Genomic DNA, 57,671 nt, shown 5'->3' on the forward strand with positions numbered 1-57,671 from the left:
ACAGGAGCAAGCTCCTATTGATTCGCTCGACTTGCATGTATTAGGCACGCCGCCAGCGTTCGTCCTGAGCCAGGATCAAACTCTCCAAGAAAGTTGATTAGCTCATTTGTTACGTTGGCTTAGCTTCACTTTTTTTGAAAGATTCACTAAAAAATTTGTTGACGTTTCTGCTTTGTTTAGTTTTCAAAGAACTATTTTGTGACAGGTTTATAGTTTAACATCTCGTCTTCAGAAAGTCAAATATTATTTTTAAATAATATTTTTTGAATTAACGAGATTACTATCATAACAACCACAACCATTTTTGTCAACTGTTGAAGGAATGTTTTTTTAGGAATTACATACTCTCAATTCCAATGCCCTCATCAGATTTACTATATTACTATCATATATTAATAAAGTCAACTAGTATTCTAAAATAAATTGGTATCTTTTTTAAGATAAACATTCCTTTATTCATATGGGTATAGTAAAGGACTGTTACTATAATACAACTCGGTTATACTATACAATTATATAAATAGTACTGAAAATCGCGGGATTAAAAGCAGAGTGTCAGGCACCGCTAAGGAAGGTAATGGTATGACAAATATAAAAGATTTGGCCAAGATGGCAGGCGTCTCGGTAACTACTGTTTCTCGAGTCTTAAATAATCATCCCTATGTAAAAGCTGAAAAAAGGAATGCGGTTTTAGAAGCGATTAGGCAGAGTAATTATCAACCAAATATTAATGCAGTCCATTTAAGTACAGGAAAAACGTTTCTAGTTGGTGTTGTGGTCCCTTTTATCGATCACCCTTACTTTGCCTTGTTAATGAAAGGAATCGCTAATGAAGCGTTAAAAAACCATTATAATTTGGTTCTGTTTCAGACCAACTATGTGGAAAGCCGGGAATTAGAAGCATTGCAGATGCTAAAACAAAAACAAATTGATGGATTAATTATTTGTTCAAGAACATGCACGTGGTCCACAATCGAAGCCTATTTGCCTTTTGGCCCCATTGTTTTATGTGAAGATACCAGAGGGAAAAATGTATCCTCCATTTTTGTGGATCATTATACTAGTTTTCTTTTTGCACTAGACTACTTATATCATAAAGGCCATCATAAAATTGGTTATTGCATTGGACGAAAATCCGGTACAAATAGTAGAAACCGAGCTTTAGCGTATAAAAAATTTTTAGAAAAATATCAATTCCCTTATGAACCTTCCTATATTTTTGAAGATTGTCTTCATTTTGAGGATGGCGAAAAGGTTGTTGAACAGATTAAACAAATGGCCCATCCGCCAACAGCGTTACTGGTAACTAGTGATGAGGTTGCAGCTGGGATTGTTACCTGTGCACAAAATCTAGCTGTGTCCATTCCAGACGATCTTGCAATTATTAGTTTTAATAATCAGCCCGTCGCTAAAATGATGAATATCACCACGATTGAAATCCCACTTGAGGATATTGGCAGGAAACTATTTTTACAAGGAATCCTTAAAAATGATGTGATTGCACAAAATGAAATCCCTGTAAAATTAATTGAGCGCAGAACAGTGTAAGTCTCAATCGTTTCCTACTTTCTTTCCTTGCGTAACTGCTTTAAACAGAATTTTTTATAAAATCCACTTGACCTGAAATGCGTTTCATAAAATATTCTGTTACTGCAGTAGTTCACAACACATAGTCAGCGTTATCAGGATTCCCTGAGCGTAACGACTGTGTTGTGATTTTATGGAGGGAAAGAAAAATGAAAAAGCCTATCGTGTTTTTTGATATTGATGGTACATTGCTTAATGAGGATAAAGTTATTCCAGATTCCACCAAGAAGGCCGTTCATTTACTTCAGGAAAAAGGCGTTCACACCGTTATTGCCACCGGTCGTGTCCCGAAAATGTTTTATTGGATTCAAAAAGAATTAAATATCGATTCTTTTGTTTCGATGAATGGACAATATGTTGTGTTTGACGGTCAGGAAATTTATGCAAATCCTATCAACCCTGAGCGTCTTCAGTCGATTTCCACTTTGACAGCAAGTAAAGGGCATGCTCTCGCCTATTGCAGCCACAATGATTTTAAAGTCAGCGAAGGAAACCATCCATTAATAGAAACGAGTTTTGACTCATTGATGATGCCCTATCCGATGATTGATGAAGAGTTTTATCAAAATCGACCGATATATCTAGGTCATCTTTACTGTAATCAAGGAGATAAACAACTATACGTCAATCGCTACCCTGACTTCGACTTCGTTAAGTGGCATGATTATGCTTATGATTTCCTTCCAAAGGGTGCCTCAAAAGCAGTTGGTATACGCAAACTGCTTGAGTACTTGGATATCGATAATGAGCATTGTTATGCGTTTGGCGATGGTTTGAATGACTTGGAGATGTTAACGATGATTGGGACAGGGATTGCTATGGGTAACGGGGTTCCTGAAGCTAAGGCTGCAGCTGATTTGATCACAACATCAGCTTCTAATCATGGGATTCTCAATGGCCTTATTCAAGTTGGACTGTTAGAAAAAGATACAGCCATGGAGTTTGAAAGCAAGGCGAATTAATTTATTATACCAACATGGGTTCTTTTAAATGTTGGCTTTGTTAAAGCATATTGTTGATTTTGCTGACTATGTTGATTAGAGCGGAAGGCACGAGACTCCTGCGGGAAAAGCTGGTCTTGGGAGACCCCGCAGGCGCAAAGCGCCGAGGAGGCTCCCGGACAGCCCGCGGAAAGCGAAGTGCCTGGAGCGGAAATCAACAGATATATTTAACAAAGCCTAAATGTTAGAACTTCCAATAAATTAAGGCGGACGGTGTCAGGCACTGTCCGCCTTAATGCTATCCTTTAGAAACTATTGGGATGTAAATGATAAATGTACTGCCTTTTCCAAGTTCACTTGTAACTTTAATCGTCCCTTTATGTGTGTCAACAATCCACTTGGCGATGGAAAGCCCCAAGCCATGTCCGCCCATTTGCCGGGAGCGAGATTTATCGGACCTGTAAAACCGTTCGAAAATGCGCTGATAATCTTCGGCTTTAATGCCGATTCCTGTGTCCTGAACGGAGATACATAGCTGTTGACCTGCTATTGCCAGTGAAAGCTTCACTTCCCCGCCGTGTGGTGTGTATTTAATCGCATTGTCTAAAAGAATATATAATAGCTGTGATAATCTTTGCGAATCGCCGACCGTAATCAGCGAAGCCGGTGCATTCAAATGGAGCGAAATTTGTTTAGCCGCCGCCAGCGGACGAACGGAATCTATCGCTCTTTCTGCTTGGGGGCGGAAGTCAAAGGTCTCTACACTAAGTTGAATTGTATTCGAGTCGGACCGAGCCAGTGTCAAAAGGTCGCTCACCAGATGTGTCATTCGTTTCACTTCTTGTCTCATATTCGCCAGGATTTTCTCCACCATGTCTCTCTTTTGAGGTTCAATCGTCATATCCACCGCATCAATCGAAGATAGCAAAACACTTAAAGGTGTCCGTAGTTCATGCGAGGCGTCTGCTACGAATTCACGCTGCCTTGTAAATGCTCTGCTAATTGGCACCATCGCTCTTTTTGACATGACTACACTCATGTATATGGCTAGACCCAAAAAGACAATGCCAATGGCAATCAATATCATTAATAGCGAGTGGAAAAGCTGGTAGGTAAAGGTAATATCTTTTCCAACATACAAACGTCCAATGAATTGACCCTTATCATAAATGGACCGACTTGCAATCATTAGCCGAATATCTTGAGGGGCCTCACGCGGACGAAACTCGCCCTTCATTCCCCTGCCATTCGCTTTCATTTCAACATGCAGAGTTTCCTTTCGAATCTCCCGTTCATTTTGAACACTTCCATTTATTAGCCGAAGTAGTTCAGGACGAACCCGCTGATCGGATTCATTACCCATTATTATTTCTCCACTAGAATTCACAACATAATAAAAGAACTGATTAACTCCAGCAAACACCACCCCTTGATCATCCATTCCTTGAAGGTCATTCTTTTCATTTTTTATCAAATAATTCTCAATGAAACTCGCTTCTTGATTCACTAATGATTGAAGTTCACGCTCCTGGTTGTTCAAGATGACAACATAGAGGATGACATAAACAGTCGCGATGAAAAAGATAAGAAAAAGCATAATCAACCCACTATACATGCGCGTTAATCGACCTTGGGTACTTTTAAAAATATCCTTTTCACCACGGTTCGTGAATGCCCGGATGATTGATACCAATTTAGTTTCCAAACTTGTAGCCTACCCCTCTAACGCTTTGCAGTAAATCTTGTTTTCCGAAAGATTGGAGTTTCTTGCGGATTAATTTGACGGTCGCATCAATGGTTTTAGGAGCAACCTCTGAATCAAAGCCCCAGATTCGCTCTAGAATCACTTCACGCGGCAGGACCTGCCCCTTATTCTTCACCATTAAATCTAATAACTGAAATTCACGAGGGCTTAATTGAATTTCCTCTCGATCTAAACGAACAACATGGCTCATTCGATTCAAAATCATATCGTGGATTTGGATCTCCTCCTCCAAAATCGGTGCATAGTTTCGACGGGAAAGTGCACGGATCCGAGCCAATAGCTCATCAATTTCGAACGGTTTAACAAGGTAATCATCCGCACCGGAATCTAAACCCTCAATCCGGTCCCCAACCGTATCCTTAGCGGTCAACATCAGGATCGCACCGGAATAACCTTGGTTCCGCAATCGCCTGCAAATTTCCACACCTGTCCCATTTGGCATCATCCAATCCATGATTACAACATCATAGTGAGCGGAGGTGGCGTAATAGTAAGCATCCTCTCCTTCAGTGATCCACTCGACTTGGTAGCCACCCTTCTTTTTCAACATATAAACGATTAATTCTCCGAGACGGATATCATCTTCTGCTAATAAAATATTCATGCTATTAACCCCTTTGAGATTGAGTTTATGATAAATCTCATCACCATTAGTAACTCAAATCTAGCAACGCAATCTTAAAATTAGCTTAAGAACATGTTTTGATAGAAAAAAAAGAAGCACCAAAAATGATCGGCGCTCCTCATTCTACTATTTAGTGATTTCTTCTAATTGCAGAACTTTTTCATTTTTTAACTTTTCAAGTTCCTGATTCAATTCTTCATCGTTTATAAAATTGCTGGATGCCGCGTCATATTGGGCTAATGGTGTTGAAAACTGCTGACCTGCTTGCACCTCTGCTTCCATCATTAAAATCCGCTCTTCCGCGCGAGCGACTCCTCTTGCAATGTTGTCAGTTTGGAAAGATACCGTTGCATTTTGAATCTGCTTCATTGACTGAGCAACATTAGCACGGGAAGCTAAGAGGATTTTCTTATGCTGCATTTGGTTATAGGTCTCTTTCAGGTGATCGAGTTTTTCGATCAGAAGTTTAGTTTGGGCTTTCACTGCTTCATATTGTTGCTTGTAAAGGTTGAGCTGCTTTTCATGAACTAGTTTCTCTTGCACCGCCAACTTCGCAATCGAATCCTCACCATGTTCGATGGCTAGTTTCGCTTGACGTGTTCTCTTTTCTACTAAACCCTCAATCTCCAAAATGAGTGCAGCTTGCTTATTCTCTACAAAAATCTGGCGAGCCAAAGCCTTCTGACCTTTTAGGATTTCTTGCTCCATTTCGCGAGAATATTCATTTAACATTGCAATCGGATCTTCGATTCCATCTAGTAACCCATTGATTTCTGCCATTGTTATCGCCTTTACTCTTTTAAAAATACCCATTTTAAGCATTCTCCTTTTTATTGGTTAAATTTTTTTCCCATTGTTCTAAAATATTTGCATTTTGATTCCGTACCGGTGTATGTGAACTCACTAGAGATGTGTCAATAAATTGATTCATTGATGCTGCCTTAGCTTTCTTTCGAAGCCATTTCACTAAGATAACCACAAGAGCTAGTCCAATAATAAGGAAGAGCCAAGGGAATCCTCCTTCGTGGTGCGGGCCGCCGTTCAAAAAATGACGGCCTTCGAAATCACCACGTGCACCCATTCCTCCAGGTCCATGTTCATATCCGTGGCGGACTTCGGCATATTCGCTATGACCTCCTAAAAGATAGTAGAGGACATTCACCATCAAAACCATTGCAGCAATGATTACACCCCAGAAAATACCTTTTTTCACTTTCGTATTCATTTCTCTTTCCTCCTTTCTACTTGATACCTGAAGTCTAATAGAGAATAGTGAAAACTTGGTGAAAGGAAATCTTTTAATTTATTTTTTTCATAGAAAAAGGTGTCAGGCACCATGTGAATTTTTCACATGGTGCCTGACACCTTTCATTCTACTTTTTATCAAGAAATATATTTCTTCAGCATTTCCTTTGTTTCGGAATCGGCAAAGCTTGCTTCAACACTATTAAAGTAAATTTGCTTATAGTCATTTTCGCTTATATCGAATTCTTTAAATACGATTTCACATTCATTTGCCATCGTTGTATCTGATACCGTCCGGTTGTCTGTATTAACCGTTACCTTTATTCCATCCTTATGAAACTGATAGATTGGATGTTCACTAAACTGGTTCACGGCTTTCGTTTGCACATTACTTGTTGGGCACATTTCAAGGACAACATGCTTTTCCTTTACGATATTATATGCCTCGTCACAGTCCTTTATAAATACGCCGTGTCCAATTCTCTCTGCACCCAAAAGTTCAACTGCCTCTAATACATTCTTCCCTATACCCGTTTCACCAGCATGGATGGTTACTCGATAACCATATTCTCTAGCTAAGGCGATCGGTTCTACGAATTTTCCGCAAAATCCTTCCTCTTCCGATGCACATAAATCGATGGCGACTACTCCTTTTCCAAGGAATTTCTTCCCCTTCTCTACAACCTCAAAAGCACGTTCTGCAGACATCGTTCTCATACAGGAAAGGATTAAATTTCCCTTTATTTCATATTGCGTTTCTGCATCCTTCATTCCAGTTAAGACGCTCTGGATGATATCATCAACCTCTAATCCCCTTGCTGTATGAAGTAATGGAGCAAATCTTACCTCCATGTATTTCACATTTTCCCGTGCGGCATCCTCAAAAAGTTCAAAGGTAATCCTTCTCAGGTTTTCCTTTGTCTGCATAACTAAATTGGGAATAGAAAATTTCTCTAAATATTCATCAAGAGATTCACATTCTAATGGAGCGATGAGTTCTTTTAGAATTTCATCCCTATTCATCGAAGGTAGACTGATTCCTTCTCTCTTTGCAATATCAAGGATGGTTTCCGGTCTAAGACTGCCATCTAAATGGCAGTGAAGTTCTATTTTAGGTAAAGTTGCAAAATTCATATTAATAATTACCTCCTAATTTTTATAAAAAAGGCTCTGTTAAACTAGCCTGTTGATTTCCGTTCCAAGCGCGTACGGTTCGCGGGCGGTCCGGGGAGCCTCCTCCCGCAGGAGTCTTCGCGCTTTCCACTCCAATCAACAGGGTGCCAAAATCAACAATAAACTTCAACATAGCCATTAAAAAAAAAAAAAATTCCTGATTACGAAGAAAATACAAACAGATGCATCTTCTTCGTAATCAGGAATTTATTGGTTCCTGGTAGAGACCTCCAAACCATATCATTGGAGTTATACGAAATTATTTATTAAATTACTATTGCTCAAGATTAATAAATTCTATTTTAATTGTCAAGCCCTTAAGTTTTCTAATGAATCGGCAATATTTCCCTTTTATTTGGAAGCAACTTATTTATTTTTATAAAAACGATCTCTTACTCTTTTCAACCGGGCGTGGTAATTTAGAATGTCTAGTCTAGCTTTTTCTGCTTCTGGTGCAATCGGTCTTAATTTTTCCAACTCCCAATAATCAACAATCACATCTAGAACTTGATCAAAATATTCCAATGGACCGTAGTTTGCCTCTTTTGCAATAATCGCCATACGATCTTCAAAATCAGGCATTACTGTACCAGGCATTTGAAAGTTCTTAATGACATGTCCTAAATGATAACAGTAATTAGGTTCCAATTGGAGATGAAATTTAATCACATCTCGATAAAAGGCATAATGCAACGTTTCATCCTTTGCAAGACGGCGAAGCAGACTAGCTAAATCCTTATCATGCGAACCAGCTGTTTTCGCAACATTATTATAAAAAACCATGGTTGCCAGTTCTTGTAACGAGGTATAAACCATAGTTTCAAAAGGCGTGTGATAATCAGGATTCCAGCCATTCTCAACCGTTTGTTTGTGTAATTGGTGGAGTCGCTTCGGATCTACATTGCGTGTAATTAATAAATACGTTTCAATCAGGTTTGAATGCTGATCTTCTTCTGCAGTCCAAGTATGGACAAAATCTTTAATAACCGTTAAAGAACCCTTAAACGTTTGATCGAGATGGGAGGTAAACCAAGGCAAGTTCACTTCGGTTAGAAGAGCCGTTTCAACCGCAGTAATAATCGATGCAGGCAGTGTGACCTGGCTTTCATCCCAGGGAACGCGTCGAAAATCCATTGCCTTATCCCATGGTAAGAAATCATGATAACCCCAATCTATTTTTCCAGACCGCTTTTTATGTTGTTCATATAAATCTATAAGTTTAGGCTCCAATCTAAAGTCCAAATCATTTGTTAACATCAAAATCCCCCGTTGTTGTAAATATTCGTTAGTTTACCGTACAAACACTTTTAAAAGGTGAGAATGGTCCCTTTTATACCCGTTTAAATATTCTTGAATTACCAATGTTAGGCAATTGAAGTTATATCTGGTATTAGTACCTATTATTAATTTAATTATAGCATAACTATTCTGAATCTTACCAACAAATAAAAAAAGTGAAATAGAAGGGACATTCCTTCCATTTCACCTTTTTTGATTTTTACGGATTCACTTTCGTGTTAAATACTTGTTTACCATCTTTATATTCTAAAACAGTAGCTGATTTAATAGGATTGTGGTCTTTATCAATAGTAATCGTACCTGTAATTCTAGATAAATCTTTTGTTTTCTCTAAAGCATCTTTAATTTTTGCCGTATCTGTTCCACCAGCACGCTCGATTGCATCCGCTAATAGATAGACCGTATCATAACCAAGTGCATTAAACGCATTAGGAGATTCTCCATTGAACTTTTCTTTATAAGTCGTTACAAACTTTTGAATATTTTTATCTGGATCTTCAGATGTGTAATGGTTCGTGATAAATGTATTGTTTAATGCGTCAGCGCCAGCTAACTCTACTAACTTCGGTGAATCCCAGCCATCTGCACCCATTAACGGAACAGTGATTCCTAATTCACGAGCTTGTTTTACAATTAAACCAACTTCTTCATAGTATCCAGGAATGAAAATGAATGCTGGATTTTTAGCTTTAATACGAGTTAAGGTAGCACGGAAGTCCGTATCTTTCGCAACATAAGCTTCTTCAGCTACAACTTTGCCGCCTGCCTTTTCGTAAGTCTCTTTAAATGAGGCTGCTAAACCCTTGGCATAATCGCTGGCACTATCTGCAAAAATAGCTGCATTGTTTAATTTTAATTCCTTCGCAGCAAAATTCGCGGCCACAATTCCTTGGAATGGGTCAATAAAAGATGTACGGAAAACGTACTCGTTTAATTTACCATTATCCCCTACTGTTACGTTCGGGCTTGTCCCTGATGGAGTTAATAGGATTGTTTTTGTATCATTGGCAATTTGCGCTTGTGCCACGGTGTTACCGCTAGTAGCCGCACCAATAATCGCTGTTACTTTGTCTTGACTTGTTAACTTGATGGCTCCGTTCGTCGCTTCGGCAGCTTCTGACTTGTTATCTACTTTAACAAGCTCTAGCTTTTTGCCTTTGACTCCACCCTTTTTGTTAATCTCATCGACTGCAATATCAATACCGTTTTCAAGCGACTCCCCATAAGAAGCAACTCCACCGGATAGCTCTAGGTTTACACCAACCTTAATAGTTTTACTTTCACTGCCTGAACTTTCTTTAGCTCCTGAACAACCTGCAAGCACTCCCGCCAATAAGGTGGAGGCCATAAACATTTTTGCCCAATTCTTCTTCATAACTTAGGACCTCTTTCTTTTTTTCTTATTTTTCTGACAAATCAAATCGTAGATTGTTAGATTATCTTACACAAAATAACGATATGAATGCCCATGTGATTTAATAATTATTATTGTAGAACAATTACTCTCATTCGTCTAGTATATTATTCTATTTATTTAAATATTTCTGAAACTTGCAATTTATCAGTTTTTTATGATAACGCTTCCAATACTGACCTTATCAAATAGTTATTTAAATTCTCTTTAATAATTTTGTAGGAATTATACTAAAAAAAAGGAAAGGAACGACCTTCTATCATTTCCATATAAAAACAATTAGGTAGTAAAAAATTATCTACCTTTAAAAAATGATCGATTTCGCACCCGAAGCTAAAACTTGTTGATATATATATTTTTGAAAATTACAAATACTTAACACGCTTTTAACATTAAGTTAAGAAACTATCACCGATTTCTTTATACAATTAAGTAAGCAATATTAATAGGAGGGATTGGATGAAGTTTTCCGTTACGGGAGCAGGAATTGATGGACTTGTTGCTAGTACTTGTTTAGCTGAACTAGGGCACATGGTTACAGGTATTGTTATACATACAAAGGGAATGATCGAAAACGATTTGATTCTTTGTACAAAAACAACGGTTCCAGTCGGCACGAGCCATCTTATCCAACAAAATATCGCGCGAAGAAAACCTCCTAACCAAAAAGCAAGGATGGTCAATAGTTTGACCTGACATCGACCAAATGCAGGGTTGAAAATGATTAATTGATAAAGGGGAAAGGCCATTATGAGAATGTTACAGTTGTTTTATGGGTTCGAATGCCGTTTATTTCAGCAAGTTAATCGTCATTTTGATAAAAAGGTATTAAATCTTTTTTTTCGCACGGTCACGCACTTTGGTGGAGCGAGATTTACGATCGCCGCTACTTTACTTCTCATCATGTTTTCGCCACGGGAAACTAGATTGGTTGCGATTGCAAGTGCACTTGCGTTATCTGCAAGTCACATTCCCGTACATTTTGTAAAGTTGCTGTTCCCCCGAAAAAGACCCTATTTAATCATTGAAAAAACAAAGTTTCCTGCAAATCCATTACAAGATCATTCGTTTCCATCAGGACATACCACAGCGATATTTTCAGTTATGATGCCATTTATCCTATTCATCCCTCAACTTTCCTTTGTCCTGATCCCTTTAGGACTTTGTGTAGGCATATCAAGAATTTACTTAGGCCTTCACTATCCTTCCGATGTGATTGTTGGGGGGCTACTCGGATCACTTACCGGGAGCCTTTGCTTCTATTTATTGTGGTTATGAGGAATAGATTAGGAGGGATTTTATGAAAATTGCCATTTTCACAGATACCTTTTATCCAGACATCAACGGGGTTGCCAGGACGCTTAAACGATTAACTAATTATTTGGAGGATCAGGAGATCGCTTTTAAGATCTTTGCACCCGATTCTTATTCCAATGAATATCATTCTACCAATATACATCATTTTAAAAGTTGTTCCTTTTTCTTATACCCTGAATGCCGCTTAGCTTTTCCAAACCTACTTCATCTTAAGTCGGAATTAATAGCATTTTCTCCAGATTTAATTCATGTGGCAACCCCTTTCAACATCGGCCTATGTGGTGTCTTTTTTGCCAAAAAATTAAACATCCCCCTTGTCGGTTCCTATCACACCAATTTTGATCATTATTTACACTATTATCACCTTCATTTTCTTTCGAAAATCCATTGGAAATACATGCACTGGTTCTATCAAACCTGTAGAAAACTCTTCGTTCCCTCCACAGATACGTTCCTACAATTAAAACACCATGGATTCTCAAACTTAGAAATTTGGCCAAGAGGCGTAGATTGCCAACTTTATCACCCTTATTATGATAAAAATGCTGTCCGGAACTTTTACTCTACAGAGGGAAAATACCTGCTTATATATGTAGGCAGATTAGCACCTGAGAAAGATATCAAAACACTTTTAGAAGTTGCAAAATCAATCCCAGCTGAGTTAAATGAAAAAATACATTGGTTAATAGTTGGTGATGGCCCATTAAGTGAGCAAATACAGGCAAATGCTCCCGTGAATATGACCTTTACTGGATTCTTAAATGGTAACAGCTTGGCCGAAGTCTATTCAGCATCTGATCTATTTGTTTTCCCCTCTCCTACGGAGACCTTTGGAAATGTTGTCCTTGAGTCCCTTGCAAGTGGAACCCCTGTCATCGGAGCAAAGGCTGGCGGTGTTAAGAATATCATTAAAGCAGGCGTAACGGGGTATTTATGTAAACCTGGTAATGTACAGGAATTTAGAGATGCGATTATTCAGATTTTATCGAATGATGGACTACGAGAACAAATGGGAATCGCGGGAAGGGATTACGCATTAACACAGAGATGGGACCGGATATTTGAAGATCTTATTTGGCATTACACTAATGTAATCGAGGAACAAAACAGACTGGAATTTATCTCATGAGAATATTCTGGTTCAAAGTTCTTCGGTGCTCTTTTAAAGTTAGTGGAGGAATGCACTAAAGAAGGCATCCTTAAAGTGGGTGCCTTCTTTGAGTGCAACATTTTGTAACTATCTAATCAATCGTTTGATTAGTTGTTCTTTATTCTTTTACGGACCCACCTTAACACTTAGCATTGTTCTCTTCCAAGCTCTACCGCTGTGGATTTTTCAGCATGGAAGGGAGAAATTCGGAATGATAGGGTAAAGTCTTCGAATTTACAACGATATTTTTCTAGTTGATCCTGTCCGCACGAATTGCTGCCAAGACCATTTTGTTTGTAGTCCATATTTAAGACTATATAGTCCCTCGGCTTCAAATCGACTGTATGCTTGGCATTTTCAAGATCGCTAACTTCATAGTGTGATGCGCTAAAGTTAAAGGTTTCATTCGCGATAAAAATGAGCCCGTTCGCATCATGATCAGTAAAGCTGACCCAGTCACAGTCGGAACGATTGCCATTTTCTTGAGGTTTCACATAATTAGTAAATAGCTCATCAACCGTTTTACTGTAGACACCGAAAGGATTTGCCTGTTTTGAATCTGGATAACTCTCTCCAGGACCTCTTCCTCGCCATTGCGTTTTATTAAAATCATTATTTAACTGTAAGCGCAGACCAAGGCGCGGCACCATAACCGGTGCATTTTCTTTTCTCCCCGATGCAATTCCAACAATTCGGCAAAGAATATCACCATCTGGATAAACCTTATAGTGATAATTAATTTGATAATACCAAGAACTGTTTGTTGTACCATACAATGCATCCGCATGCCATTCAAATACGCCGTCTTTCAATTCGTAGTGGATATCTTCAACGATTTCATGTCCGAGATGCATGAAATATTTTCCTCGATAATCATTAAGCAAGTACATGTCATTGTCAATTGGTGCACGCCAGAAGTTAAACTGCGGGCCCTTTTCAATCTGTATTTTCCCATTCCGAGTTACTTGTTTAAGTGTTCCTTTGACACAATCGAAGGTAATGGTAAAATCATTACCACTTACGTTTAGAAATGCTCCCTCTTTTTTAACCAGGAGTTCGCCATCATCATGCGCTTTAGGTAATTTTGACCTGCCCGTGAGCACAAAGGAAGCGTTCGCTAATTCATGTCCTTTCGCTGCCCAAGATGTATCCTGATTTAGTTTATATGAAAATACCAAATAATAATTGGCTCCGCTTACTTTTTCAATGTCCTGTCCAACTGTCAGCTGAATCTCTGCTGTTTCCCGTCCCGCCATCTTTGGAAGCTCTATATCAAAGGCTTCAATCAATCGGTCATCTTCAAATAACGAACATGTTAAATTCAAATGGTCTAATGATAAAAAATCATATCGATTAATGAGCCGGAAAATGCCCTTCTCGGTATCAATCCATTCTGTTTGAACTGGTTCAATCACTTTTTTATACTCATATAGACTTGGGGACGGTGTACCATCCGGCATGATTAACCCATCGATACAGAAGTTTCCATTCGTCGGGTCATCACCAAAATCGCCGCCATACTGGTAATAAACCGTACCATCCTCTGCCACCGTTTCAATCCCGTGGTCAAACCATTCCCAAACGAATCCACCTTGGAGCTTATCATATTTATAAAATAAGTCTTGATATTCTTTTAAATTTCCAGGTCCATTTCCCATGGCATGGGCATATTCACAGAGAATATGTGGTTTTTTGGACTTTTCAATCACCTGGTCCATAGTTCGTCTTTCCTTATGTTCAAGCCATGTATACATCGTGCTGTATACATCGGTCACCTCTGCATCAAAATCTCCTTCGTAATGAACAAGTCGTGTCGGATCCATTTCCTTTGCACGCTTGGCCATAGCTCGGAAATTATCACCAAATGAAGACTCATTTCCGAGCGACCACATAATAATACAAGGATGGTTTTTATCACGCTCAATCATCCTTTCCAGCCTTGAAACATAAGCCGTTTCCCAGTCTGGATCATTACTGATCCAATCATACTTTCCTGTCAATTCAAACCCATGACATTCTAAATCCGTTTCATCAATCACATACATCCCGTATTGATCACAAAGATCATAAAGGTAATGAGCATTTGGATAATGTGCCGTTCGGATGGCGTTGATATTATTTTGTTTCATTGTCTTAATATCGCGCTCCATTTCCTCTCTCGTCACTACTCGACCTGTCCTCGGGTTGTAGTCATGACGATTCACACCTTTGAACTTAATGGCCACACCATTTACGAGGAAAGTATCATCCTCCATGACAATGGAGCGGAATCCTACATGCTGATGGATTACCTCTATGATTTCTCCATTTTCCTTTACTGTCATATAGAGATCGTATAAATGGGGCTGCTCTGCACTCCATTTTAAGGGTGACACTATATACTTGCTAAAAGGTTCTTCAGCCCTTTTTTCCTCGATAAAAACTTGCTTGCCTTCTGGATCCATTAATTGATAAGTAATATTTTGGTTGCGTTGTTGCGTCAGCACAACTGAAACGGTGAGGGTCGCATCCTTCCACTCCTTATCAAACTCTGTGGTAACCGTAAAGTCATATAGTCCAGAAACTGGTCGGGTATATAGTTCAACATCACGGAAAATTCCGCTTAGCCACCACATATCCTGGTCTTCTAAATACGTTCCATCTGACCACTGAAACACACGGACAGTCATGGTGTTTGTACCTTGTCTGCACAGTTTCGTAACATCAAATTCTGATTGAATCCGAGCACCTTTACTATAACCAGCGAATTCTCCATTAATATACAATTCGAAGGCAGAATCGACTCCATTAAAACGAAGGATTAATTGTTCTCCCTCTAAATTCCGATCTAACTCAAATTCTCGTCGATAAATGCCCGTCGGGTTTTCTGTTGGGACACGCGGTGGAATAATCGGGAAATTGTACCATAGATCAGAATAATGCATTTTCCCGTAACCTTGCATTTGCCAGTTGCCAGGCACAACAATATCGTCCCAATCTTTCGTATCTAAATCGTCATGATAAAAGCCATCTGGCCAATATTCGGGGGCTTCGAGAAAAGTAAATTTCCATATTCCGTTAAGGTTTTGAAAATAGCGGCTATTGACCGCATCATCCGTTTCTGCCGCACCAAATGAAGGATAGCTGTTAAAGTGAGCACGGGCACTCATGCGGTTTATACCATCTGTATGGATGTCTTCCCATCTTTTTAATTTTTTCATCATATAGCCCCTCAATCGTTTAAGTTTTTATTTCAATTCCGGAGGTAACCTAAAATATTTAAAGCTCTAGCTGTTTTATCTATTCTTCAACGCTTCTTCTCTGCAGCAAGAAATTGTCCAAGGATAAGGAATACACTTGAGGTCCAAGTAAATGCTGGGTCCCGAAGTCCAGTCCCAGTTAGTGCATCATAGTTTTCCGCCATACCTGATTTGGTTGCCATTGCACAGAATTTTTCTGCCACCTCGAGAGCTAAATCCATTTTGCCGGATGAAAGCAATCCATCGGCGAGCAGCATAGTGGTTGGTGCCCAAATTGGTCCTCGCCAATATCCATCTTCCCTGTAAAACGGACTATCCGGCATCTCGGTTGCCAGTCCATATTCTGTTAAAAATCCCTTTGTTGTTATATCTTCTACTAGCCTATTTAAGATTTCAGGCGGAAGCCTATTTCCGAGAATCAGAGGGACATATAAAACTAGACTGTTAGATTCAATGACTTCATGTGTACCTGACCGCTTTGCTACAAAGCGTTGTCCGTCCCAAAAATGATCAATTAGCCTATTTAACAATGCTTGAGACTCATCGATCCATTTTTTAGATTCATCATTTTTTCCGAGCTTAAAAGCTATATCCGACAGAACCTCCATTTGCAGCACTAGGAAAGAGGATAGGTCGGGACTTTCAACTGGTGTCCCTTTGTGAAAAATTGTGCTATTATCCCAACCACTGTCATTTCCGTGATTGTATTGCGGAATCCCGTCATGGTCATTGTCCTGAAAAGTCAGCCACCATTTCGTCCATTTTGCAAGCGGCTGGTACACTTCTCGCAGTTTATCCTCTGTAACAAAATCATTTTGTTCCCACATGCACCTTAGTGTCCATCCATGGATGGGCGGTTTGGTAAAATTCCATAACGCAGACCTGTTATTGACGAAGTCAGGCAGCATCCCGGATTCGTCCTGCAAATCAAAAAAGATCATAAATTGGTCCCAAGCGAGGTCAGGGTTATTTTTTGCTAATGCTAAGGCATTAAAGCAGTGATCCCAGCTCCAAATATTTGTCATCCAGTTCTTCGACATATACATCGCATGCCTAGTCAGCATTCCTTCAGGTGGAACAACGCAGGACCAAGTAATATAGGAGGCTTCTTCTTTACCTTTTGCATACATTTCCGGTATCTCAAGGGTATTTTCCAGCCATGACTCATATTCCTTCGCAACATTATTATGTCCTTCTGCAAAAGCTGAGTAGGAACGATCCGTGTAAATGGTCGTAAACTCCTCAAGCACACATTCCATTTCCCCCATGTCCGACTCCGGAAGAAAGTCGACAATAATTTTTTCACAACGTTGTTCAATGAAAGGTGCGTCCACTACGAGGCGTCCCTTTATCGAAGTAAGCATGTACCTCATTTCCTGACGGGAATGGTTAACTTCCCAACGATGCTCCTCCACAGGGACCGCATAATCATAAGCACCAGTAATTCCAGTCAGCCTTACCCCTGTTCCATGACTTCTTATTTGTAAAACGCGGGCTTCTGTTATACATAATTCAGCAAACCCTTCTGCTCCTTCGAGCCGGAGCATACTTGGAGTTAGGACTGCCTGATATGGCAGGGGGTTCCCATCATGAATAAGATCAATCCGGAATACTTCGCCAAACTCATTGTCTCCGTTTCGGATATTGCGAAGGTAAAGTGGACTATCCCCTTCGTCATTGTGATTTGGTGAAATTGTCATAAAAGAACCATAGCGGCTGAAGGGGATTTTTTTTATATCAAACATTAGCTTCACTCTCTTTCAACATTCATTTGTTATACCGTCCTTGGTGTTCACCCGAAATTCTTGATCTGCTTTAAAGAACTTTGGTCTGATTACATAAATAAAATACGCATATCCGAGGAGGAGAAGCAGTCCTGACAAAATAAACGGAAGTGTATAGTTTTTTCCAGCTAGGATTGATCCGACTAAAAATGCAGCTAATGCGGATCCAATGCTTCGGAATACTGCTCTCATCCCGGCATACAAATCTCTTTCCTCATCCTTAAATGATGACATGGATAGACTGTCAACCAGATTGGTCAGAATGGTAAAAACCCCACCTCTAACTAATAACAGCGTAGAAAAGAAATAAGGGTGAATGTTAAAAAATAAAAGAAAACAAAGCAAGATATTCACCATATAAATATAAAGAAAAGTCTTTTTCACCCCGAAGCGGTCAATCAGTGCTGGTGAAAAAACAGAACCAATAAACAGTGCCAGACCATTTAGAGCCAACAGCATCGACACAGCTTCATTTGAGAAATCGAAACGAAACTTAATAAATAAATTCAAGTATGGCTGTAGACAGGATACGGCACCACCAGTAATCAGTGCGAAAACAGCAAAGAACAATAATTTTTTCTGTAAATCACTCGTATGCTTACCTTTAGTCTTAAGGATAGGCTTTCGTTCAGGACCTTTTATTTTCTGATCGTCTTTATCTTCAAGAGCAACTGCTTTCCTTCGCTTCTCACTCGGAAGCAGACCTCCCCTAGCAAAGGCTAATAATAGAAACAATATCGATGTAGCTAGTAATGTATTTTGGTAGCCACTCTCTGATAGCTCAATCCAATTCGGCAAGAAGCCGCCGATTAAGGTTCCCACTCCCGTAAAGGCAGTAAACACTGCGAATAAAAAGCTATATGCTTGGGTTTCTTCCCTTTTCGATCGGCTATAATGGAACAACAACTGTATTTCCGTCGTTTCCACAAGCGTTAGGCCAATCGAAACCACAAATTGAGCCAAAAAAAAGAATGCAAAGCCTTCTGCAAAAGCAAAAATGCTGCATCCAATGGCAATGCTAGTAATCCCTGTTACCAGCAGCTTTTTCCGACCGGTTTTTTTAGCTAAGATACTTACAGGGATTGCAAAGATTCCCATTACTAAAATCCCCATCGATATGACGAGTCCAATTTGCCTTTCTGTCATACCCATTTCAATTAAATGCAGATTCAAGATTAAGGTAAACATTCCAATGCTCAGCCCGTACAGAGATTCAGTGGCCAAAAACCGTTTCACACCAGATGGCAAAGTAAGAAATCTTAATGACTGTATCATAGAGTGTTTCAACCTTTCATTTTTAAAAAATTTCGGAGGAATACACCCCCAGCAATAAAACTAACTAATCAGAAAAGGAGTTTCCCCTCTGATTAGTTCCTGTTTCGTAATCATAAAGATCACTTGTTATCCCTTTACTCCTGACTTAGAAACATCCTCTACAATGTAGCGCTGTGCAGCGAAGAAAAGAATAAGCGGCGGGATGCTGATTAGGAAGGTAATGGCCATGATTCCTTCCATATCTACGCCAAACATTCCTTTGAACTGCGCAAGCCCAAGTGTCAGGGTATATTTGCTCTGGTCATTCAAAAATACGAGCGGTCCTAGGTAGTCGTTCCAACAGTTCAACATGCTGAACACCCCAACTAGAATTAATACCGGCTTCATGAGCGGCAAGTAAATTTTGTAAAAAATTTGAAAAGTGTTTGCACCATCTATTTTTGCTGCTTCATCTAACTCTTTTGGTATCCCCATGATAAATTGGCGCATCAAGAAGATATAAAATGGTGCACCGAACCAGGCAGGTACAATTAACGGTTTCAGTGTATTAATCCAGCCTAAGAAATTAAATTCCATATATAAAGGGATCATTGTCACTTCCCACGGAATCATCATTGTGGCAAGAAGTACCATAAACAAGAAATCTCTTCCCTTAAAAGTAAACCTAGCAAACCCATAGGCGACCAGCGAAGAGGAAACAATTTGACCAAGTGTTGCCAAGATTGTCACCGTGAGTGAATTAGTTAGAAATTGTGTGAATGGCTGAGAAACCCACGCTTCCTTAAAATTCTCAAAGTGCAGACTGGAAGGAATCCACTTTGGCGGGAACAGATAGAGTTCTTCTGGTGATTTTAACGAAGTCGTCACCATCCAAAATAAAGGCGCCAAAAATAACAGCGAGAAAAAGATTAAAAGACCGTATATTAAGGTTTTTTCAACCCTGTTTTTCATTTTCATAGTAAAACCCCTCGTATCAATTGATTGGCTGCAATTTTATTTCTTCTTCTTCACTTCTCCTTCGTAGTAGACCCAGGCTGACGAGGATTTAAACACTAGCATCGTTAAACCTAAGACAATCAAAAACATAAACCACGCATTTGCGGAGGAATAGCCCATCTTAAAATATTTAAAGGCATTTTCATAAACATACATTGCGTAAAAATATGTTGAATTGAGCGGTCCTCCGCCGGTTAATAGCAGGGCTAACGTCAATTGTTGGAAAGCCGCGATAATTGTTGTGATGACATTAAATAAAATCGTTGGTGTTAAAAGCGGCAAAGTGATTTTGAAAAACTGAGTTATTTTATTAGCTCCATCGATCGATGCTGCTTCATAAAGTTCAGCCGAAATTCCTTTTAAACCAGCCAAGAAGATTAACATCATTGTCCCTTGACCCCAAAGGCTGGCAATCACCATCGCGATAAGCGCCCAGCCGGTCTCATTCAGCCAGTTAGGACCTGTGATGTCGACCAAGGAAAGAAAGTAATTAAGAATACCGTATTCACCGTTGAAAACCCAAGCCCAGATCATCGCAAGGGCTACGCCGGAAATGACTGATGGAAGGTAGAAAAAAGTCCGGAAAAAGGAGTGTCCCTTTACGTTTTGATTCAATAAAATAGCTAAAACTAGGGCTACAATGATATTTAAAGGAACGAACAATGCGGCGAATTTCACCGTCACCCATAAGGATTTCCAAAACAGTGGATCATCTGTAAACATGGTCTTGTAGTTATCAAGGCCAATAAATGTTGCCTCACCGACAACCGGCCAATCATAAAAGCTGATAAATAGTGAATATAGTAATGGTCCGAGCGTGAAAGCAAGAAACCCGATCACCCATGGGGAGATAAAAAGAAGGGGGACAATCTTGTCCCACTTTATTTTCTTTTTCTTATTTATTTCCACATAAGGCGTTGAAGAGGCAGGTATAGATTTCATCATGAACACCTCATTTATTTAGTCTTACTTTTTGATGTATTTCGCAGAGTCCTGAACTGCTTTATTTAGTAGTTTCTCGGCATCCTGCCCAAGCATAGCCGCATTTACAGCAGCAGACAAGTTACGGTTAATTTCATTCCAATTGTTGTTTAAAAGAAATGCTGGTGTATCATCCGATCGTTCAAGCATTTTATAGAACGGGCTTAATAACGGATCCTGTTCCATATTCCTAGCTTTTACAACACTGATTCGAACTGGTAAATCGGCCGTACGCATGTTAATTGCTTCAGGTGAGGAATAAAACTTCACAAATTTATAAGCAAGATCTTTATGCTTAGAATCCTTTGCTACCGAAACGGCAGATGAAGCAATGACTCCTTTTGTGGGCTTTTCGCCAAATGAAGGAACTTCAACCGTACCGAAATTAATTTTAGCTTCTTTAAATCCTGCTAAAGGCCAAATACCACTTTCCCACATTGCAATTTTTCCTGCCTTGAAAATATCATCACCGCTTTGTTGGTTTTTCCCACCAACCAGAACAGCGCTTTTATCCTTAAGAAGGTTACTTAAAAGTTGGATTGATTCAATTGTTTCAGGACTGTTCATATAGCCCTTAACTTCTTTCCCGTCTTTACTGATGAAGCTGCCGCCATTGCTCCAAACCAATCCTTGGAGATCATACGTATCTGGCTCTGGCACTATCCCAAAACCGTATTGCTTTTTGCTTGGGTCTGATAATTTTTTGGAAATCTCTTTAAAATCTTCCCAAGACCAGCCATCCTTTGGATAAGGGACGTTTGCTGCATCAAATAAATCTTTGTTGTAATACATAACCCGTGTTGTAAATCCAGCAGGCATTCCATAAATTTTCCCATTCATGCTGGAATAATTGAATAATCCTTGGTAAAAATCATCCATATCCATTTCTGAATCGCCTTCGATGTACTGGTCAAGCGGCTCGAGTGACTCATAATATGCTGGAAAATTCCACATATACATCATATCCGGTGGATTTTTTGCTCCAAAGGAAGCAGCCAGCTTCTGATCAAATCCATCACCATAAGCTTCCACTTGAACTTTTACACCGGGATTCTTTTCTTCAAATTTTTTGGCGATATCCTGTTGAATTTTCAGTGCCTCACCGGAGTCCCATGTAGCAAAGCGAAGTGTAACATTTCCTTTACCATCCTTCTCTTCTCCAGTTCCTCCAGAAGTATTTTCTCCTGAACTGCTGTTCGAACATGCTGCCAAGGAGAAGACGCTAACTAATAATAAAATCATTGCCAGGATGCTGATTTTCCTCATTCTGAATTTCCCCCTCTTTAGATAAAAAATTAACCGCCTTCATTGTACTTCTAATGAAAGCGGTCTCACACTGAAATTCATCTTAAATTGTTAGTAATAATGTTTTAATTTTCTGTGAAGATTACGTGATAGGGGTAAAATTGTCCGGATTGATTCGCCTTTTTGTTAGACGATAGTCAGATGGTGTGTATCCCGTACATTTTTTAAACCATTTGCTAAAATATTTCCCGTCTTGCACCCCAACTTTCTCTCCTATTTCCTGTAAAGTAAGAGAAGTGGTTTCAAGTAATTCACTAGCAGCATTGATCTTTAACTTTTCTGTGAATGTATGGAAGCTTTCTCCTACTGACTTACTAAAAAGGGTACTAAAATGGCTCCTGCTAAGGCCAACCTCATAAGCAACCTCCACCGAAGAGTAAGATTTTGATAAGTCTTTCGTGATCAGCTGAACAGCTTTTTGAATTGGTTCCGGCCAATTTTCATTAACCCCTATTAGTAAGACTTCTGGTTCATTCGAGTCTTGTTTTTTACTTTCTAATTTTTGAATTTCATTAGAAAATTGATTTAGGTATTCTTCAAATTCATCATCTTGAAAAGCGGTTTTTAAGATATAACCTGAAGCACCCACTTTAATACCTTCCTGGGCATATTCGAAATCCCGATGGCAGCTTAAAAGCAGGATTTTTGTATCAGGAGCTGCTTGTTTAATTTTTCGGGCCAAGTCAATGCCGTTTAGTTCTGGCATAACAATATCTGTAATGACTACCTCAGGTGAGTGTTCAAGAAACACTTCCCATCCTTTTTGGCCGTTAGACGCATCCGCTACCACTTCCATATTGTATTTCTGCCAGTTTACCGTTGCCATTAACCCTTTTCGGACGATGTATTCATCATCAACTACTATGACTTTGATCATTGGTCATCCTCCTTTTTGGCCAGTGCATTTTGATTGTTGTTCCCTGCTTTAGTTTAGATTCGATTATAAGTCCATATTGATTTCCAAAATGAAGTTTCAGCCGTTGATCGACATTATACACGCCTATTCCCCTTGATTTGTCATTCGGCAAATCGGTATTAAGTAAGTCTAGAGCCGTTTGTTCACTCATTCCTTTTCCGTTATCGCTCAAGGTAAGCTCGAGATAGTCTAATCTATCCTCAATGGTTAATTCAATGACTCCCTTTCCATCTTCAAAGGCATGAAAAAATATATTTTCAAATAATGGCTGGAGGGACAGGCGGGGGATTAAATAATCGGTGCAATCAGCACTGACCTGTTCATGATAGTCAAACATATGCCCAAAACGAATTTCCTGCACTTTCAAATAATGCCTTATCGTATCGAGTTCTTTTTTTAACGAAATTAACTCATCAGAAAAATTGAGATTTTCATGGAGAACTTCCGTCAGATGGTAGATCATTTGCTGAACTTCCTTAGCGTTACTAAGCCTTGCCTTCCATTGAATGGAGTTAAGCGTATTAAACAACAAATGAGGATTGATTTGATAATGAAAGGCCCTTAACTCTGCTTTCCTTTTTAAGCGTTCAGTCTCACCGATTTCATCAATTAATTCCTTAATTTGCTGGACCATCAGATTAAAGCTGATCGTTAATTTCCCAATTTCATCATTTTCTTTTACAGGAATCTGAGTCTGCAGCTCACCAACACTTACTAGTTCCATTGATTTCTTCAACTTTCTGATTCGTTTTGCAAGCGGTGCAGAAAAGACCATCGCTAGTATGATAGCCAGGATAATTAAAAAGAAAATACCCAGCATAGTATAGTTAAAGATAACATCCGAAGATTGGTAAAATAGTTTTTCAGGGACTCGGACTTCAATTTTCCAGCCAAAGGCATTAATATTTTTCACCCTGACAACGTCACTGGAAAGTCTCTCCCTATTTTCCTTTGTTCGGTAAAGGACCTTATTCTTTTCATTATAAATGGTTATAAAGGCGTGGACATCTCTTTCAAGATACGTAATATATGAAAAAAGCTCCTCGGCATTCGTCTCTATCAGCAGCTTGCTTCCCTTTAAAATTCCATATTGGCTCTGGATCGGCAATACAAGCCCAATCATTTGTTCAGGGGCTTTGCTGCTATCATAATGATTAGCTTTATAAAATCCAATCCAGCGATCCCCTTGTTTTATTTTGCTTGCTTCCTTCCAAAAGGGCATTTGAAACAGTTTTTGAGAATTGAGATGATTTCCCCCATAATAATATCCGGAGTTTGTTATTAGGTAGATTCCTTTCGTATTAAAAGTTTTATGGGCTTCAAGGAACCTCTCAAAATTCTTTTTCTCTATGAATCCTTCATAAGTCCTTGGAATCTCTTCTTTAATGACTATTAAGGTAGGGTCGGATAAATATTGATGTATATCGTTTGAGACGACAAACATCTGATTAATCGTATTTTCTAATTGCTTTTCAAGCTGTGAAACAGCAAAGTTTTCATAATCATTAAATTGTTTATTTACAATCGTGGTAGATTTTTGATAGGAGAGATAACCGAATAATAGAAGAGGAATCAGTGCCACCACGATGAAAAACAGCATCAACTTAGTGCGAAAACTGCCATACAATTGATTTTTAAGTTTTGTGGTTATATTTTTAATAACGTCGATCATCCTATTCAAACCTAGTTGTTTTCGCATAATTTCACAGTCTCCATAACAGCAAGTCTCTTCCTTGTATTACTCGTAATCGTTTTCATAAAATCACCCTAATCATAAACCAGAGTTGTTATAATTTCCATAGACAACTCCAGTGTTTTTAGTTGGTAGTTACGACCACTTTTATGAAAAAGGCCCTGTTAAATTGGCATGTTGATTTCCGCTCCAGGCGCTTCGCTTTCCGCGGGCGGTTCGGTGAGCATCCTCGTCGCTGCGCTCCTGCGGGGTCTCCCCTGTCCCGTACTCCCGCTGGAGTCTCGCTGTATCCGCGTCCAATCAACATGGCTAAAATTTTAACAATAACCTTTAACACTGCCTTTTCATACGAAAAACAACAATTAATGCGAAAACTGCCAAAATAAAAAATGAAGCATCAAGGAGAGACTGCATTCCTTGACCCTTCATTTGGATCACAAAGTTCTATAATTCAATCTTATATTGTTGTTCACTTATGCCATCCTTAGAGAAGACTCGTTCTACGTATTGAATTTCTTTGTCGGACATCAACAGGACTGTTGAGCTCCTTGTCCCGTAATTTTCACTTTTTATAAACAACGGAGAGAGCCTTCTTTCCCACTCTAAAGAAACACCTGTCTTCGGAAGGAGTTCGTCCGGAGCTTGGTCTGCATCTTGAAGGACGCAAAGAAGCCTCACTACAAGTTCATCCTGTTCCCCATTAATGATTGTGGACATGCCTTTCTTACCTCTTTGGACCTTTGGCCACTCGGTATTTAATAAATGATTGCTGACCCCATAAATTCCTGGCTCGATCTTTTGAAGTTCTTGTCCTTTATTGGAATAATAGTAAAGTTCTTTCCGATCCCCCGCCAATAAGTTATAACCGGGATATAGATCCTTACGTTCTTCAAGATTTTTCAGATAATCCTTCACATTTCCTTTATATTTCAGCGCATCGGCCACCAATTCCCCCCGTGACCGCTTTCCAGCTGCTACTTCCTCGGGGTCGCGATAGTTGGTTAACGCCACAAACCGTCCCGTTGTAGTAACCCCCATCCAAGTGCCCATTTTTTCTAAATCCCTTCCGGCAAGGATGTCAGGAATGTCTTCCCAATAATGTGCCGGGGCAGTTGGCCTCCCGTAAAATTCATCTCGGTTTGCCGCCACAATTAGTTTGAAAACTGGATGGACTTGATACGCAAATAGGATTAAACACATGAAAAATCACAGCCTTAATAAAATTTTATCCATGGCTTTTTTCACCGATTCCGATTACTCAGCATTTTTTTGATCAAGCGAATTTGGCCTCTATGACTCAGTTCATCTTCGAACACATGAAACCATTTAAAGAAATTATTTGCAGGACGCTCCCACCAAAATGGGGCTTGTTCATATAACCAGTTATCCGGAAGTGTTTTAAACGTTTCGATTGTGGTGTTCCTCGTTTCGGCTAATTGCTCCAAGTAATAATCAATTGTATTTCCTTTAATTTGTTCTCGCCCGAGGTTTCCCAAATCTAATCCGGGAAGTAACTTACTCAACTCTTTCTCAGTGAGATCACGGTTCTCAAACGTTTCTATCTGATACGCCTTCTCGACCGCAGCCAAATGGGCTAATAACATTCCAATTGAATTTGCTTCCTCATCATAAAGGAAGTCTAGTTCTTCCACAGTTAGGGCCTTTACGGCTTCAATTGTCGTGTACCTCGTATAATTCATCATCGAAACCAATTTACTGAATTCCAAGCCCAAACCGTCTTTTTGATCAATTACATATAATGTATCCAAATTCATTTAATTACCTCCATCTGGAAAAATAATGCATCCATTCTTATTCGCCATCTTCCTCGTAATCCCTTTTAACCTAGTTGAATCCTTTCATGTTTCCCGGCCTAAGAATGAAGGTTCAAATTGCTAATAAGAAAATAACCCTATTGCTGATGTTTAATCGCAACTTTGGAAATGATAATACCTATGACCGAATTTATTTGGAGGTGTTGTTTTCCATGTCAGAATTAGAACCCCTAGAATACGAAACAGGGACAGCTATTCGCGAATATGACGTTATTAAAATTACCCAAACGGCCACAGGGTACGAAGTGCTGCTTGATATCGAATTAGATAGCGGCTATTCCTTAGCGAGAACAAAGTTAGAAGTCACCCATGAGGACTTATTAGGATATGAGACGAACGAAATCGAAGAAGGAATTAAATATGCCTTGGGGTTTTTCAATCATTAACGAACTAATATTTCAGGGCAAATCACCATGAACTGTGTTAAACTAACCAACGACGGTTAGATGTACGTACATTAATTATGGAGTGGTTAAATGAGTAGTGCGAAAGGGAAAGGCGGAACCGGCAGAGGAACAGGCAAAAAGGGCTGGACTCGTTGGCAAGCTGGAGTAAAAAAAGCAAAAAGCGCCAAACCGTATGTCAGCAAAGGTGTGAAAAGATCCACTGACGAAAAAAACACAAGTGCTAATAAAGGTAACACATCCGAAAAATAGTTACAATAAAAGGACTTGGGAGAACTTTATATCCCCAAGTCTTTATTTTAGCGGACAAAGGGTGTCAGGCACCGCCCGTGGACAAATGTCCACGAGTGGTGCCTGACACCCTTTCTTTGACACCCTTTCTTTGACACCCTATCTTTGACACCCTATCTTACGATTCTCCCGCATGCATTTAAATCACTAAGCGGATTTGATTTCCTGAAGGATCTTCTGTTACAAAGAAATCTGCTTCCTTTGTTATCTGCGCCCCGATTTGCTTGAGTTGGTTAATAGCTTTGTCTCTTGCAGCTTGATTAGGGAAAACGAGTGAATACCAATTTAATCCAACACTGTTTTTCGGTAGGGTGGCTGCACCCTGCCCCTGCCAAGTATTGATGGCAATATGGTGATGATATCGCCCGGATGAAAGGAAAGCTGCTTGTGGATAGTAACTTACAACCTCCAAACCAAGCCCTTTCGTGTAAAATTCTTCTGCTTTTTTCAAATCTGCTACATGAAGGTGAATGTGGCCCATAATCGTGCCAACTGGCAAACCGGTCCATTCTGCATCACTTTCTGCGATAATTCCATTTCCGTCAAGCTCTTCTGTCGCCATTTCTACTAAACCATTGTTCCATTTCCATTCAGAAGAAGGGCGGTCCCGATACACTTCAATTCCATTGCCGTCTGGATCATTAAGGTATAACGCTTCACTTACATAATGATCTGCAGCACCGAGTGGGTATCCTGTTTGAATAATGTGCCGTAAAAAGACTGATAGATCCGCTCGTGAAGGAAGCAAGATGGCAAAATGATACAGACCTGACGTACGTCCTGTTTTCGCCACCACATCTTTTGGCTGCTCAAGCGTTAATAATGGGGTTTTTCCGTCTGTTGTTAAAACCGCTTGACGTTCTGATTTCTCCAATACTTGAAAACCCATGATATTTTGATAAAAGGTTAACGAATATTCTAGGTCTTTTACTTTAATATTGACCTCACCGACATAAATGTTTGGAGCTTGATGAAATTTATCCATTTTCTCCTCATCCTTTCGTCATCTATTCTTTAAATGTTCTTATTTTTAATATGGTTAGTTTACGCATCATTAATCCGAATACTATTTCCTACGAATACAGTGTACCTCGATTTTATCTTGAATTCAAGTATTTCAAATTCAAAATATATAGCATACCTGCCTATTTTTTATTTGTGAACAAAAAAAGGACTCTTCCGCGATGCGAAAAAGCCCTTGTTTCTAGTTTTTTTATGCTTCAACAATGTCTGGCTGTTTGTAGACTTCGTTTTCAAATTCTCCTGTTACTTTACTGGTTAATATGCCTGATGTCATTGCTCCGCTAACGTTTAAAGCTGTACGTCCCATGTCAATAAGAGGCTCCACAGAAATAAGCAAACCAACGATTGCAATTGGAAGATTCATAACTGATAAAACGATCAACGCAGCGAAAGTTGCGCCGCCACCTACACCTGCAACACCAAAGGAGCTAATCGCAACCACTAGAATGAGTGTTAAGATAAAGGATATGCTCGTTGGATCGACACCTGCGGCTGGGGCCACCATCACCGCTAACATCGCTGGATAAACACCTGCACATCCGTTTTGACCAATGGTAAGTCCAAATGACCCTGCAAAGTTTGCGATTCCTTCTGATACACCAAAGTCTTTGGTTTGGGTTTTAATTGTCATTGGCAATGTACCCGCACTTGTCCTTGAGGTGAAGGCAAAGGTCAAGGTTGGCAGCCCTTTTTTCACATAATTTACAGGACTTAGTTTTGCAAAGGATAATAGTAATAAATGGACGATGAACACTAGAATGAGTGCCACATAGGAGGCAATCACAAACTTACCTAATTTCGCAATCGCGGCATAATCACTTGTTGCCGTAACCCTGGTTATGATCGCAAGAATTCCATATGGCGTTAAACGTAGAATAAGTGTGACTACCCTCATAACAACTGAGTAGAAAGTATCAATAATCTTTGCAAAAAATTCCCCTTGCTCCGGGTCCTTTCGTTTGACCCCCAGGTAAGCAATCCCGATAAACACAGCAAAAATAACAACTGCAATCGTCGATGTCGCGCGCGCTCCGGTTAAATCCTGGAATGGATTGCTTGGGATTAACTCAATTATTTGTTGAGGGAGTGTCATATTTTCTACCCCTGCAACTCTTTCCTCTAACTGGGCATTACGCGCAGCTTCTGCTTCTCCTTCGGTTAACTGAACCCCATCAAGGCCAAACCCTAATGCAGAGCCGATGCCAATCGCTGCAGAAATGGCCGTCGTTGCAAGCAGGATCCCAATGACAAGGAAACTAATTTTCCCTATATTTTTTGTTAACTTCAATTTTGTAAAGGCCCCGACAATGGAAACAAAAATGAGCGGCATAACCACCATTTGTAATAGTTTCACATAGCCATTTCCGACAATGTTAAACCAATCGATCGAACCTGTTGTTACTTCATGTGTGGTGCCATAAATTAGATGAATAATAAAACCAAAAATAATACCTAAACCCAATGCACTAAAAACACGCTTGGAAAAAGAAACATGCTTCTTTTGCATTGTAAATAATCCAAACATGAGTAATAGCAGCACAGCAACATTCACGATGATAAGAATGAAATTCATGATTTTCCCCTCCTTCAATTTTGGAAAAATTGCAATCCAAATATTCCGATGAATTAAGTCGGAATTATGGTCGTCACCATATACCTGCCAAACTTTATTTACAATCAAACGTTTGATATGGTAAATAATATGACATGACTATTCTTTATATTCCAAGCCCATCACTTATTCAATCAAACGTTTGATTAGTTTTTCAATCCTCCAAAAATTAGGTTAACATTGGGAATGCACTGCGAGAATAACTCACATCATTCATTCGGAATCGGATGGATCGCATCCGTTAAGGCTGTTTCTAATTCTTCCTTGAATCGGGTCTTCTCCTCCACCGTCCATCCAAGCGCATCTTCCATATAGTTGATAATGGCATCTTTCCATTCTTCTACCCAGTGAATATCAAAAAATAAAGCTCCCGTTCGGCGGATAAAAAAGTCGACTGGTTTTACTGTCATTTCTTCCTCTAAGGAATAAACGATTTGAACATACACCTCTAGCGGCAAGCCAAATTTGTTAGTCGGGTCATACTTATTGGCCATTTCAAAAATACGATTGATATTGGAGCCGTAGCGATGGACTAATTTTCGATATTGTTCCTTTGAAAATCCTCTTAATCCTCCATCTTTTTCCTTTTTTTCAATAAAGGAAGCGAAGTTACGAGCCCCATCAACATGACCACCGGATATGGGTAAATGCTTGGTTTGGCATGCTTGAAAATGGCCGCTCTGTTTAGCGATCAAGTCCACCACCATTTCCGCCATTTTTCTGTATCCCGTCAGCTTCCCGCCTGCGATTGTAACCAGCCCAGTATTTGAGACCCAGATTTCATCTTTTCGCGATATTTCTGAGGGATCCTTGCCTTCTTCATAAATAAGCGGTCTTACCCCTGCCCAGCTGGATTCAATATCCTCTGCCTTAATGGAAACGGTTGGAAACATATAATGAATGGCATTAAGAATGTAATCTCTGTCAGCGTCCGTCATTTTTGGATGAATCGGATCGTTGCCATAATAGGTGTCTGTTGTCCCTACATACGTTTTCCCATCCCTTGGAATGGCAAAAACCATGCGGCCATCAGCTGTATCAAAATACACGGCCTGCTTTAAGGGAAATCTCGACTGATCTATTACCAAATGGACCCCTTTTGTTAGCCGCAGTTTTTTTCCAGCTAACGACTGATCTTTGTCGCGGAGGGAATCAACCCAAGGGCCAGTGGCATTAATGATATGCTTCGCATAAATATCATAAACCGTCCCAGCTAATAGATTCACAACTTTAGCACCGGTTACCTTACCATCTTGATAAATAAACTCGATTACTTTTGAATAATTTACTGCCTTGGCACCATGCGCCACCGCTTCTTTTATGACTTCGATGGTTAACCGGGCGTCATCAGTACGATATTCCACATAATAACCGCCGCCTTTTAATCCCTCTTGTTTAATAAGCGGCTCTTTTTGAATGGTTTCTTCAAAAGTAAATATTTTTCTTCGCTCACTTTTTTTTACGCCTGCTAAGAAGTCATAGATTCGCAGTCCAATTGATGTACTCATTTTCCCAAACGTTCCACCCTTATGCATAGGCAGGAGCATCCATTCAGGTGTCGTTACATGCGGGCCATTTTCATATACAATCGCTCGTTCCTTCCCTACTTCCGCAACCATCTTCACTTCGAATTGTTTTAAATACCTGAGACCGCCATGAACAAGTTTTGTTGAACGGCTTGAAGTTCCAGCGGCAAAATCTTGCATTTCAACTAGTGCCGTTTTCATGCCTCTTGTGATGGCATCGAATGCAATTCCAGCGCCTGTAATTCCACCACCGATGACAAGCACATCCCATTCTTCTCTTGCCATTTCCTTTAAGATTGTGTTTCGATTCAAACTCGAAAATTTTAATATTTCCACAATGGTTACCTCCAATAGGAATGAAAAAGAGACCACAACAAAGACAATGGTTAAAAATCCAATGCTTTGTTGTGGTCTCCCTAATCTTCCTGGCGAAATATTCGAAATATTAATTTAAGTTTAGTATATCATTCCATTCCATCATTTAAAAGCCCTAGCTGCGTTTACAGCCTTTTTCCATCCTGAATATAGATTGTTTCGATCCTCTTCAGCCATATTTGGTTTGAATGCCTCATCCATATGCCATTGAGCAGCAATTTCTTCTTGGCTTGCCCAATAACCTACTGCTAATCCTGCTAAATAAGCGGCACCTAAGGCGGTTGTTTCCCTAATTTCTGGGCGTTCAACTGGTACATCCAACATATCGCTTTGGAATTGCATTAAGAAGTTATTAGCAACAGCGCCGCCGTCTACACGCAGAGCTTTTAGTGAGATCCCTGAATCTGCTTCCATTGACGTTAATACATCTTTTGTTTGATACGCAAGCGATTCTAACGTTGCGCGAACAAAGTGTTCTTTCGTTGTGCCACGTGTTAAGCCGAAGACCGAACCACGTACATCACTATCCCAATAAGGGGTTCCTAACCCCACGAATGCTGGAACTACATATACACCATCGGTAGATGTTACACTCGTAGCAAATTTCTCACTCTCTTCAGCACTTCTAAACATACGGAGCCCATCACGGAGCCATTGGATAGCAGAACCGGCAACAAAGATACTTCCTTCTAATGCATATTCTACTTTTCCGTTAATACCCCAAGCTATGGTCGTTAACAACCCGTTCGCTGATTTTACTGCTTGTTCGCCGGTATTCATAAGCATAAAGCATCCGGTCCCATACGTATTTTTCGCCATTCCTTTTTCATAACAGGCCTGACCGAATAATGCCGCTTGTTGGTCTCCTGCAATGCCGGCAATTGGCACATTAGCGCCGGAGAAAGGGGAATCAATTGTTTTGGCGTATATTTCTGAAGATGGGCGTACTTCCGGAAGCATCGAAGCAGGAACTGAAAGAATTTCTAATAACTCCTCATCCCATTTAAGGTCATGAATATTGTACATCAATGTTCTCGATGCATTGGAGTAATCTGTCACATGGGCCTTTCCACCCGATAACTTCCATATAAGCCAAGTATCAATCGTGCCAAATAGCAGCTCTCCACGCTCTGCTTTTTCTCTTGCGCCTTCTACATGATCAAGAATCCATTTTACTTTTGTGCCAGAGAAATAAGCATCAAGTAACAGGCCAGTTTTATCTCTGAATAATGGGTCATATCCTTTTGCTTTTAATTCTTCACAAATCTCTGCCGTTTGCCGGGATTGCCAAACAATCGCATGATAGACCGGCTGCCCTGTTTCTTTATCCCAGACGACTGCTGTTTCCCGCTGGTTAGTAATACCGATTCCAGCCACTTGTTCTGGTTTTACGTTCGCCTCAGCCAAACAGGAAGCCATTACGGCTATGACTGAACCCCAAATTTCATTGGCATTATGCTCTACCCAACCCGGTTGCGGGAAGTACTGCTGGAACTCCTGCTGAGCAACATGAACAATCTTTCCTTCTTTATTAAAAAGAATCGCACGTGAACTTGTTGTCCCTTGATCTAGAGATAAAATGTATTTTTCCATATATGAACTCTCCCCTTACATTAAAAATATGCCCTGTTTTTTTACGCAGACCATTTCAAGAGGCTTCTTTCCCCTTACGGAAGCGATTACAAATACTACGATTATATCAGACCTGAAAGATCATATTTTATATTTGATTACTTTTCATATGCTTCAATGTGGTAAATACTCGAGGAAAAATCTCTATTTATCGGTGGCAGCGTTAATCCAATTTTCATTAACTCATCGCCCGCATATTTCTGTTCTCCCTTATTTACTCTATAAATCTCACACGACTTTAGCCCGCGCAACTTCAGCCGGAAAAACGGTGGATTTGGTGTTGCCAAGGTTTTATAGTAAAAAACTACAGCCCTTTCCTGATTCGGCGAAACATACATCCAAGCCGAATCCATTCCATCAAACGGACTTAACAGCCTGTATAAGTCACCAAAACAGACAATATCCTTGACTTGATGATATCGTTTGATTTGCTCCATTACAACCTTCTTATCATCACTACTCAGTTTGTCGATATTTAATTCAAACCCCAAATTTGCAGCCATCGCTACATGGCATCTCATTAAAAGCGGTGTAATTCTCCCCACCTGATGATTCGGCACGTCTGATACATGTGCTCCCATGGTAATCGCAGGATAAATGAGACTTGTTCCGTATTGAATCTTAAGCCGTTCAACAGCATCTGTATCATCACTCGTCCAGGTTTGCGGCATAAAATAGAGCATGCCAGGATCAAAGCGACCGCCTCCTCCGGAACAGCTTTCAAATAAAATCTGTGGAAATCGCTTGGTCAGTTTTTCTAGGATTCGATACAAGCCAAGCATATAACGGTGTGCGGTTTCCTTTTGCCTATGGGGTGGAAGCGCAGCCGAACCCACCTCAGTCATATTACGATTCATATCCCATTTCACATAGGAAATCTTAGCACTGCTAAAGACACGGGTGAGCGTCTCGATTAAAAAATTACATACGTCTTCCCGGCTTAAATCAAGAATTAACTGATTTCTGGACTGTGTCCGGTTCCGTCCCGGCACATGGAGACACCAATCAGGATGCTTCCGGTACAAATTACTGTCAGGAGAAACCATTTCCGGCTCGACCCATAGCCCAAATTGCATCCCCTTTTTTTGGATATAATCAGCCAACCCGTCTAAACCATTCGGAAGTTTTTTCTTAAAAACAACCCAATCACCCAACGAACTTTTATCATTGTCACGATGCCCAAACCAGCCATCATCCAATACAAACAGTTCGATGCCCAATTCTTTTGCTGCATCCGCAAGGTCGAAAAGTTTTTTTTCATTAAAATTAAAATAGGTGGCTTCCCAGTTATTAATGAGAATTGGGCGTGCTTTGTCGCGGTATACCCCACGACAAACTCTTTCCCTCAGTATTTTATGAAAAGTCCTGGACATTCCTCCAAGCCCTTCTGAGGAATAAACCATTATAGCCTCAGGTGTTTGAAACGTTTCCCCCGGCTTCAGCACCCATGTAAAATCAAAGGAGTTTATGCCGATGCTAAATCTTGCGGTTTGATACGGATCCACTTCGATGGAAGCTTGAAAATTTCCACTGTAGACTAAACTGACGCCATATACCTCCCCATACTCTTCGCTGGCGTCTTTTGAAAGCAGCGCAATAAAAGGATTATGTTGATGGCTGCTTGCACTCCGAGCTGATGAAATCATTTGAATCCCGTGGTTGAGTGGCTGCCTTTCGATGTGACGCTCACGCCCCCATGTTCCATAAAGGTGCAGCCAATCCCATTCTGATTGATGAATGTCTACTGACATACTCATACATTTATGTATTTCCACATCATGGCTCCCAAGATGCTCAAAGGAGACCGATCTCGTTATCACATCAAAATCACAGTAAATTGTATAATGAAGATTCATCCCGATCCCTAACATGGAATCTACCATTGTTAGCACTAATGTTTCAGCCTCAAAATGATCCTCGACATAAGCTGCCGGCAATCCCTCCAGTGGATGTTTTCCTTGAAAAATTTCATGAGAATCATAGACAAATTCCGTTACCGTAGTTCCGTCAGCGGAACGGATCTGATAGGCCGGCGAACGAAAGTCCCCATTCCCAAAAGCGGGATATTCCTGTGGCAGTGTATCAAGTGAAAATTGCGGAAGAGAAGGTTCCGTCGTCGGCGAAAAAGGCCTGCGTTTAAACGCCAGAATGGAAGAAGGCTGCAGCGCCTTAACCCTCTTGCCCCAATACAAATGTGCGGGATATTTACCATGGACAATTTGAATCAAATAACTAATCCTGTTATTGTACAAATGAAAAATCCCATCCTTTTCATCCCAATCAATTGGCACGGGCGCTCACTCCTCCATTGTTCGATATCCTAAATTACATATCTTCCTATTAATATGATTTTCCTCATGCCTAACAGAACAATAAATAAAAAAAAGGGTGTCAGGCACCGTACGTGGACATTTGTCCACGTACGGTGCCTGACACCCAAAACAACACTGAAAAGTTGATTATAGTGTAATAGTAAAGGTGGTTCCTTTTCCTTCTTCGCTTTCTACTAAGATGGTTCCATCGTGCAGTTCGATGATCTTTTTTACGATGGAGAGTCCTAATCCGCTCCCGCCTTTTGACCGGTCCCTTGCCTTATCGGCCTTGTAGAATCGTTCAAACACATGGATTTGGTCTTTTTTCGAGATGCCAATCCCCGTATCCGTAATGTTCACGATCGTTTTGTCATCTACCTTTTCGAGTTGAACACGGATCATCCCCTGACTAGGCGTAAATTTAATACTATTGTGAATGAGGTTGGTCCAAACCTGACTCATCAAATCCTCATCCGCGGTGATAATGACCTTATTTAGGGACACATCTAATTCCAGATCCTTTTCCAACCAAAGCGGTTCACAGGCTAAAATGATCGTCCGTATTTGTTGATCTAACCGATAGCTTCTCCGCTCAAAGGGATGATGTTTAGATTCAAGAGAGGTCAATTTCATGAGATTATCACTTAACTTTGATAACCTTCTGCTTTCCGTTTCAATAATATTGAGATAATGGTTTCTTTCTTCGTTTGTTAGCTGATCGTTTTGGAGGGCTTGGGCAAACCCCATTATTGACGTCAGCGGCGACTGAATTTCATGTGAGACATTAGAAATAAATTCCTGGCGCATCTCTTCCATTTGCTTTAATTCCTTAGCCATATGATTGATATGATCGATCAGTTTAGTAAATTGATTGGCTCTGCCTACTTTTAGATCGAGGTATACATTAAAATCACCCTTCGCAATCCTGCTTAATGCATCCAGTACTTCATGAAAGAGATTATGACGCCTAGAGTTCGTAAATAAAGCAATCACAAACCCAATTAACACCATCGTCAAGATACTACTGACGACTTCTGCCATGTGACGAATATAATCGGATGTCTGAAGATCGAAAAGTTGATAGATTCCTGAGACGATGAAATACCCAGCTGAAAAACTAATTGAAACAAATACAATGAAAAAAGTCATCCCAAATAAATGCTGAAAAAACCGTTTGATCTTCATTGTTTTACCTCAAAGCGATAGCCTAAGCCCCGAATCGTTTGAATCCGGAACGGGAATTCTTCTTCTGAAAACCGCTCTCTTAACCTTTTAATATGCACATCAACCGTTCGTTCATCCCCTTCATAGTCATAACCCCAAATATCTTCAATCAGTACCTCTCGTGAAAATGTTTTTCCAGGGTAGCTCGCTAATTTAAACAACAGTTCAAATTCTTTCAACGGAATGGTAATTTCCTTATTTTTAAAAGAAATTTCATGTGTTCTTCGGTTCAGCCTAAAGTCATCAATGGTTATGGTTTGTGAGACCGTTATTTTATACCGTTTTAATACGGCTTTGACTCTGGCTGTTAATTCCACAGGGTCAAAAGGCTTAACGAGGTAATCATCCGCCCCCAGTTCAAAACCTTTCACCTTTTGTGAGGTTTCGCCTTTGGCGGTCAACATTAAGACCGGCATATCACTGAACGCACGAATCGCTTGGCATAATTCCCAGCCATCCATATTTGGCATCATAATATCAATAATCGCTAAATCAACCTTTACTTTTTCGAGCAACTGTAAGGCCCGCACCCCATCCGCTGCTTCAAACAGTTCAAATCCTTCCTTTTTTAAAAAAAGCAAGACCAATTCACGAATATTGGCATCATCATCAACAATTAAAATCTTTGTCATCTACCCTCATCCCTTTCCAACTATTAAACAGGTTCGCTAATCCGTAATTGCTGTTCGGCAAATTCATGATATAAGGAGTGAGTTTGTACAAGTTGTTTATGTGTGCCGCTTCCGGTAATGGTCCCCTTGTCCAAAAAGATAATTTGATCGGAATCAATGACAGTGGACAAACGGTGGGCAATAACGAGTGTGGTTCGCCCCTTCATTAAATTCTGTAAGGCTTGTTGAACCACTTGTTCCGATTTGCTATCAAGACTGGAGGTCGCTTCATCTAACATTAATATTTTCGGGTCCCTCAGAAAGGCACGAGCAATCGCAATTCTTTGCCGTTGCCCACCAGATAATTTAATTCCTCGTTCTCCGACCTCGGTGTCAAATCCATTTGGCAGTTCCGCAATAAATTGATCAGCAAAAGCCATTTTAGCTACCCTTTGTAAATCAGCCTCATCCACTTGTTTATCCATTCCGTAACATATATTATCACGGATGGTGCCTGCTACAATTGGGCTTTCCTGTGATACATAGCCAATTTGGCTTCTCCAAGAAAACAGTGAGAATTCATTAATTGGATCCTCCCCAAGGAGAATCATTCCTTGTTGCGGTTGGTAATACCGCTCCAATAAAGAAAATAACGTTGTTTTCCCGCTCCCGCTTGGACCGACTATCGCTGTTACTTTTCCTGCTTCTGCGGTAAAACTGATATCTTTTAATACCGATTCCCCATTTTTATATGAATAATGTAGATGCTCCACAGTTATCGGTTGATTCATATTTTGAACGTCCTTCATGGAATCATCTTGTTCCTCTGTCATATCCATAATTGCGATAATTCGTTCTGTAGCGCCCGTTGCCTTTTGAAATTGGGTAAAAAAAGCGGCCAATTGCCCCATTGGCATGACGATTTGAAAAAGATACATAATAAATGCAACTAAGTCCCCCGCCTGTAATGCACCCGACGAAACTCTCATCCCACCGAACCCAAGAATCACGACTAGTAATACCATGATGACTACACCAATTAATGGAGTAATAAGCGCTTGAATTTTCGCCTCTTTCAATCCATATTGAAACAATTTTGTGATGCCGCTTTTACCATTCTTATATTCGATTGCTTCCGCATTGGAGGCTTTTACTAAGCGTATTTCTGATAACACTTGCTGAATGACTGAAGTAAACTGTGCTGTTTCGGCTTGCATTCCTTTGGAAACCAGATGCATCTTTCGACCAAGTGTCATTAATATGACTGCTGCAAGAGGCAGAGCAATAAACATCAACAAAGCCATTTTCCAATCCAATAACAGTAAGACTATAATCGAACCAATGATAGAAATGGTCCCTGAGAGGAAATTGGCGAGATGGTCAGTAATTAAGCCTTTTACCACTGCGGTATCATTGGTCATTCGGCTGACCGTTTCACCCGTTTGATTTTCTTCATAGAACGGGATTGGTAAGACGAGGAGTTTCTTCCATAAACGGTCTCGAATCCCGGCCACAACCGATTGTCCGATCTGATTTAATAAATAAATGGATATCCCGCTGGCCACCGCTTGGAGTAAAATGGCCGAAACAAGGAGAATTATTCTTGCTGTACTTAAGGTACTAAGTGAAAAATCATTAATAAGATTTTTGGTGAATAAGGGGACTAATAGCCCCACCATAGTGGTCCCTACACTTAATAACAGGGCGATACAAAGGAGAACCTTAGAGGGTTTAGTATGCTGAACCAATCGAATAAACTGGCGCCACCCCTTCTCATTCTTCACAGCCGACATATATCTTTACATCCTTTCTACGATCACAAACCTCCATATCGTTGGTTTCACGATTACACACTCGATTATACAAAGCATATATGAATTGAATATGAACTTCTACTTAAGCGCAAAAAGGTGTCAGGCACCACTCGTGGACATTTGTCCACGGGTGGTGCCTGACACCCAAATTAACACCCAGATCTACACACAAATTGACACTCATATCACTAAATTCACCATACTCAACTAGCGGATGGTAGTTTTATTTCGACTAAGGTTCCTGCTTTTTCATTGCTGCTAAAGGTAATGCTGCCTTGGTGTTGTTTGATGATTTTATGACTAATCATTAATCCGAGGCCTGTGCCTTTTTCCTTTAGTGTGTAAAATGGTTCGCCTAAACGAGGAAGCAGTTCTTCAGGGATTCCGCAGCCTTGATCTTGTACAGAAATGATGCACTCATCTTCTGCTCCTCTCTGAAGGGTGATATGAATTTCTCCCCCGTCTTTCATAGCTTCCATTGCATTCTTTAGTATATTTAGAAAAACCTGCTTTAATTGATTTTTCTCGCAGATTATAAAGTAAGCAGCTTCTTCAAAATCCAGCTTAAATTGGATATTACTCATCAAAGCCTCTGGGGCTAGTAGTTCAAGCGTACATTCAATTAATTCAAGGATATTCGTTCGGTTTAGTTGAACGGCTTGGGGTTTCCCTAAAGTAAGCAGCTGGCTCGTAATCGTTTCAATCCGCTCCAACTCACTAAGGAGCAATTCATCTATCGAACTATCCCCTCTTTTATAAAGCTGCATGAAGCCTTTTAGCGTGGTTAGTGGATTCCTGATTTCGTGAGCTACTCCTGCTGCTAACTCCCCAACAATCGATAATTTCTCCGATCGCAGTAGAATTTCTTCAGCTTGCTTTCGTTCAGAGATGTCTCTGCTAATGATCACAATATTTGCGATGAGATCATTCTCTCCTTTTACAGGCATACAGCGTGACTCGAATTCAATCCAATGTCCTTCTTTGTGTTTTAATCGGAATTCCATTGATTGTGATTCTTTCTTGTCAAACATCAATTTAACGGTCGATCGAAACCGATTCACATCGTCAGGATGAATAAACTTACATAATTCAAAACTCTCAAGCTCGCAGCATTGAAACCCTAAAACCATCTTGTGTGAAGGAGAAAAGTAACTGATCGCCTGCTCTTTATCCATAACCATGATCAAGTCGGATGTATTCTCAGCGATAAGACGGTATTTGGATTCACTTCCTTCAACCAGCCTATACATATCTGTTAATCTAGTATTTAATCTATGCAGCTTCATATATGACTCAACAAGCAATGCACCAATGATAACCCCTAACATCACAAATAATAAATATTGGATATGAAAGATAGGGTTATCAATAAATATGTTAAAAACAATGACAATGATTCCATACATCACAATATAGGCAGCAAATAAGATGAAACTTCTTTTAATCGCTGTGAGTCGTTTAATATAGTAATAAATGACTGAAAAACCCATCATCAAGAATCCCCAGCCAATAATAGCCGGGTACCAATGACCACTTGTCAACAATCTTGTGAGTAAGGATATTAGCCCTGTAATTAATCCTGCCACTGGCCCAAGATAGGCAAAAATGAGAATCACAGGGGCATACCTGATATCATATGAATACTCCTGTTGTTGGAATGACAGCATAATTAGGATAACGGAAACTACTCCTGCATATAGAGAGGTCCAAATGCGAATCAGCTTAATGGGTCTAAATTTAATAAATGAAAAGATGACTAAAGGTGTACTCACCAGCAGTGAAAAAATTGCGAGATTAACAATATAGTCTAACAAGATCAACTTACTTCCACCCACTCCGAATATTTTCGAAATATTTCCTCTTATCATAAACTAGAGTTGATACTATTACCATAACAATAATTTTCTTTTATACATTGAGAATAATTCCCATCTACAAATAGGGAATTATTGCTATTTTATATCATATAACTTGCACTTTTCATAAAAACTCGTTTTCCCGATATTCAGTAATTTAGCAGCATCCTGCTTATTGCCGTTTGCCACTTTTAACGCATTTAGAATTGCTTCCTTTTCGGCAAGAGCAAGCGTTTCTTTTAATGGAGAAATCTGTAACGGCGTTTCTCGGGCCGACAAAAGATTGGAGGAATTTGCAGCATTAACAAAGGTAGTCTTATGCTCTATTTCACGTAAGTAAAGTGGCAGGTGGACCACTTCAATCGTTTTCCCATCTAGAACATTAATGGATCGTTCCAATACATTCTCAAGCTCCCGAATGTTTCCTGGCCATGCATGCTGCATTAGTCTTTCTTCTACTTCAGTCGATAGCTCAATACCTTTGCGGTAAAATTTTCTCTCTAATTTTTTTAATAGACTTTGAGAGATGAGTGGAATATCTTCTTTTCGTTCGCGAAGTGGGGGAATTTCTAATTTGATCACATTTAATCGGTAGTACAAATCCTGTCGGAACTTTCCTTCCTCCACCAACTTCTCTAAATCCCGGTGGGTCGCTGCAATGATTCGTACATCTACAGAAATAGACCTTTGACCACCAACGCGTTGAACCTCTTTTTCCTGTAAGACTCTTAAAAGTTTACTTTGCATCGAGAGTGGCATATCCCCAATTTCATCTAGAAAAAGGGTTCCACTGTCAGCAATTTCAAACTGCCCCTTCTTGCCGCCTTTCTTTGCTCCTGTAAATGCACCGTCATCATATCCAAATAGTTCCGATTCTAGCAAATGTTCAGGTATGGAGGCACAATTAATCGCCACAAAAGGCAAGGATGCCCGCATGCTGCTATTATGGATGGCATGGGCAAATAATTCCTTACCTGTCCCAGAATCGCCAATCAATAAAACGGATGAGTTGCTTCCAGATATTCTTTCTGCTAATTTTTTTGTTGCTAGAAAAGTAGAGTTTTTTCCAATTAAATTATGGAATTGATATTTACTTCTCAGATCTTTTTCAAGTTTGGTTTTATAATACTTTAATTCTTCGACAAGCCCTTGTATTTTGGTCTTATACATCCGCCATTCCTCAGGAGTACGAAACATGACTGTTCCGACTGCTCCGACTACTTTTCCATCCTCCATGATGGGGAAACGGTTTGCAATCATTTCACTGTCATTAATCGGATGAAGAGCAGCAAGCTCTTTCTGCCCTGTTTTGGCGACGATGTGCATGCGTGTATTTTCAATGACATCCTGTACAGGCCGGTGGATGGCATCTTTCACGGTTGTTCCTAAAAACTCACAATATGCTTCATTTATGTAAAGAATAATACCATTATGATCAACGACGACAATTCTTTCTGCTAATAGATTAATAATTTGCTTATGCCAATTAACAGGGATTCCCTCAAGCCCTTCGAACATTCTTTTCCCACCTTTGCACATTAGACATTGTCATTATATCAAATAACGACATAGGATTGAGAAATTGGAAGTATTTTCATACAAAATGAAAATCCTATTCGAACAATCGAATAGGATTCACTATTTGCAATTATTGGGCAGTGTATCCGCCGTCTAGAATGACTGCTTGACCTGTTACTCCTCTTCCTTTGTCACTTGCTAAAAAGACCGCGTAATCTGCAATTTCTGTTACCGATAAAAGCCTTTTTTGCGGAACTAGCGGAAAGAGTACTTCTTCAATGACACGATCTAAACTGACATTCCGAGTTTTTGCTAAATCTCCCAATTGGTTTCTTACCAGTGGTGTATCCACATAGCCTGGACAGAGAGCATTTACGGTGATTCCGTCCGCAGCACCCTCTAAAGCCGCCACTTTGGTCAAACCAATGACGCCGTGCTTGGCACTATTATAGGCAGCCTTGCCGGCAAACCCGATCACACCATTAATCGAAGCCATATTGATGACTCTACCAAAACCTTGTTTCTTCATGATCGGGAATACATTTTTAATCCCGATAAAAGGAGCGGTTAACATGATTTTGACTAGTAATTCGAATTTTTCAGTAGGAAACTCCTCGATGGGAGATACATACTGCATTCCTGCGTTATTGACTAAAATATCAAGGCTGCCGAAGGTTTTATTAGCAAACTCAAGGCTGCTTCTAAACGCTTCCTCGTTGGTAACATCACATGGCGCAGAAATAGCTTCAAGTCCTTGCTCTCTTAGTTCAGCAGCCACTTCTTCGCTTTTGGGAGCATTTACATCTGAAATCACCACTTTTGCTCCTTCTTGTGCAAAAGTCTTCGCGATTTCTAATCCAATACCACTTGCAGCCCCGGTAATAAATGCTGTTTTTCCTTCTAATGATTTGCTCATACGAGCATCCTCCTTAATAACTAGAAAACTATTTTTCTATATTTTCACGCCACGATTTAGATAATCCCAAATAAAGTATATAGACCAATAACGAAGAAAACGGCTACCGTTTTAATAATCGTTACGGCGAAAATGTCGCGGTACGATTGCTTGTGTGTTAATCCTGTCACGGCAAGCAGCGTAATGACAGCGCCGTTATGTGGAAGTGTATCCATTCCACCGGATGCCATCGCAACGACACGGTGCATAACTTCTGGTGGAATATTTGCTGCTGCAATCGCCTGATTGTATTTATCAGCCATTGCGCCTAAGGCAATCCCCATACCACCAGAGGCAGAACCGGTAATACCCGCAAGGGAGCTTGTGGTAACTGCACCATTAACAAGTGGATTTGTAAAGGTACTAGAAATGCCGTCACTAATTTTTGTAAATCCAGGAAGAGAAGAAATAATTCCACCAAATCCATATTCGGCACCCGTATTCATTGTCGCAAGCAAGGCGCCGGCAATACTTAAGTTAAGTCCTTCTTTAAAGTTCACGGTTACTCGTTTCCAATCAAAGGCAAGTGTCGTGATAATCCCAACTACTAGCGCCATTTCAATGGCCCAGATAGCTGCAACAGTAGGTACATCTACTGTATAAGCCTTTAAACCAATCGCAGAAAAATCAAATCCGTTCGGATACCATTTTGGGATGTAGGTGATGAACAGTTTGTTTGTAACCCCTACTAACACAAGCGGTACAAACGCCATGATTTGTCTCAATACAGATTGCTGTGAAGTTAAATCCGGAACAACTACGTCTTCCTTATGATTTGCCTTGGCCAAATCCAATGCGGCTGCATTCTCATTTCCAAATCCAAAATAGCCTTCTCCTGCTTTTGCTGCTTTTTTCCTGCGTGTTTCTAGATATAAGAGTCCAAGTCCTAAGACAAAAATAGCGCCGATAATGCCAAGTGTTGGTGCCGCATAAATATCTGTTTTAAAGAAAGCAATGGGAATAACGTTTTGAATTTGTGGAGTCCCTGGCAGGGCATCCATTGTGAATGTGAAAGCACCAAGTGCGATCGTTCCTGGGATTAAGCGCTTAGGGATATTTGCTTCTCTGAACATTTGGGCAGCAAATGGGTAAATAGCAAAAACAGCTACGAATAAGCTTACACCGCTATACGTTAATATAGCGCCTAATAATACGATAGTTAGCATCGCTCGTTTTGCACCAAGGAGACGGACGATCGTCTTCGCGATCGATTCTGCAATCCCGGACATTTCAACCACTTTTCCAAAAATCGCTCCTAATAAAAATACCGGGAAGTAGGATTTAATAAATCCGACCATTTTTTCCATGAACACGCCGGAAAAGAACGGTAAAACATGGCTTGGGTCAACAAGTAAAACAGCTAAAAGTGCACAAATCGGTGCAAATAAGATAACTGAAAATCCTCGGTAGGCAACAAACATTAATAACCCTAGTGATAAAAGAATAATAAGTAATTGCATTGAAATCCCCCTTTGTTTTTTAAGTAAGCTTCAGAACCCCTTGTTAGGTAAGCGTTTACAACCAAAAGCTCACCTTATTTAAATGCAAGTTCCATGCCAAGATTCGTAACTAAATTTAGAAAAATATAAATTTTCTTTATTATCATACAAGTATTATACTAAATTTTTATTTTACATAACTCGTAAACACAATATCCTGCTTATAATATTTGATTAACATTCCGGATTTTCGGAAATTATTGGTTATTCGATTCCGACGAGGCGGAATTTTCCGTATTTTCGGAATCCCTTTACCTTGCTGCTTTTAAAATGGCTGGATTAACCTTGAATGAAGCTTCTGTTTTTTCCTTAACCGTTTCAAGTTCGGCACCATCTTGGAGTTCTTCTAGTATCACTCCTTCTGTGGTTACACGAAAAGCAGCGAGTTCTGTCACAATCAGGTCGACTACACCCTTTCCTGTTTAGGGCATTTTCTTAAATGCTAGCATTTAAGAAAATGCAGTATATTTTTTATACTTGATATATTTTTTATATCATATATACTAAAAGTAAGTGAGGTGTGTATATTGGAAATTTGCCCTTATTTGGAATATTCATTTGAAATATTAGGTAAAAAGTGGAATGGACTTATAATCCATTACCTTTCCCTCTGCCCCAACGGTCAAGCCCATTTTTCAGAAATCAAACGGGACATAGCAGATATTACACCGAGAGCCCTTTCGTTAAAACTAAATGAACTGGTTGAGTTCGGGTTAATTGAAAAAAAAGTAACGGCTGGTTCACCCGTCCATATTTCGTACCTACTTACTGAAAAAGGAAAAACCTTGACAATGGCACTTGGCCCCATCCAGCAATGGGCGCAGAAATATAAGAACAAATAAAGAAAAGAGGATAACCATGACTAATAAAATGGTGTGTGATTTAGAAACAGGCGTGTGTGGTGAAACATCAGATAATGATTTAGAGACAATTGATCTAAACCAACCTCAAAAGAAAATTACGCTTTATTATGTAACGGATCCCATTTGCTCCCACTGCTGGGCGCTTGAGCCCGTTTTGCGCAAATTTGAAGAGCAGTTTGGACATTACTTTGAATTACATACAGTGATGGGGGGGTTGCTTGAAAATTGGGATGGATTTGCTGACGTAGCCAATGGCATCGGCAGCCCTTCAGATGTTGCTGGTCACTGGCGTGAAGTAGGAGAGTACTCCCGCATGCCTATTGACGGTACATTATGGCTTGATAATCCAGTCCAATCCTCTTATACTCCCTCCCGTGTATTTAAAATGGTTCAACAAAAGGATGAACATCTAGCACGTACTTTTTTACGCCGGGCGAGAGAAGCGGTGTTTGCCTTTAACCAGAACATCGGGGATGAGCAAGTATTGATTAACATCGTCAATCAGATTGGGTTGAATGGGGAACAAGTAGTGCGAGAATCCGGTCTTTCAGATGGGCTTGAATATTTAAGTCAAGATTTGACATTTGCCAAAAGCCTTGGAGTGCGTGGATTTCCAACCGTGATTATGGTAAATGAAGAGAATAAAGGCGTCAAAATCGTTGGTTCACGTCCGCTCGAAAACTATATAAAGGGACTTGAACAGATACTAGGAGGAACTGAATCCGTAAAAGGAAAGACACCGCCGTTGCTTACAAACCTCCTTGAAAAAGAAGGGTTATTATTCGCAAAAGAAATCGAAGTATTGTATGACCTCGAACCTACTGAAGTGAACACATTCATACAAGAAGCCCTTCCATCCAATGATTACGTATTAAGAGAAATTCTTGGCGAAACCTATATTGTCAAAGAGTCTTATTAAACAGATCGATATAAAAAAAGCGGGGAGCATTTGGGCATGCTCCTCGCTTTTTAATCTGACACCGTCAATCATTCCTAATCCTCAATCGCTTTTATATAGCCAGCCTCTTCAACGAGCTCTTGGCCGGGAGGACGGGGCTGGGGAGACCCCCGCAGGAACGCAGCGACAAGGAGTCTCCCCGGACCGCACGCGCCTGAAGTAGAAATCAACAGCCAAGGTTAACAGAGCCTAATCAAAAAAATAGACCCTTCCGCATCGCGAAAAGGTCTCTATTAATATCTACTATTTTGCCAACATGGTTAAAACCGTATCCAATAAAACATTAACCCCTTTTTCGCAGTCTTCCCACGTGGTTAATTCTTCTTCACAATGGCTTTTTCCATTAATACTAGGAACGAACAGCATCGCTGTCGGCACGAAACTAGCAATGAACTGGGCATCATGACCAGCACCTGAAACCATTCTTTTATTGGAATACCCTAGCGACTGGGCCGATTCTTCTAGCGCCTTGCAGATTTCTGGTTCAAACCAGACTGTGTCCCGCTCCCATAATTTTGTTGTTTTGACTTCACAGCCCTCATTTAAAGACGTTAATGTTGGGAGTGCTTCGATGAAGTTTTTAACCGTGCGGACAATTTCCATGTCTTTATGGCGGGCTTCTAAAGTAAAGATCACCTTATTTGGAATGACTGTATGGATGCTTGGGTACACGTTCACCCTGCCTATTGTAAAGACTAGCTCTTCATCCAATACCCCCAACCGCCTGCGAATTTCATTGATTAAGTTATTGGCAGCAAACAGGGCATCTTTCCTCATATTCATAGGGGTGGTGCCGGCATGATCAGATTCTCCTGTTACTTCAATCTCATAACAGGCCATCCCTACCACACATTCAACAACACCGATTGAGAACTCTTCTTTTTCAAGGATAGGGCCTTGTTCAATGTGGAGTTCTAAAAGGGCAGCAGCCTCTTTCAAACGATTTTCCACTTCCCCTTCGTAGCCGCTGGCCTTTAAGGCCTCCCCAAAGGTAACTCCCTCTGAATCTACCTTTTTCAACATAACTTCCTTATCAAATTTTCCGGAGAGCACGCCTGATGCCATCATCGATGGTTCAAACCTTGCCCCCTCTTCATTCGTAAAATTCACAATTGTAATTGGGATTTGTGGTTTAATTTGATTTTCGACCAACGTTCTGACCACTTCTAAACCAGCCACGACCCCTAAGACACCATCGAAACGGCCGCCTTTTTTCACCGAATCCAAATGGGAGCCAAGTAGAATTGGCGGTTTATCTTCAGTGCCAGCCAATGTTGCATACATGCAGCCCATATCATCAACAGTGACTGTTAGCCCCAACTCCTCACAGCAAGCACGGAAATAATCCCTCACCCGAATATCTTCCTTTGAAAGAGATAGCCTTGTAACCCCATTGTTTTCTGTACGGCCAAAGTTTGCAAATTGTTCTAATGTCGTTTTCAGTCTTTCTCCATTAATCAATAACTTTTGTCGTTGCATGATTAAACACTCCCCTTTTTTTAAATGAGATTACGTGCATGGTATCTGTTTCAAAGATCACATGGAGGATAAAAACGAAAATTTGCTATTCTCGTTAGGAAGGTGCTCTTGGACCCAAAGGTCGCTGACAGTGCGATTCATTATGTAAATATTCAGTCAATATCTTTATTATACACCACTGCCAAGCCCTGTCATTAGACAAAACATCAAATCCAACCTCCAAATTGTTTGATAGTTTGTATGAAAAAAGGTGTCAGGCACCACTCGTGGACAAATGTCCACGGACGGTGCCTGACACCAATAATCTTATTTTTTCTTTGCGTGTTTGCGCATGTCGAAGGCTACGGCTACTACGATGATTAGTCCTTTTACGATGAATTGGATGTATGGGCTTACGCCAAGGAAGGCTAGTCCGTAGTTGATGATTTGGAATATTAATACCCCGGTTACTACGCCTGGTACTGATCCAATCCCACCAGATAGGGATACACCACCAACCACGCAGGCTGCGATGGCATCGAGTTCGTACATGTTTCCTGTATTGTTTGTCGCACTACCAACACGACCAGCTTCAAGCGTACCAGAGAAGCCATATAATAGACCTGCAATCATATAGATAATAATCAGGTTTCTTGCAACGTTAACACCAGATACTTTTGCTGCTTCAGGGTTCCCCCCGATTGCAAACATGTTTTTACCTAATTGAGTTTTATTCCAAATAACCCAGATAATCACAGTTGTTACAATCGCATAAATAACTAGATATGGAAGTTCATATGATCCAATTGGAATCCCACGTTGGGCAAATGTTGTAAATTTTTCGCTTAATCCACCTATTGGCTGTGCACCATATGGCGGGCGGTCAAAGTAGATAGAAGTGATTCCGTATACACCAATCATCATACCTAATGTGGCAATGAACGGTGGTACGTGTAATTTAGCGACAATCACACCATTTAATGTAGCAATTAAACCAGTTGCAACCATAGCAATTAAGATTGGAACAATTAGTGGTAATTCAGGCAAATTCGGATACATTTTATAAGCATAATCGCCCGCTTGCAGCATAGATGCAGACACAACCGCCGCAAGCCCGACCAATCGTCCGGCGGATAAATCTGTCCCAGCGGTAATCAGAATTCCTGCCATCCCGAGTGCGATGATAATTCGGGAAGAGGATTGGCTTAAAATATTGATCAGGTTTGTAACTGATAGAAAGTCAGGAGAAGCGATTACGATTCCAATGACAAGTAGGATTAAAAAGACATATATCACATTATCAAAGAGCAATTTGGTTATACTGCTTTTTTGTGTAGCTGATTTATTCATTTGCATCTCCTCCTAATACAAAGCTGCTAAGCGCATGATTTCTTCTTGGGACGTTGTTGCCGTTTCTACGATCCCTGCTGCTTTTCCATTACTCATAACTAAAATTCGGTCAGAAACACCTAATAGCTCTGGCATTTCTGAAGAAATCATGATAATTCCTTTTCCTTCAGCAGCTAACTCGTTAATTAACTGGTAAATTTCAAACTTTGCCCCAACATCAATTCCTCGTGTCGGTTCATCTAGTAATAAAATTTCCGGTTTTGTTAACAGCCAGCGCCCGATAATCACCTTTTGCTGGTTACCACCTGAAAGACTGCCGATAGATGTTTTTTGCGACGGGGTTTTTACTTTCATGGAATCAATTACCCATTGCGTATCGTCGGCAACTTTGCGGTCTGATAAGAACCCGCTTTTTAGTTTATATTGTTTCATGTTCGAAATGATTGAGTTAAAACTGATGCTCAAATCTGGGAAAATCCCTGTCGATCTTCTTTCTTCTGTAACAAGGGCAAAGCCGTTTTTGATGGCATGCTGCGGCGAATGGTTCTTAACCACTTTGCCATTTAATTCAATCGTTCCAGATGTTATTGCCCTTATTCCAAATAGGGCTTCCACAACTTCTGTCCGTTTGGAACCAACCAAGCCAGCAATCCCTAATATTTCGCCTTTTCTTAGTTCAAAGCTAACATTTGAAAAAGAAGGCTGTGTTTCTGCAGTCAAATCAGTGACTTTTAAAATGACATCCCCTGGCTTGTTTACCTTAGCAGGGAAGCGTTGTGATAAGTCACGGCCAACCATCAGTTTGATGATTTCGTCAGTGGTTATATTTTTCGCGCTTTTCGTCGCTATATATTGACCGTCCCGCATGATCGTTACTTCATCCGAAATCTTTAAGATTTCCTCCATTTTGTGAGAAATATAGATAATCGCTACATTCTCACTTTGAAGTCTTCTGATGATTCTAAAGAGATGATTTACTTCCGTCTCAGTAAGTGATGAGGTTGGTTCGTCCATTACAATAATTTTCGAATGGTAGGAAACAGCCTTTGCAATTTCCACCATTTGCATTTCAGAAACGGATAACGTACTCACCTTACTGCGTGGGTCAATATTAATGTCGAGACTTTTAAAAATCGCTGCTGTATCCTCATACATTTTCTTCTCATCTATGAAAATACCTTTTTTTGGATAACGGCCCAGCCAGATATTATCCATAACATTCTGTTGACGCACCTGATTTAGTTCTTGGTGCACCATCGATACTCCATTTTCAAGCGCCTGCTTCGAATTAGCGAAGGAAACCTCTTTTCCATCAAAAAGAATTTTGCCTTCATCCATTGAATAAATACCGAATAGACATTTCATGAGTGTCGATTTTCCTGCCCCATTTTCGCCCATTAAGGCATGCACCGACCCGGGCTTTACTTTAAGGGACACATTATCTAAAGCAAGTACCCCAGGGAATCGTTTGGTTATGTTTAGCATTTCAAGTAAATTGGTAGTACTGGATTCTGACATGAGCGAACCTCCTTGTTAAACCATTTGAAGATATATGACACGGATTAGGCGTGTCATCTAAATTTGTTAGAAGAATTTTTTTTTCAAAAAACGGTGTCCAGCTCCAGTTTCAGGTGGAGTCATACTCCGAACGAAAGAAAAGTGACCCCTTTTCCTTCGTTCGAAGAGCGCCTTGGGGCTGGTGCCAACCCCTGGACTAGGCGCTTCTTCTATATTAGTTCTTACTTATATGCGTCTTTACCAACTTGGATATTATCTTTTGTTACTTCGATGTAAGGAACACGAACTGCTTTGTTGTCGTCAAGTTTCCATTCTGTTCCGTCTAATACGTCTTTACCTTTTGCTGCATTTGCTGCAAGTTCGATTGTTGCTTTACCTTGGTTTTTCGCGTCGTTCAAGATTGTACCAACCATTTTGCCCTTTTCAATCATTTCAAGTGCTTCAGGAATCGCGTCAACACCTACGACTGGCATGAACTTGTCACCAGAGAAGTACCCAGCTTTTTCAAGAGAAGCAACTGCACCTAGTGCCATTCCGTCGTTGTTAGCGATTACGAATTCAATCTTGTCACTGTACTTAGCTAACCAAGCATCCATTTTTTCGGTAGCTTTTGTTGCATCCCACATCGCCGTATCCATTGCTAATTCTTCCATCTGAATACCTTTTTCTTTTACAGTATCCACAGCAAATTTTGTACGTGCCTCTGCATCTGGGTGTCCTGGCTCACCTTTTAATAATACGTATTGGATTTTGCCATCTTTATTTTTATCATATTTATCTTTGTTAGCTTCCCAAGCTTTTGCGATCAATTGACCTTGAAGAACACCTGATTCTGAAGATGTTGTTCCTACATAGTAAGCTTTATCGTAGCCTTTTAATACGCTCGCATCTGGCTCTTTGTTAAAGAAGATAACTGGAATATTTTTTGGTTTTGCCTTATCAATAATGGTTTGAGCTGCTTTTGGGTCAACTAGGTTAATGGCTAGAGACTTAGCTCCTTTGGCAATAAGTGTATCCACTTGCTCAATTTGTTTTGCCTGGTCGTTTTGAGAGTCATTCAACATAAGCTTAACGTTGTCTTTAGCTGATGTTTCCATTGCACGGCGAACATAAGACATGAAGTTGTCATCAAATTTGTAAATCGTCGCACCAACTGCTGGAAGACTGCTGCCCTTGCCAGAATCTGTACCGCTAGTTGAATCACTGCAGCCTGTTGCTAATAGAATACTAGATGCAACTGTCAAAGATAGAATTAAACCTTTTTTCTTTTTAAACATGTTGTCATTCTCCTTTTACTATTTAGTAAAGACTCTGGTAAGCAGCACAACGCCTCGCTAACCTTAGTGTAAGCCCTTACAGATATGTTAGCATGAGGGGGGGTTCCTCAATAGTTCAAAAGTCTAGCATTAATTTGTGATTATCTAGATTTTTTTGCAAACGCTTTATTTTCACGTCATTTATCCACAAATCAAAAAAAGACCAATCCACTCCTGCGGATTAGTCTTTTAGAATAATAATATTAACTTACTGTAACTTTTCGAAATTCAGTTGGCGATAAGCCTGTGTGTTTTTTGAACACGCGGCTAAAATAGTTTGGGTCCTTGTAACCAATTGAGTAGCATATTTCTTTCAAGCTTTTTCCTGGGTCAACCATCTCAGACTTGGCATGCCTAATTCTTATTTCCGTCAAATAATCAATAAAGGTCATCCCAAATCGATCTTTAAATAATTTGCTGAAATAATATGGACTAAGTTCCACATATTCTGCCACTAATTCTAAGGTGATCGATTCAGCATAATGCGTTTCGATATACTCCTTCGCTTTATAGAGCATTCCCTTCGCATGATCATTTCTCCAAATCTGAACATGATGGACGACCGCCAATAAATGGGCTTTGCCTTTTTCAAAAATCTCCATAATATCTTCAGACTCTTCCACTGCAGGTGTTCGTTCATAGCTTATGCCTAAATCATGGAGCATTCGGGAAACGAGAATAAACATTTCGTCAAAGGACTTTTTCACTAAGGCTCCTTTTATATTCTTGTCCTCAGCCAGCATGGTGGCAAATGATTCAAAAATAAACAAGACTTGATTGACGTCTCCCTGCCGAATGGCCTCTAATAGCTTCTTCTCTATTTCTAACACTCCAGATGAGGATGGCAATTCGGCCGAACCCTGTTTAACCGCAAATAAATACTTCCGGTTTGGAGTTTTCGCGAGGTGCTGTAGGGCCATGAGCGCTTCAAGATAGGATTTATTTAATTCATTAGCCTGATTATAAGGAAGACCAACCCCAATCCTTAGTTCAGCATTGAAGTGTTTTTTTTCAAAGAGACTGTTCAGGTTATCGATGACGGCCTGGGCATTGGTTTTAAAATGGACCTTTTCCGTTGCTTTTTTACATAGGAATAAGACTGGTACTTGTGAATCGGTTAACGGCCCAACCATCATTTCCTGTTTAATCATGACAGAATTAAGGGTATCCTTAAGCCAAAAATACCAGTTCTGTTTTTCCTCTGCCGTTAGCTCGATCTTCCCCTTGGACCGCAGCGAGAATAGCATGATGTAGCCGGAAGTAATTTCAACCCCAAGGAGTTGTCCCCATTCATCAAAGGTAATATCCTGAACCTGATTCACTAATACAGTCGATACCCATTCTTTTTGGGCGATTGATACAGCCCGGTCCAGGCTTTCCCGCAGATTTTGCTGTTCTTCTCGCTGTTTGCTCTCCTCAAAAATTTCATCGGAAACGCGCTTTAATGCTGCAAGGATATCTTGTTTTCTGCTTGGTTTTAAGATGTATTCCTTCACCCCCTGCTGCATCACTTCTTTTGCATATTCAAACGTATTAAAGGCAGAAACCATGATAAATCGAATGCCAGGGTTGGTTTTTTTTATGGCTTTGACGGCCTGAACACCATCAATTCCCGGCATTTTTATGTCCATAAAAATGATATCAGGATTGTGTTCTGTAGCCATTTCAATCGCGATTCTTCCATTGGGTGCCTCGCCAATGACCATTACGCCCTCTGAAGAACTGCTAATGATTTTCGTTAACGCCGTTCGCTCAAGGACTTCATCATCCACAATAAGAATTTTCAACAAGCGTGCTTCCCCCTTTAACAGCCTCAGGAATTGTTAGTCTAAAATTTGTCCCGCGTAAATGCTCTGACTCAATTTCACAAATGTCATTTCTCTGATAAAAGAGTTGCAGCCGTCTAATCACATTTTTCACTCCAATACCATTCGAGTGGCTTTTTGATTTTTCCGCTTCATATCCTTCTTCCGGCTCAGCACATTCGACATAATTAAGCAATCTCTTTTTTGTGTACTCATCCATCCCTGCTCCATTATCAATGACCTCAACATTGACCCGGTCATTGTGGCGGTAAATACGGAGCCTGATGACGCCATCTTCTTCGTAGTGTTCCACACCATGCATAAAGGCATTTTCGATTAATGGCTGAAGAATTAAACTAGGGATTTCAATATCTAAACAATCTTCCTCGATGTCGGTTATAAAAGAAATCCGTTCTCCAAAGCGAGTTTGTTGAATATAAAAATACTCCTGGACAATTCTTACTTCTTCTCTTAATGTTGAAGCTTTATCAAAATCGGTCAGGTTGTACCGAAGTATTGCAGCCACGGCTTCTATTAATCTCGAAGTCTGTTCAGCTTCCTCCAAATAGGCCAATTTTGAAACCGTATTCAATGTGTTGAATAAAAAATGAGGATTAATTTGGTTTTGCAAGCTCCGTAACTCTAATTCTTTTAATAACTTATCCAGCTCTCCCTGTTGTTTGATTTCATTTACCAGCTGTCTAAGGTTCGTACGCATTTGGTTAAAGGTTTCTGTTAATGGCTTTAGTTCGTCCTTTGTCGTAATTTTTATATCATTACCTTCTAAGTTTCCAATTGAAATCTCCTTTGCTGCATGTGATAACAGTCTAATCGGCTTCGTAATCCCGCCGGAAATCCATAATGCTAACAAAGTGCTTAGAAAAAAAGCAGCTGCAAAAAGGGAAATCGACATGAGCTTATAAAAATGGTTTTGCTGCTCCATTTGATTATAAAATTTTTGATAGTCAGTCAGCTTATTGTTTAATAGCGCAAGAGTGCTTTCTTGAAGGAATGAGTTTATTTTCAATACCTCATTAAAATGACTCGAATATTGATTAATCTCGTCCTGCCTAAAGGCACCTACAGTTGCATCGCCTTCATCCAAAAAACTGTCAATCATATTTTTATAATTTGTAAGCGTAATCTCATTTGTATTGATTACTTTATAAAGTCTCTTCTGATCTTTAATAAGTTTTAGCTTTTCTTTTCGATAGTCTTTTAGGTAGGATTCATCCTTATCTAAAATATACCCATGAAGCTTTTCCGTAACTAAATTGGATCTTTGCGAAATATCATTAAGCAAAAGAAATCGTTCAAAGCTGTCATCATATTCCGTCATCAGCTTTTCACTGCTGTTATAGAAAAAGAACCCGACTGAAGTTAACAAAACCACAAGGACAATGAAATAAAGCAGCAATTTTGATCTAATTCGAAATAACATCATTCATGCTCCCCCATTCTGTCCGGATGATTCACGGATAAATCTTTTATTCTCAAAATTCGAGTATCCGTATGGACAATAGGCGAAACCTTTTTCCCCTCAATTAGATCAATCATCATTTTTACTGCCCCATAACCCATTTGAAATGGCTCCTGGACAACGGTTGCCTTGATGGTTCCCTTTCTTATTAAACTAAGGGTTTCCGGTAGTGTATCAAAGCCAATAATATAAATTTGATCCTGTTTTTTATATTTTTCAACCACTTGGGCAATCTCTATGCCATCTAAGGCACTTGTCCCAAAGAAAGCGTTGACCTCAGGATGATCCTGCAAAATTTGATTGGCTTTTTCTGCTGCTTTCACTCTGCTAATCTCTGACTCTTCCACAGCTATGATATGGATTCTTTTTTGTGCTTTTACAGCATCCTGAAATCCCTTAACTCGCTGCTGCATATGGTTTGCATAAAAGCTTCCCGTAATAATTGCTACATTGGCATTACCCTTTGTATCCGCTATCAAAGCTTTCCCTGCTAAAAAGCCGGAATAATAATTATCCGTTCCAATATAGGCCATCCTTTTACTGTTCGAGGTGTCCGTATCGACCGTGATGACAGGGATTCCCTTCGCTACAACCCGATTGATAAGTGGAGTAAATTGTTCGTCACTCAATCCCTGAGTAATGATCCCATCAACCTTTGAAGCAGCCGACATTTCAATTGTTTTTACATGATCATCAATATTTGCCTGTTTCGGCCCAGCGTATTCCAGCTGAACACCATATTTTCCAGCTGCCTCCTTTGCCCCTTTTTCTACTAGTCTCCAATATTCGTTATCTAACTCCTCAGGGACAAGAACAATATGATAATCAAACTTTTCTAGTGTCTTTTCTTCTTTAGGTAATTCATGTGAAACTACCTTATACCCATAAAAGATTGAAAATGAGCAACTCACAAGAAAAAATAGAATCCCAACTGTATACGCCATGATGGACAATTTGCTCATAGTACCTCCCTAACCTCTCTGCCAGTCTGACTACGGCTATTATACGAGAATTCCAAAAAATCAACAACGAACTTTTAGTGGAAAGGACCTCAAATAAAACAGCCTCCACTCTCTTTCAATGAAGGCTGTTACCATTCTTTTATTATTTTCTAATTATTTAGCAAGTCTCTCAAAGTCAACTTTCGGTGCCAATGCTTCGTTAACTTTTTCAACGACCATATCGTGATCTACTGTAAATGTAGCCGACTCTTTAATATCTTCTGAGGACGCCCCAATTTTTACTGTATATGTGCCCTTTTCAAGAACCCATGCATTTTCCTTTTCATCAAAGGAGGCAAGGTCTTTGGCATTAAGCTCGAATTGAAGAAGCTCACGCTGATGAGGCTTAAGTTCCTTTGTTTTACCAAAGGCTTTTAGTTCAACAGCAGGTTTCTCAAGTTTTCCATCTGGGGCGGAAACATACACTTGGACGACCTCTCTTCCAGGGACCTTGCCCGTATTTTCCACCATAGTGGATACCTTAAGCTTGTCCTTAAATTTCTTGCCTTCGCTAATATTTAAATGATTAATATCGAAGCTTGTATACGACAATCCATAACCGAATTCATAAGCAGGCTTCACATTAAACGTGGTATTGTAACGATAGCCAACATAAATGTCTTCGTTATAGATAACCTGTGTTGGGTTCTCAGCAGGCGTACCAGGGAAGCTATTTGCTGATGCAACATCACTGTATTTTACAGGGAAGGTAGTTGGTAATTTTCCGGAC

The 57,671-nt window shown here is 40.0% G+C and carries 49 protein-coding genes, 1 rRNA gene and 1 riboswitch (1 of these 51 running past the window's edge); of the genes, 9 read left to right on the forward strand and 41 right to left on the reverse strand.

Annotated elements, in window-relative coordinates; all coding sequences use genetic code 11:
• Nucleotides 1-91 (reverse strand): 16S ribosomal RNA (locus KW850_RS12595); the annotation flags it as partial.
• A gap of 491 nt (nt 92-582) precedes the next feature.
• Between KW850_RS12595 and KW850_RS12600 the strand changes: the two genes are divergently transcribed.
• Entirely contained in the window at nt 583-1,548 is a 966-nt protein-coding gene (locus KW850_RS12600) for a LacI family DNA-binding transcriptional regulator (RefSeq protein WP_218347927.1), read from the forward strand.
• A gap of 188 nt (nt 1,549-1,736) precedes the next feature.
• Nucleotides 1,737-2,549, forward strand: a complete 813-nt coding sequence (locus tag KW850_RS12605) for a Cof-type HAD-IIB family hydrolase (RefSeq protein WP_218347928.1) — start codon at nt 1,737-1,739, stop codon at nt 2,547-2,549.
• A 277-nt stretch (nt 2,550-2,826) separates the two neighbouring features.
• Here KW850_RS12605 and KW850_RS12610 read toward each other — a convergent pair whose 3' ends face one another.
• The 8 genes from KW850_RS12610 to KW850_RS12645 form a co-directional block, all read right to left on the reverse strand.
• Nucleotides 2,827-4,233 (reverse strand): sensor histidine kinase, encoded by a 1,407-nt coding sequence (locus KW850_RS12610; protein ID WP_308128792.1) that lies wholly within the window; start codon nt 4,231-4,233, stop codon nt 2,827-2,829.
• A complete protein-coding gene (locus KW850_RS12615; protein WP_218347929.1) occupies nt 4,223-4,897 on the reverse strand; it encodes a response regulator transcription factor in 675 nt (224 codons plus the stop codon). Before KW850_RS12615 ends, KW850_RS12610 begins: the two co-directional genes overlap by 11 nt.
• Nucleotides 4,898-5,044: 147 nt before the next feature.
• Complete coding sequence (locus KW850_RS12620; RefSeq protein WP_218347930.1) at nt 5,045-5,731, reverse strand: PspA/IM30 family protein; 687 nt, start codon at nt 5,729-5,731, stop codon at nt 5,045-5,047.
• 1 nt (nt 5,732) lies between these two features.
• Entirely contained in the window at nt 5,733-6,143 is a 411-nt protein-coding gene (locus KW850_RS12625) for a hypothetical protein (RefSeq protein ID WP_218347931.1), read from the reverse strand.
• A gap of 158 nt (nt 6,144-6,301) precedes the next feature.
• Nucleotides 6,302-7,297 (reverse strand): adenosine deaminase, encoded by a 996-nt coding sequence (add, locus tag KW850_RS12630; RefSeq protein ID WP_218347932.1) that lies wholly within the window; start codon nt 7,295-7,297, stop codon nt 6,302-6,304.
• A gap of 22 nt (nt 7,298-7,319) precedes the next feature.
• Nucleotides 7,320-7,475: a hypothetical protein gene (locus KW850_RS12635; protein ID WP_218347933.1), complete on the reverse strand. Its 156-nt coding sequence runs from the start codon at nt 7,473-7,475 to the stop codon at nt 7,320-7,322.
• Between the two features lie 37 nt (nt 7,476-7,512).
• Nucleotides 7,513-7,613: riboswitch (purine riboswitch) on the reverse strand.
• A gap of 89 nt (nt 7,614-7,702) precedes the next feature.
• Complete coding sequence (locus tag KW850_RS12640) at nt 7,703-8,593, reverse strand: acyl-ACP desaturase (protein ID WP_218347934.1); 891 nt, start codon at nt 8,591-8,593, stop codon at nt 7,703-7,705.
• A 241-nt stretch (nt 8,594-8,834) separates the two neighbouring features.
• Nucleotides 8,835-10,010: an ABC transporter substrate-binding protein gene (locus tag KW850_RS12645; RefSeq protein ID WP_218347935.1), complete on the reverse strand. Its 1,176-nt coding sequence runs from the start codon at nt 10,008-10,010 to the stop codon at nt 8,835-8,837.
• A 498-nt stretch (nt 10,011-10,508) separates the two neighbouring features.
• Between KW850_RS12645 and KW850_RS12650 the strand changes: the two genes are divergently transcribed.
• Genes KW850_RS12650 through KW850_RS12660 form a run of 3 tightly spaced genes read left to right on the forward strand, consistent with a single transcriptional unit; the run spans nt 10,509 to nt 12,495 of the window.
• Complete coding sequence (locus KW850_RS12650) at nt 10,509-10,745, forward strand: hypothetical protein (RefSeq protein WP_218347936.1); 237 nt, start codon at nt 10,509-10,511, stop codon at nt 10,743-10,745.
• A gap of 60 nt (nt 10,746-10,805) precedes the next feature.
• Complete coding sequence (locus tag KW850_RS12655) at nt 10,806-11,327, forward strand: phosphatase PAP2 family protein (RefSeq protein ID WP_374226328.1); 522 nt, start codon at nt 10,806-10,808, stop codon at nt 11,325-11,327.
• A gap of 22 nt (nt 11,328-11,349) precedes the next feature.
• Nucleotides 11,350-12,495, forward strand: a complete 1,146-nt coding sequence (locus KW850_RS12660; RefSeq protein ID WP_218347938.1) for a glycosyltransferase family 4 protein — start codon at nt 11,350-11,352, stop codon at nt 12,493-12,495.
• Nucleotides 12,496-12,662: 167 nt separating this feature from the next.
• Here KW850_RS12660 and ebgA read toward each other — a convergent pair whose 3' ends face one another.
• From ebgA to KW850_RS12715, 11 genes are all read right to left on the reverse strand, one after another.
• A complete protein-coding gene (ebgA, locus tag KW850_RS12665; protein ID WP_218347939.1) occupies nt 12,663-15,716 on the reverse strand; it encodes a beta-galactosidase subunit alpha in 3,054 nt (1,017 codons plus the stop codon).
• A gap of 86 nt (nt 15,717-15,802) precedes the next feature.
• Complete coding sequence (locus tag KW850_RS12670; protein ID WP_218347940.1) at nt 15,803-17,500, reverse strand: amylo-alpha-1,6-glucosidase; 1,698 nt, start codon at nt 17,498-17,500, stop codon at nt 15,803-15,805.
• A gap of 15 nt (nt 17,501-17,515) precedes the next feature.
• Nucleotides 17,516-18,814, reverse strand: coding sequence for an MFS transporter (locus KW850_RS12675; RefSeq protein ID WP_218347941.1), 1,299 nt, complete (start codon nt 18,812-18,814; stop codon nt 17,516-17,518).
• Nucleotides 18,815-18,940: 126 nt separating this feature from the next.
• Nucleotides 18,941-19,771 (reverse strand): carbohydrate ABC transporter permease, encoded by an 831-nt coding sequence (locus tag KW850_RS12680; RefSeq protein WP_218347942.1) that lies wholly within the window; start codon nt 19,769-19,771, stop codon nt 18,941-18,943.
• A 36-nt stretch (nt 19,772-19,807) separates the two neighbouring features.
• Nucleotides 19,808-20,755, reverse strand: coding sequence for a carbohydrate ABC transporter permease (locus KW850_RS12685; RefSeq protein ID WP_218347943.1), 948 nt, complete (start codon nt 20,753-20,755; stop codon nt 19,808-19,810).
• A gap of 21 nt (nt 20,756-20,776) precedes the next feature.
• Complete coding sequence (locus KW850_RS12690) at nt 20,777-22,057, reverse strand: ABC transporter substrate-binding protein (RefSeq protein ID WP_218347944.1); 1,281 nt, start codon at nt 22,055-22,057, stop codon at nt 20,777-20,779.
• A 121-nt stretch (nt 22,058-22,178) separates the two neighbouring features.
• A complete protein-coding gene (locus KW850_RS12695) occupies nt 22,179-22,973 on the reverse strand; it encodes a response regulator transcription factor (protein WP_218347945.1) in 795 nt (264 codons plus the stop codon).
• Nucleotides 22,951-24,711, reverse strand: coding sequence for a sensor histidine kinase (locus tag KW850_RS12700; RefSeq protein WP_256358227.1), 1,761 nt, complete (start codon nt 24,709-24,711; stop codon nt 22,951-22,953). The genes KW850_RS12695 and KW850_RS12700 overlap by 23 nt, the downstream gene beginning before the upstream one ends.
• Before the next feature lie 118 nt (nt 24,712-24,829).
• Nucleotides 24,830-25,042, reverse strand: a complete 213-nt coding sequence (locus tag KW850_RS12705; protein ID WP_218347946.1) for a hypothetical protein — start codon at nt 25,040-25,042, stop codon at nt 24,830-24,832.
• 107 nt (nt 25,043-25,149) lie between these two features.
• Nucleotides 25,150-25,905, reverse strand: a complete 756-nt coding sequence (locus tag KW850_RS12710) for an NRDE family protein (RefSeq protein WP_218347947.1) — start codon at nt 25,903-25,905, stop codon at nt 25,150-25,152.
• A gap of 41 nt (nt 25,906-25,946) precedes the next feature.
• Nucleotides 25,947-26,480: a DinB family protein gene (locus tag KW850_RS12715; protein ID WP_218347948.1), complete on the reverse strand. Its 534-nt coding sequence runs from the start codon at nt 26,478-26,480 to the stop codon at nt 25,947-25,949.
• Nucleotides 26,481-26,692: 212 nt separating this feature from the next.
• Here KW850_RS12715 and KW850_RS12720 point away from each other — a divergent pair, with 212 nt between their 5' ends.
• A complete protein-coding gene (locus KW850_RS12720) occupies nt 26,693-26,926 on the forward strand; it encodes a hypothetical protein (RefSeq protein ID WP_218347949.1) in 234 nt (77 codons plus the stop codon).
• A gap of 90 nt (nt 26,927-27,016) precedes the next feature.
• The gene (locus KW850_RS12725) at nt 27,017-27,196 is read left to right on the forward strand and encodes a DUF3934 family protein (protein ID WP_218347950.1); all 180 of its coding nucleotides are present in this window, start codon (nt 27,017-27,019) and stop codon (nt 27,194-27,196) included.
• 178 nt (nt 27,197-27,374) lie between these two features.
• Here KW850_RS12725 and KW850_RS12730 read toward each other — a convergent pair whose 3' ends face one another.
• From KW850_RS12730 to KW850_RS12790, 13 genes are all read right to left on the reverse strand, one after another.
• Nucleotides 27,375-28,220, reverse strand: coding sequence for a VOC family protein (locus KW850_RS12730; RefSeq protein WP_218347951.1), 846 nt, complete (start codon nt 28,218-28,220; stop codon nt 27,375-27,377).
• 228 nt (nt 28,221-28,448) lie between these two features.
• Nucleotides 28,449-29,831 carry an L-cystine transporter gene (locus KW850_RS12735; RefSeq protein ID WP_218347952.1) on the reverse strand — a complete coding sequence of 461 codons (1,383 nt, stop codon included), beginning with the start codon at nt 29,829-29,831 and terminating at the stop codon, nt 28,449-28,451.
• A 248-nt stretch (nt 29,832-30,079) separates the two neighbouring features.
• Nucleotides 30,080-31,681: a glycerol-3-phosphate dehydrogenase/oxidase gene (locus tag KW850_RS12740; protein ID WP_218348079.1), complete on the reverse strand. Its 1,602-nt coding sequence runs from the start codon at nt 31,679-31,681 to the stop codon at nt 30,080-30,082.
• Nucleotides 31,682-31,873: 192 nt separating this feature from the next.
• Entirely contained in the window at nt 31,874-33,364 is a 1,491-nt protein-coding gene (gene glpK / locus KW850_RS12745; protein ID WP_218347953.1) for a glycerol kinase GlpK, read from the reverse strand.
• Between the two features lie 137 nt (nt 33,365-33,501).
• Nucleotides 33,502-35,694, reverse strand: coding sequence for an alpha-galactosidase (locus tag KW850_RS12750; protein WP_218347954.1), 2,193 nt, complete (start codon nt 35,692-35,694; stop codon nt 33,502-33,504).
• A gap of 168 nt (nt 35,695-35,862) precedes the next feature.
• Nucleotides 35,863-36,900: a sensor histidine kinase gene (locus tag KW850_RS12755; RefSeq protein ID WP_218347955.1), complete on the reverse strand. Its 1,038-nt coding sequence runs from the start codon at nt 36,898-36,900 to the stop codon at nt 35,863-35,865.
• Nucleotides 36,897-37,571, reverse strand: a complete 675-nt coding sequence (locus tag KW850_RS12760; protein WP_218347956.1) for a response regulator transcription factor — start codon at nt 37,569-37,571, stop codon at nt 36,897-36,899. The genes KW850_RS12755 and KW850_RS12760 overlap by 4 nt, the downstream gene beginning before the upstream one ends.
• A gap of 23 nt (nt 37,572-37,594) precedes the next feature.
• On the reverse strand, nt 37,595-39,343 hold the full coding sequence (locus KW850_RS12765; RefSeq protein WP_218347957.1) for an ABC transporter ATP-binding protein: 1,749 nt from the start codon (nt 39,341-39,343) through the stop codon (nt 37,595-37,597).
• 224 nt (nt 39,344-39,567) lie between these two features.
• Complete coding sequence (locus tag KW850_RS12770) at nt 39,568-41,184, reverse strand: ATP-binding protein (protein WP_218347958.1); 1,617 nt, start codon at nt 41,182-41,184, stop codon at nt 39,568-39,570.
• Nucleotides 41,185-41,316: 132 nt separating this feature from the next.
• The gene (locus KW850_RS12775) at nt 41,317-42,738 is read right to left on the reverse strand and encodes a sigma-54 interaction domain-containing protein (RefSeq protein WP_218347959.1); all 1,422 of its coding nucleotides are present in this window, start codon (nt 42,736-42,738) and stop codon (nt 41,317-41,319) included.
• Between the two features lie 130 nt (nt 42,739-42,868).
• Nucleotides 42,869-43,654 (reverse strand): 3-hydroxybutyrate dehydrogenase, encoded by a 786-nt coding sequence (locus KW850_RS12780; RefSeq protein WP_218347960.1) that lies wholly within the window; start codon nt 43,652-43,654, stop codon nt 42,869-42,871.
• Nucleotides 43,655-43,710: 56 nt separating this feature from the next.
• Complete coding sequence (locus KW850_RS12785; RefSeq protein WP_218347961.1) at nt 43,711-45,153, reverse strand: GntP family permease; 1,443 nt, start codon at nt 45,151-45,153, stop codon at nt 43,711-43,713.
• 290 nt (nt 45,154-45,443) lie between these two features.
• On the reverse strand, nt 45,444-45,587 hold the full coding sequence (locus KW850_RS12790; protein ID WP_218347962.1) for a hypothetical protein: 144 nt from the start codon (nt 45,585-45,587) through the stop codon (nt 45,444-45,446).
• Nucleotides 45,588-45,719: 132 nt separating this feature from the next.
• On the opposite strand from KW850_RS12790, the gene KW850_RS12795 reads away from it, so the two are divergent.
• Nucleotides 45,720-46,034 (forward strand): winged helix-turn-helix transcriptional regulator, encoded by a 315-nt coding sequence (locus KW850_RS12795; protein ID WP_218347963.1) that lies wholly within the window; start codon nt 45,720-45,722, stop codon nt 46,032-46,034.
• Between the two features lie 16 nt (nt 46,035-46,050).
• Entirely contained in the window at nt 46,051-46,974 is a 924-nt protein-coding gene (locus tag KW850_RS12800; RefSeq protein ID WP_218347964.1) for a DsbA family protein, read from the forward strand.
• A gap of 282 nt (nt 46,975-47,256) precedes the next feature.
• Here the strand turns inward: KW850_RS12800 and KW850_RS12805 are convergent, their stop codons facing one another.
• The 8 genes from KW850_RS12805 to KW850_RS12840 form a co-directional block, all read right to left on the reverse strand.
• Nucleotides 47,257-48,492 (reverse strand): Zn-dependent hydrolase, encoded by a 1,236-nt coding sequence (locus KW850_RS12805; protein ID WP_218347965.1) that lies wholly within the window; start codon nt 48,490-48,492, stop codon nt 47,257-47,259.
• Nucleotides 48,493-48,798: 306 nt separating this feature from the next.
• On the reverse strand, nt 48,799-49,821 hold the full coding sequence (gene mglC / locus KW850_RS12810) for a galactose/methyl galactoside ABC transporter permease MglC (protein ID WP_218347966.1): 1,023 nt from the start codon (nt 49,819-49,821) through the stop codon (nt 48,799-48,801).
• Between the two features lie 12 nt (nt 49,822-49,833).
• Nucleotides 49,834-51,339, reverse strand: coding sequence for a galactose/methyl galactoside ABC transporter ATP-binding protein MglA (gene mglA, locus KW850_RS12815; RefSeq protein WP_218347967.1), 1,506 nt, complete (start codon nt 51,337-51,339; stop codon nt 49,834-49,836).
• Between the two features lie 221 nt (nt 51,340-51,560).
• Nucleotides 51,561-52,616 (reverse strand): galactose/glucose ABC transporter substrate-binding protein MglB, encoded by a 1,056-nt coding sequence (gene mglB, locus KW850_RS12820; protein WP_218347968.1) that lies wholly within the window; start codon nt 52,614-52,616, stop codon nt 51,561-51,563.
• A gap of 242 nt (nt 52,617-52,858) precedes the next feature.
• Complete coding sequence (locus KW850_RS12825; RefSeq protein ID WP_218347969.1) at nt 52,859-54,445, reverse strand: response regulator transcription factor; 1,587 nt, start codon at nt 54,443-54,445, stop codon at nt 52,859-52,861.
• Nucleotides 54,420-55,904, reverse strand: coding sequence for a sensor histidine kinase (locus KW850_RS12830; RefSeq protein ID WP_308128793.1), 1,485 nt, complete (start codon nt 55,902-55,904; stop codon nt 54,420-54,422). The genes KW850_RS12825 and KW850_RS12830 overlap by 26 nt, the downstream gene beginning before the upstream one ends.
• Nucleotides 55,901-56,902: a sugar-binding protein gene (locus KW850_RS12835; RefSeq protein WP_218347970.1), complete on the reverse strand. Its 1,002-nt coding sequence runs from the start codon at nt 56,900-56,902 to the stop codon at nt 55,901-55,903. The genes KW850_RS12830 and KW850_RS12835 overlap by 4 nt, the downstream gene beginning before the upstream one ends.
• Before the next feature lie 153 nt (nt 56,903-57,055).
• A protein-coding gene (locus KW850_RS12840) for a beta-glucosidase (protein ID WP_256358228.1) crosses the window boundary here: on the reverse strand, nt 57,056-57,671 show its 3' portion. The gene runs 1,781 nt beyond the window's last position; only the last 616 of its 2,397 coding nucleotides appear in the window; its start codon lies beyond the right edge, outside the window; it ends in the stop codon at nt 57,056-57,058.

Source organism: Bacillus sp. sid0103, assembly GCF_019219025.1.

Bases quoted from the DNA above. Each gene is read 5' to 3' on its own strand.
- KW850_RS12600 (WP_218347927.1), top strand. From the start codon at position 583: ATGACAAATATAAAAGATTTGGCCAAGATGGCAGGCGTCTCGGTAACT.
- KW850_RS12605 (WP_218347928.1), top strand. From the start codon at position 1,737: ATGAAAAAGCCTATCGTGTTTTTTGATATTGATGGTACATTGCTTAAT.
- KW850_RS12615 (WP_218347929.1), bottom strand. From the start codon at position 4,897: ATGAATATTTTATTAGCAGAAGATGATATCCGTCTCGGAGAATTAATC.
- KW850_RS12620 (WP_218347930.1), bottom strand. From the start codon at position 5,731: ATGGGTATTTTTAAAAGAGTAAAGGCGATAACAATGGCAGAAATCAAT.
- KW850_RS12625 (WP_218347931.1), bottom strand. From the start codon at position 6,143: ATGAATACGAAAGTGAAAAAAGGTATTTTCTGGGGTGTAATCATTGCT.
- add (WP_218347932.1), bottom strand. From the start codon at position 7,297: ATGAATTTTGCAACTTTACCTAAAATAGAACTTCACTGCCATTTAGAT.
- KW850_RS12635 (WP_218347933.1), bottom strand. From the start codon at position 7,475: ATGGCTATGTTGAAGTTTATTGTTGATTTTGGCACCCTGTTGATTGGA.
- KW850_RS12640 (WP_218347934.1), bottom strand. From the start codon at position 8,593: ATGTTAACAAATGATTTGGACTTTAGATTGGAGCCTAAACTTATAGAT.
- KW850_RS12645 (WP_218347935.1), bottom strand. From the start codon at position 10,010: ATGAAGAAGAATTGGGCAAAAATGTTTATGGCCTCCACCTTATTGGCG.
- KW850_RS12650 (WP_218347936.1), top strand. From the start codon at position 10,509: ATGAAGTTTTCCGTTACGGGAGCAGGAATTGATGGACTTGTTGCTAGT.
- KW850_RS12655 (WP_374226328.1), top strand. From the start codon at position 10,806: ATGTTACAGTTGTTTTATGGGTTCGAATGCCGTTTATTTCAGCAAGTT.
- KW850_RS12660 (WP_218347938.1), top strand. From the start codon at position 11,350: ATGAAAATTGCCATTTTCACAGATACCTTTTATCCAGACATCAACGGG.
- ebgA (WP_218347939.1), bottom strand. From the start codon at position 15,716: ATGAAAAAATTAAAAAGATGGGAAGACATCCATACAGATGGTATAAAC.
- KW850_RS12670 (WP_218347940.1), bottom strand. From the start codon at position 17,500: ATGTTTGATATAAAAAAAATCCCCTTCAGCCGCTATGGTTCTTTTATG.
- KW850_RS12675 (WP_218347941.1), bottom strand. From the start codon at position 18,814: ATGATACAGTCATTAAGATTTCTTACTTTGCCATCTGGTGTGAAACGG.
- KW850_RS12680 (WP_218347942.1), bottom strand. From the start codon at position 19,771: ATGAAAATGAAAAACAGGGTTGAAAAAACCTTAATATACGGTCTTTTA.
- KW850_RS12685 (WP_218347943.1), bottom strand. From the start codon at position 20,755: ATGATGAAATCTATACCTGCCTCTTCAACGCCTTATGTGGAAATAAAT.
- KW850_RS12690 (WP_218347944.1), bottom strand. From the start codon at position 22,057: ATGAGGAAAATCAGCATCCTGGCAATGATTTTATTATTAGTTAGCGTC.
- KW850_RS12695 (WP_218347945.1), bottom strand. From the start codon at position 22,973: ATGATCAAAGTCATAGTAGTTGATGATGAATACATCGTCCGAAAAGGG.
- KW850_RS12700 (WP_256358227.1), bottom strand. From the start codon at position 24,711: ATGCGAAAACAACTAGGTTTGAATAGGATGATCGACGTTATTAAAAAT.
- KW850_RS12710 (WP_218347947.1), bottom strand. From the start codon at position 25,905: ATGTGTTTAATCCTATTTGCGTATCAAGTCCATCCAGTTTTCAAACTA.
- KW850_RS12715 (WP_218347948.1), bottom strand. From the start codon at position 26,480: ATGAATTTGGATACATTATATGTAATTGATCAAAAAGACGGTTTGGGC.
- KW850_RS12720 (WP_218347949.1), top strand. From the start codon at position 26,693: ATGTCAGAATTAGAACCCCTAGAATACGAAACAGGGACAGCTATTCGC.
- KW850_RS12725 (WP_218347950.1), top strand. From the start codon at position 27,017: ATGAGTAGTGCGAAAGGGAAAGGCGGAACCGGCAGAGGAACAGGCAAA.
- KW850_RS12730 (WP_218347951.1), bottom strand. From the start codon at position 28,220: ATGGATAAATTTCATCAAGCTCCAAACATTTATGTCGGTGAGGTCAAT.
- KW850_RS12735 (WP_218347952.1), bottom strand. From the start codon at position 29,831: ATGAATTTCATTCTTATCATCGTGAATGTTGCTGTGCTGCTATTACTC.
- KW850_RS12740 (WP_218348079.1), bottom strand. From the start codon at position 31,681: ATGGCAAGAGAAGAATGGGATGTGCTTGTCATCGGTGGTGGAATTACA.
- glpK (WP_218347953.1), bottom strand. From the start codon at position 33,364: ATGGAAAAATACATTTTATCTCTAGATCAAGGGACAACAAGTTCACGT.
- KW850_RS12755 (WP_218347955.1), bottom strand. From the start codon at position 36,900: ATGAAGATCAAACGGTTTTTTCAGCATTTATTTGGGATGACTTTTTTC.
- KW850_RS12760 (WP_218347956.1), bottom strand. From the start codon at position 37,571: ATGACAAAGATTTTAATTGTTGATGATGATGCCAATATTCGTGAATTG.
- KW850_RS12765 (WP_218347957.1), bottom strand. From the start codon at position 39,343: ATGTCGGCTGTGAAGAATGAGAAGGGGTGGCGCCAGTTTATTCGATTG.
- KW850_RS12775 (WP_218347959.1), bottom strand. From the start codon at position 42,738: ATGTTCGAAGGGCTTGAGGGAATCCCTGTTAATTGGCATAAGCAAATT.
- KW850_RS12780 (WP_218347960.1), bottom strand. From the start codon at position 43,654: ATGAGCAAATCATTAGAAGGAAAAACAGCATTTATTACCGGGGCTGCA.
- KW850_RS12785 (WP_218347961.1), bottom strand. From the start codon at position 45,153: ATGCAATTACTTATTATTCTTTTATCACTAGGGTTATTAATGTTTGTT.
- KW850_RS12800 (WP_218347964.1), top strand. From the start codon at position 46,051: ATGACTAATAAAATGGTGTGTGATTTAGAAACAGGCGTGTGTGGTGAA.
- KW850_RS12805 (WP_218347965.1), bottom strand. From the start codon at position 48,492: ATGCAACGACAAAAGTTATTGATTAATGGAGAAAGACTGAAAACGACA.
- mglC (WP_218347966.1), bottom strand. From the start codon at position 49,821: ATGAATAAATCAGCTACACAAAAAAGCAGTATAACCAAATTGCTCTTT.
- mglA (WP_218347967.1), bottom strand. From the start codon at position 51,339: ATGTCAGAATCCAGTACTACCAATTTACTTGAAATGCTAAACATAACC.
- mglB (WP_218347968.1), bottom strand. From the start codon at position 52,616: ATGTTTAAAAAGAAAAAAGGTTTAATTCTATCTTTGACAGTTGCATCT.
- KW850_RS12830 (WP_308128793.1), bottom strand. From the start codon at position 55,904: ATGATGTTATTTCGAATTAGATCAAAATTGCTGCTTTATTTCATTGTC.
- KW850_RS12835 (WP_218347970.1), bottom strand. From the start codon at position 56,902: ATGAGCAAATTGTCCATCATGGCGTATACAGTTGGGATTCTATTTTTT.